At 67.8% G+C, this 42,686-nt stretch carries 38 protein-coding genes and 1 pseudogene; 27 read left to right on the plus strand and 12 right to left on the minus strand.

All coding sequences use genetic code 11. From position 1 onward, the window contains the following. From infB to RTM68_RS05160, 3 genes and pseudogenes are all read left to right on the plus strand, one after another. A pseudogene (infB, locus tag RTM68_RS05150) lies at positions 1-1,901 on the plus strand (translation initiation factor IF-2); the annotation flags it as partial. Positions 1,902-1,972: 71 nt separating this feature from the next. Beyond that, positions 1,973-2,407: a 30S ribosome-binding factor RbfA gene (gene rbfA, locus RTM68_RS05155; RefSeq protein WP_312168903.1), complete on the plus strand. Its 435-nt coding sequence runs from the start codon at positions 1,973-1,975 to the stop codon at positions 2,405-2,407. A gap of 118 nt (positions 2,408-2,525) precedes the next feature. Next, positions 2,526-4,676 carry a helix-turn-helix transcriptional regulator gene (locus RTM68_RS05160; RefSeq protein ID WP_312168906.1) on the plus strand — a complete coding sequence of 717 codons (2,151 nt, stop codon included), beginning with the start codon at positions 2,526-2,528 and terminating at the stop codon, positions 4,674-4,676. 20 nt (positions 4,677-4,696) lie between these two features. On the opposite strand, the gene RTM68_RS05165 is transcribed toward RTM68_RS05160, so the two are convergent. Next, a complete protein-coding gene (locus tag RTM68_RS05165) occupies positions 4,697-5,596 on the minus strand; it encodes an A/G-specific adenine glycosylase (RefSeq protein ID WP_312168908.1) in 900 nt (299 codons plus the stop codon). Positions 5,597-5,670: 74 nt separating this feature from the next. Between RTM68_RS05165 and truB the strand changes: the two genes are divergently transcribed. From truB to RTM68_RS05195, 6 genes are all read left to right on the plus strand, one after another. Then, a complete protein-coding gene (truB, locus tag RTM68_RS05170) occupies positions 5,671-6,564 on the plus strand; it encodes a tRNA pseudouridine(55) synthase TruB (RefSeq protein WP_312168911.1) in 894 nt (297 codons plus the stop codon). Further along, a complete protein-coding gene (locus RTM68_RS05175; protein WP_312168912.1) occupies positions 6,561-6,929 on the plus strand; it encodes a hypothetical protein in 369 nt (122 codons plus the stop codon). The genes truB and RTM68_RS05175 overlap by 4 nt, the downstream gene beginning before the upstream one ends. A gap of 85 nt (positions 6,930-7,014) precedes the next feature. Further along, positions 7,015-7,434 carry a hypothetical protein gene (locus RTM68_RS05180; RefSeq protein ID WP_396654187.1) on the plus strand — a complete coding sequence of 140 codons (420 nt, stop codon included), beginning with the start codon at positions 7,015-7,017 and terminating at the stop codon, positions 7,432-7,434. Next, on the plus strand, positions 7,431-8,378 hold the full coding sequence (locus RTM68_RS05185) for a bifunctional riboflavin kinase/FAD synthetase (RefSeq protein WP_312168916.1): 948 nt from the start codon (positions 7,431-7,433) through the stop codon (positions 8,376-8,378). The genes RTM68_RS05180 and RTM68_RS05185 overlap by 4 nt, the downstream gene beginning before the upstream one ends. 216 nt (positions 8,379-8,594) lie before the next feature. After that, complete coding sequence (locus RTM68_RS05190; protein ID WP_312168919.1) at positions 8,595-10,751, plus strand: DEAD/DEAH box helicase; 2,157 nt, start codon at positions 8,595-8,597, stop codon at positions 10,749-10,751. A 215-nt stretch (positions 10,752-10,966) separates the two neighbouring features. Beyond that, entirely contained in the window at positions 10,967-11,995 is a 1,029-nt protein-coding gene (locus RTM68_RS05195; RefSeq protein ID WP_194764230.1) for an ATP-dependent 6-phosphofructokinase, read from the plus strand. An 8-nt stretch (positions 11,996-12,003) separates the two neighbouring features. Here RTM68_RS05195 and RTM68_RS05200 read toward each other — a convergent pair whose 3' ends face one another. Both RTM68_RS05200 and RTM68_RS05205 read right to left on the minus strand, forming a co-directional pair. After that, positions 12,004-12,435: a DUF559 domain-containing protein gene (locus RTM68_RS05200; protein ID WP_312168921.1), complete on the minus strand. Its 432-nt coding sequence runs from the start codon at positions 12,433-12,435 to the stop codon at positions 12,004-12,006. Positions 12,436-12,932: 497 nt separating this feature from the next. Then, on the minus strand, positions 12,933-15,032 hold the full coding sequence (locus RTM68_RS05205; RefSeq protein WP_312168922.1) for a S9 family peptidase: 2,100 nt from the start codon (positions 15,030-15,032) through the stop codon (positions 12,933-12,935). Between the two features lie 156 nt (positions 15,033-15,188). On the opposite strand from RTM68_RS05205, the gene RTM68_RS05210 reads away from it, so the two are divergent. The 4 genes from RTM68_RS05210 (at position 15,189) to RTM68_RS05225 (ending at position 19,344) form a co-directional block, all read left to right on the plus strand. Continuing rightward, a complete protein-coding gene (locus tag RTM68_RS05210; RefSeq protein ID WP_312168924.1) occupies positions 15,189-16,499 on the plus strand; it encodes an inorganic phosphate transporter in 1,311 nt (436 codons plus the stop codon). Then, positions 16,496-16,831 carry a peptidase gene (locus RTM68_RS05215; RefSeq protein ID WP_312168926.1) on the plus strand — a complete coding sequence of 112 codons (336 nt, stop codon included), beginning with the start codon at positions 16,496-16,498 and terminating at the stop codon, positions 16,829-16,831. Before RTM68_RS05210 ends, RTM68_RS05215 begins: the two co-directional genes overlap by 4 nt. Positions 16,832-16,875: 44 nt before the next feature. Then, positions 16,876-17,790, plus strand: a complete 915-nt coding sequence (locus tag RTM68_RS05220; RefSeq protein ID WP_312168928.1) for a metallophosphoesterase — start codon at positions 16,876-16,878, stop codon at positions 17,788-17,790. Between the two features lie 93 nt (positions 17,791-17,883). After that, positions 17,884-19,344, plus strand: coding sequence for an aspartate ammonia-lyase (locus tag RTM68_RS05225; RefSeq protein WP_312168930.1), 1,461 nt, complete (start codon positions 17,884-17,886; stop codon positions 19,342-19,344). Between the two features lie 62 nt (positions 19,345-19,406). Here the strand turns inward: RTM68_RS05225 and RTM68_RS05230 are convergent, their stop codons facing one another. Next, positions 19,407-20,276, minus strand: a complete 870-nt coding sequence (locus RTM68_RS05230; protein WP_312168931.1) for a fumarylacetoacetate hydrolase family protein — start codon at positions 20,274-20,276, stop codon at positions 19,407-19,409. 88 nt (positions 20,277-20,364) lie between these two features. Here RTM68_RS05230 and RTM68_RS05235 point away from each other — a divergent pair, with 88 nt between their 5' ends. From RTM68_RS05235 to RTM68_RS05245, 3 genes are all read left to right on the plus strand, one after another. Continuing rightward, positions 20,365-21,648, plus strand: coding sequence for a PrsW family intramembrane metalloprotease (locus RTM68_RS05235; RefSeq protein ID WP_312168933.1), 1,284 nt, complete (start codon positions 20,365-20,367; stop codon positions 21,646-21,648). A gap of 229 nt (positions 21,649-21,877) precedes the next feature. Next, entirely contained in the window at positions 21,878-22,246 is a 369-nt protein-coding gene (locus RTM68_RS05240; RefSeq protein WP_194764222.1) for an FKBP-type peptidyl-prolyl cis-trans isomerase, read from the plus strand. Between the two features lie 182 nt (positions 22,247-22,428). Beyond that, positions 22,429-22,983, plus strand: coding sequence for a YceI family protein (locus tag RTM68_RS05245; protein ID WP_312168937.1), 555 nt, complete (start codon positions 22,429-22,431; stop codon positions 22,981-22,983). 31 nt (positions 22,984-23,014) lie between these two features. On the opposite strand, the gene RTM68_RS05250 is transcribed toward RTM68_RS05245, so the two are convergent. Then, positions 23,015-24,307 carry an MFS transporter gene (locus RTM68_RS05250; RefSeq protein WP_312168939.1) on the minus strand — a complete coding sequence of 431 codons (1,293 nt, stop codon included), beginning with the start codon at positions 24,305-24,307 and terminating at the stop codon, positions 23,015-23,017. A gap of 186 nt (positions 24,308-24,493) precedes the next feature. Here RTM68_RS05250 and rpsO point away from each other — a divergent pair, with 186 nt between their 5' ends. The 3 genes from rpsO to RTM68_RS05265 all read left to right on the plus strand — a co-directional run bounded on the left by rpsO (position 24,494) and on the right by RTM68_RS05265 (position 26,102). Beyond that, positions 24,494-24,763 carry a 30S ribosomal protein S15 gene (gene rpsO, locus RTM68_RS05255; RefSeq protein WP_017203073.1) on the plus strand — a complete coding sequence of 90 codons (270 nt, stop codon included), beginning with the start codon at positions 24,494-24,496 and terminating at the stop codon, positions 24,761-24,763. Positions 24,764-24,919: 156 nt separating this feature from the next. Further along, a complete protein-coding gene (locus tag RTM68_RS05260) occupies positions 24,920-25,780 on the plus strand; it encodes a hypothetical protein (RefSeq protein WP_312168942.1) in 861 nt (286 codons plus the stop codon). Further along, positions 25,773-26,102, plus strand: a complete 330-nt coding sequence (locus tag RTM68_RS05265; protein WP_312168945.1) for a transcriptional regulator — start codon at positions 25,773-25,775, stop codon at positions 26,100-26,102. The genes RTM68_RS05260 and RTM68_RS05265 overlap by 8 nt, the downstream gene beginning before the upstream one ends. A gap of 6 nt (positions 26,103-26,108) precedes the next feature. Here RTM68_RS05265 and RTM68_RS05270 read toward each other — a convergent pair whose 3' ends face one another. Further along, positions 26,109-27,113, minus strand: coding sequence for a 2-oxoglutarate and iron-dependent oxygenase domain-containing protein (locus tag RTM68_RS05270; protein ID WP_312168948.1), 1,005 nt, complete (start codon positions 27,111-27,113; stop codon positions 26,109-26,111). A 155-nt stretch (positions 27,114-27,268) separates the two neighbouring features. Here RTM68_RS05270 and efeU point away from each other — a divergent pair, with 155 nt between their 5' ends. From efeU to efeB, 3 genes are read left to right on the plus strand one after another with little or no spacing between them, the layout of a single operon-like run. Beyond that, on the plus strand, positions 27,269-28,219 hold the full coding sequence (gene efeU, locus RTM68_RS05275; protein ID WP_312168951.1) for an iron uptake transporter permease EfeU: 951 nt from the start codon (positions 27,269-27,271) through the stop codon (positions 28,217-28,219). Beyond that, positions 28,216-29,448 carry an iron uptake system protein EfeO gene (gene efeO, locus RTM68_RS05280; protein ID WP_312168954.1) on the plus strand — a complete coding sequence of 411 codons (1,233 nt, stop codon included), beginning with the start codon at positions 28,216-28,218 and terminating at the stop codon, positions 29,446-29,448. The genes efeU and efeO overlap by 4 nt, the downstream gene beginning before the upstream one ends. Before the next feature lie 21 nt (positions 29,449-29,469). Beyond that, positions 29,470-30,774: an iron uptake transporter deferrochelatase/peroxidase subunit gene (gene efeB / locus RTM68_RS05285; protein WP_312168957.1), complete on the plus strand. Its 1,305-nt coding sequence runs from the start codon at positions 29,470-29,472 to the stop codon at positions 30,772-30,774. A gap of 7 nt (positions 30,775-30,781) precedes the next feature. Here efeB and RTM68_RS05290 read toward each other — a convergent pair whose 3' ends face one another. Beyond that, positions 30,782-31,645, minus strand: coding sequence for a serine hydrolase (locus RTM68_RS05290; protein WP_312168959.1), 864 nt, complete (start codon positions 31,643-31,645; stop codon positions 30,782-30,784). Continuing rightward, positions 31,642-32,799, minus strand: coding sequence for an acyltransferase family protein (locus RTM68_RS05295; RefSeq protein WP_312168962.1), 1,158 nt, complete (start codon positions 32,797-32,799; stop codon positions 31,642-31,644). Before RTM68_RS05295 ends, RTM68_RS05290 begins: the two co-directional genes overlap by 4 nt. Positions 32,800-32,933: 134 nt before the next feature. Here RTM68_RS05295 and RTM68_RS05300 point away from each other — a divergent pair, with 134 nt between their 5' ends. The 3 genes from RTM68_RS05300 (at position 32,934) to RTM68_RS05310 (ending at position 36,178) form a co-directional block, all read left to right on the plus strand. After that, entirely contained in the window at positions 32,934-34,193 is a 1,260-nt protein-coding gene (locus tag RTM68_RS05300; RefSeq protein WP_312168983.1) for an LLM class flavin-dependent oxidoreductase, read from the plus strand. Continuing rightward, positions 34,100-34,744, plus strand: a complete 645-nt coding sequence (locus RTM68_RS05305) for an FMN reductase (RefSeq protein ID WP_312168965.1) — start codon at positions 34,100-34,102, stop codon at positions 34,742-34,744. Before RTM68_RS05300 ends, RTM68_RS05305 begins: the two co-directional genes overlap by 94 nt. Before the next feature lie 81 nt (positions 34,745-34,825). Further along, positions 34,826-36,178 carry an FAD-binding oxidoreductase gene (locus RTM68_RS05310; RefSeq protein WP_312168968.1) on the plus strand — a complete coding sequence of 451 codons (1,353 nt, stop codon included), beginning with the start codon at positions 34,826-34,828 and terminating at the stop codon, positions 36,176-36,178. A 72-nt stretch (positions 36,179-36,250) separates the two neighbouring features. Here the strand turns inward: RTM68_RS05310 and RTM68_RS05315 are convergent, their stop codons facing one another. Both RTM68_RS05315 and RTM68_RS05320 read right to left on the minus strand, forming a co-directional pair. Further along, positions 36,251-36,949, minus strand: a complete 699-nt coding sequence (locus RTM68_RS05315; RefSeq protein ID WP_312168970.1) for a response regulator — start codon at positions 36,947-36,949, stop codon at positions 36,251-36,253. Beyond that, positions 36,946-38,226 carry an ATP-binding protein gene (locus RTM68_RS05320; RefSeq protein WP_312168972.1) on the minus strand — a complete coding sequence of 427 codons (1,281 nt, stop codon included), beginning with the start codon at positions 38,224-38,226 and terminating at the stop codon, positions 36,946-36,948. The genes RTM68_RS05315 and RTM68_RS05320 overlap by 4 nt, the downstream gene beginning before the upstream one ends. A 161-nt stretch (positions 38,227-38,387) precedes the next feature. On the opposite strand from RTM68_RS05320, the gene RTM68_RS05325 reads away from it, so the two are divergent. Beyond that, positions 38,388-39,827, plus strand: a complete 1,440-nt coding sequence (locus RTM68_RS05325; RefSeq protein ID WP_312168974.1) for a cation:dicarboxylate symporter family transporter — start codon at positions 38,388-38,390, stop codon at positions 39,825-39,827. 63 nt (positions 39,828-39,890) lie between these two features. Here RTM68_RS05325 and RTM68_RS05330 read toward each other — a convergent pair whose 3' ends face one another. After that, positions 39,891-40,067 carry a DUF5302 domain-containing protein gene (locus RTM68_RS05330; protein ID WP_181155964.1) on the minus strand — a complete coding sequence of 59 codons (177 nt, stop codon included), beginning with the start codon at positions 40,065-40,067 and terminating at the stop codon, positions 39,891-39,893. A 38-nt stretch (positions 40,068-40,105) separates the two neighbouring features. Beyond that, a complete protein-coding gene (locus RTM68_RS05335) occupies positions 40,106-40,678 on the minus strand; it encodes a VTT domain-containing protein (protein WP_312168978.1) in 573 nt (190 codons plus the stop codon). A gap of 154 nt (positions 40,679-40,832) precedes the next feature. Between RTM68_RS05335 and RTM68_RS05340 the strand changes: the two genes are divergently transcribed. Further along, on the plus strand, positions 40,833-42,686 hold a 1,854-nt coding region (locus RTM68_RS05340; RefSeq protein WP_312168980.1), incomplete at its 3' end, for a GDSL-type esterase/lipase family protein.

Below are 42,686 nucleotides of genomic sequence, written 5' to 3' on the forward strand. Positions count from 1 at the left end.
AGTCGCGGCGGGCGATGCGGCAGGAATTCTAGATGCGGAGTGCTCCGGTCGTCGGTGGCGTCAACGTCACCCGCGGCAACGGAGAGATCATCCGCATGCGTCGCGGCGCATCGATCGCCGACTTCGCCGACAAGATCGAGACGCTGACCGGGTACACGGTTCAGCCGGGCACCCTCGTGACGATCCTCTTCAACCTCGGCGAGATGGCCACGGCCACCGAGTCGCTGGACGAGGCGACGTTCGAGGTCCTGGGTGCCGAGCTCGGCTACAAGATCCAGATGGTCTCGCCCGAGGACGAGGACAAGGAGCTCCTCGAGGGCTTCGGTCTCGACCTCGAGGCCGAGCTGGAGGCGGAGAGCGAGGACGACCTCGAGATCCGTCCCCCCGTGGTCACCGTCATGGGTCACGTCGACCACGGTAAGACCCGACTGCTCGACGCCATCCGCCAGACCAACGTCATCGAGGGTGAGGCCGGAGGCATCACCCAGCACATCGGTGCGTACCAGGTGTGGACGGAGCACGAGGGCATCGAGCGTGCCATCACCTTCATCGACACCCCGGGTCACGAGGCGTTCACCGCCATGCGTGCCCGCGGAGCGCAGGTCACGGACCTCGCGATCCTCGTGGTCGCAGCCGACGACGGCATCATGCCGCAGACGGTCGAGGCCCTGAACCACGCCCAGGCGGCGAACGTGCCGATCGTGGTCGCGGTGAACAAGGTCGACAAGCCCGACGCCAACCCCGGCAAGGTGCGCCAGCAGCTCACCGAGTACGGTCTGGTCGCCGAGGAGTATGGCGGAGACGTCATGTTCGTCGACGTGTCGGCACGTGCCAACACCGGAATCCAGGACCTCCTGGACGCCGTGCTGCTGACTGCTGACGCGGGTCTCGACCTCACGGCCAACCCGAACAAGGCAGCTCGTGGTGTCGCCATCGAGGCGAAGCTCGACAAGGGCCGCGGTTCGGTCGCCACCGTGCTGATCCAGTCCGGAACGCTCCGCATCGGTGACGCGATCGTCGCAGGCACGGCCTACGGCCGCGTCCGGGCGATGGCGGATGAGAACGGCGAGCAGGTCCTCGAGGCCTACCCGTCGCGTCCGGTGCAGGTGCAGGGTCTCAACTCGGTGCCGCGTGCCGGCGACGTCTTCATCGTGACCGAAGAGGACCGTATGGCCCGTCAGATCGCTGAGAAGCGTGAAGCGGTCGAGCGCAACGCCCAGCTGGCCAAGGCCCGCAAGCGCATCTCGCTCGAGGACTTCACCCGTGCTCTCGAAGAGGGCAAGGTCGAGTCGCTCAACCTCATCATCAAGGGTGACGTCTCCGGTGCCGTCGAGGCGCTCGAGGAGTCGTTGCTCAAGATCGAGGTCGACGACTCGGTCCAGCTCCGCATCATCCACCGCGGTGTCGGTGCGATCACCGAGTCCGACGTCAACCTCGCGACGATCGACAATGCGATCATCGTGGGCTTCAACGTCCGCCCCGACACGAAGGCGCGTGAGCGCGCTCAGCGTGAGGGCGTGGACATCCGGTTCTACTCCGTCATCTACAACGCGATCGACGAGATCGAGAGCTCGCTCAAGGGCATGCTCAAGCCGGAGTACGAAGAGGTCCAGTCGGGCGTCGCCGAGATCCGCGAGGTGTTCCGCTCCTCGAAGTTCGGCAACATCGCCGGTGTCATCGTGCGGTCGGGAACGATCACGCGAAACGCCAAGGCTCGCGTCATCCGCGACGGTGTCGTGCTGGCCGATGGCCTCGCCATCGAGTCGCTGCGCCGCTTCAAGGACGACGTCACCGAGGTGCGTACGGACTACGAAGCCGGTATCGGCCTCGGCAAGTACAACGACATCCAGATCGGTGACGAGATCGAGACCACTGAGCTGGTCGAGAAGCCTCGCGGCTGATCGAGTTCGATATCTTCGGGCGAGGGTGCACCATGCATCCTCGCCCGAAGGGTACGTAGAGGGAGAGAACAATGGCTGGTGAACGACAGGCACGTCTGGCCGATCGTATTCGTGTGATCCTCGCCGAGCGCCTCGAGAAGGGGCTGCGCGATCCGCGCCTCGGATTCGTGACGATCACCGACGTCCGCGTCAGCGGAGATCTGCAGCATGCATCGGTGTTCTACACGGTGCTCGGCACCGAAGAGGAGCGGGTGTCCAGTGGCGCCGCCCTGACATCCGCCACGGGGATGCTGCGCAGTGAGGTGGGTCGTCAGCTGAGCACTCGCCTGGTGCCGACTCTCGAGTTCATCCCTGATGCGCTGCCGGAGAACGCCGATCACATCTCGGCACTGCTCCGCGAAGCGCAGGAACGTGATGCCGAGGTGGCGAAACTCGCATCCTCGGCGTCTCACGCCGGAGATGCTGATCCCTACCTTCGTCAGGAAGACGACGACACCCCCGCGTGATATTCCAGCACCTCGGCTGAGCCGGTCGGGTGCTTGATATCCTCAGCCTGACGAGCGGACGCTCGTTCGGGCTGGGGGGTTCGGAATAGACGTTCTTCGTGCGCGCATTGCGCCTTCGGTGACGACGGGTGTCTTCGAGGCACTCCTCGACGACCTTCTGGCTCATGATCTCGGGTGCGCCCCGCATGTCGTGGCGCGAATCGTGGCGGAGGTCACCGCTGACGCCTCGACGGTCGTGGCGGTCGCGCAGAAACTCGATCAGTCGCAGCGACACGGTCTCAGACCGCTGCCGTCACCCTTGCCGATGGTCGACTCCATCGCCTCGTTGTTCGCGGACCTCGAGTTGCTGCCGCGAGACCGCGAGCTGCTGATCGCGGTGTCGATGCGGCTGGACGATCGGGTGGAGCCGCTGCTCGATTTCGACGGTCGCTCGGCGCACGATCTCGCGGCGTGCACGGTCTCGGATCTCCTCGACATCCGTGCGGGTCGTGTACGTCTCGCGGATCCGCGCCTCGCGATCTGGTTGCGATCCACGACGGGGGCGTCCGCGGCTGTTCGCGTGCACGCCCGCCTGCACCGTGTCTTCCACGCACGCGGAGAACGGGTCGATGCGGATTGGCATCTCGCCCGCGCCTCGTTGCACGGGGCGCCCGGGACCGCTGCGGAGCTGACCCGGATCGCGCGGTCGCTCTCCGAGGCCGGGGCGAACGAACGGGCCATGCACCTGGCGGCAGAGGCAGCTGCGCATGCGACCGGGGCGGAGCGGGATGAGGCGACAGCTGTCGCGGGTGTCTCGGCGATCGCTGCCGGTTTCGCGGTCGAGGCGGTGAGTCTGCTCAGCGGGTTGTTCCCCGACGCCCAGGAGCATCATCGGCTGCAGGCGCTGGGAGGGCTGCTCATCGCGCAGACGCATCTGCACGGAGCGGTCCCTCGGATCGATCCCCTCGGGCTCCGCCCGGAGGGCGCGGGAGAGGAGGAACGGTATCTCTGGGCCCGAGCTACGGCGTTCGCCGCTGTGCTCTGCGCTGAGCGCGGAGATCGTGAGGGGATGCGCTCCTGGATCGCCGCGCTCCGTGAGGGAGCGGGCAGGACCGCGGCCGACGCCGATCTGCGGGATCCTGTCGTCGCCCTCGCCTGGCTCATCGCCGGGGATCGGGACGTCGATGCGGAGATCCACGGGGCGGGGCCGCTCACCGGCGGGATGCTGCGGGCGCTCCACGCCGCGATGGACGGAGAGATCGAACAGGGCCTGGGCTTTCTGGCGGCTGGTGGCTCCGGAATCGGTGTCGAGGTCGACCCGTTCGTCGCCGGATTCGAGCGGAGCCCGCTCGTGGGCGCCTACCGGGCCGTCGTCGAGGTGCTTCTGATCATGTGGAGCGGCGACATCGGGACCGCCCGCACGAAGCTCATGCGGTCGGCGCTCGACCTGCCGGTCACGATCCCGTTCGCAGGGCTCGCAGCGATGATCGCTCGCCGTCTCGATCTCGCGGTCCTCGGCCATCTGGGGCCGTTCGCGCGGTCGCTCACCGCGGCGCTGCCGCCTGCCATGCGGATCGATGATCTCGTGGATCGCGGCATCGAGGCGTTCCTCGCCGGGGGCTTCGAGAAGGCGGCGGCCTTCATGCGGCTCTGGCGTGACGCCGGGGCTCCGCAGACGACGCTCTCGGTGCCGGGACTGGAAGAGGCCGTGCTCGTGGGAGAGCGGGACCGAGCGCGCAGACGTCGGGTCGAGCCCCCGGGGATCTCGCTCGCTCAGGACCTGCGCGCGCGCATGCTGAGCTGCTCCGACGAGGAGTGGCGCTCGGTGCGCGCCGGGGTCGTCGAGGCGGCCAGGTCGATTCCCTCGCCCTTCTCGCGCGGACGTGTCGAGGCGATGATCGGCACGCGTTGCCTCATCACCGGCGACGTCGCACGCGCCAGGGAGCACCTGGAGGCCGCACGCAGTCTGCTGGAGGTGTCAGGCGCAACGGCCTGGGCCCGCGCCGTGGCCATGCGGCTCGCGCGACTGCAGGCGGATGCGGTCGGTGGCGCGTCGTCCGGCGATCCTCTCGCGACGTCTCGTCGCATCTGGGAACCGATGCTCACGACACGTGAGCTCGAGGTCACGATGCTCGCAGTGGCGGGGGCCTCGAACAGGGACATCGCGGAGTCGCTCCACGTATCGGTGCGGACCGTCGAGGTCCATCTCGGCAGAGTGTTCGCGAAACTCGAGGTGCGCACGCGCGTGGAGCTGACGGTGCTCGCGCACCGGATCGGTCAGTACGTCTGAGGGACCCGTCGCACCTGCGGTCAGCGGGGGAGCGAGAGCATGTCCCCGTCGGCTTCGGCCAACCCGTCCGCGATCAGTGAATCGATCGCCCGGTCGCGTTGCAGTGCATCGGGCCACTCGGGGACCACGGCGTCGGTCGGTACAGAGTCGGGAGATGCTGCGCGGAGCACGCGCAGCACCGCTCCTCGGGCCTGACGGTCCGAGCCCTCGAACGCGGCCTGGCGTCGCCGGTTGTCGCCGGTGTCCGGCCGTCCGGCGGCGACCCACGCACAGGTGCCGAGCAGCGGACAGGATTCGCACCGTGGTCTCCGCGCGGTGCACACCGTGGCTCCCAGCTCCATCGCGGCGGCGTTGTACACGGCGGATTCGACGTCATCCGCGGGAAGCAGGGACTCCATCAGCTCGAGGTCGCGGCGTGACGGCGACCCGGGATGCGCCTGACCGAGCACCGATCTGGCCAGCACACGACGTGTGTTCGTGTCGACCACCGGATGACGGTCGCCGTAGGAGAACACGGCCACCGCCCGCGCTGTGTAGTCTCCGATGCCGGACAGTCGAAGGAGGGCATCGACATCGCGAGGCACGACGCCGCCGTGCCTCTCCGTGACTTCGATGGCGGCACGATGCAGCCAGAGCGCACGGCGTGGATATCCCAGGTTCGCCCACTGCTGCACGACCTCGGCAGGCGTCGCGGATGCGAGTGCCGCAGGTGTCGGCCAACGCTCGAGCCATGCCTTGAGGTGAGGGATCACCCGGGAGACCGGCGTCTGCTGCAGCATGAACTCGCTCACGAGGGTTCCCCAGGCGCCGTAGTCGTCGTGGAAATCGGATCGTCGCCAGGGCAGCTCGCGTGCGGTCCGCCGATACCACTCGATGAGCGATGCAGAGGGAGCACCGGTGGGACGCGTGTTCGGGGGCACGGAGGCAAGCCTAGGCGACGGTGCTCGAGCGGTCGTGTTCGAGGGCACAGGCGAACGCGCCGTAGGCTGGAGAGATGGTCTCACCCGGCATCCTTCTCGTCGACAAGCCGGCTGGACTCACCAGCCACGATGTGGTCGCTCGCACTCGGCGCGCGCTCGGGACGCGGAAGGTCGGTCATGCCGGGACGCTCGACCCGATGGCTACGGGGCTGCTCGTGATCGGCGTCGAAGGCGCGACCCGTCTGCTCACGTACGTGGTCGGAGCCGACAAGACGTATGAGGCGACGATCAGGCTCGGGCAGACGACACACACCGACGATGCGGACGGTGAGATCCTGACCCGCGCGGCGGACGATGCATGGAGCACCGTGACGCCGGACCGCATCGCCGCCGGGGTGACAGCACTCACCGGCGTGATCTCTCAGGTTCCCAGCTCGGTCTCGGCCATCAAGGTCGACGGCCGTCGCGCCTACGACCGGGTCCGCGCTGGCGAGGAGGTCGTCCTCGCTGCGCGCGAGGTCACCGTGTCACGGTTCGATGTGCTCGCTCAGCGGCAGGGCGAGGGCTTCCTCGAACTCGACGTCGTCGTCGACTGCTCGTCGGGCACCTACATCCGCTCTCTCGCCCGTGATCTGGGCGAGGATCTCGGGGTCGGCGGCCATCTCACCGCGCTCCGACGCTCCCGAGTCGGAGACTTCGATGTGGCTGACGCGGTCGGCGTCGATGACCTCGGGGGAGCGACGCTCATGACTCCCGCGCAGGCGGCCGCTCGTGTCCTGGCCATCCTCGACGTGTCGGCCGCCGAGGCCACCGATCTGCGGCACGGGAAGCGTCTCGCAGGGCAGGCGCCGCGACTGGACGGCGACCGCGCCGCGGCCGTCGATCCGGAGGGGAACCTCGTCGGCGTCGTCGAGAAGCGCGGGGCAGACCTCAAGAGCGCCATGAACATGCCCGAGGCCGCGCGATGATCCTGTGGCTGACGATCCTGCAGGTCTCCGTGGCGGTCGCGGCGGGGGCCTTCTGTCTCGTGCTCGGGCTCGTCGGTCGCCGCCCGAGCGATTACTCGGTGGGCGCGCTCGCTCTCGTGGAGCTCCTCCTGATCGTCCAGGTCGTGGCGGCGATCGTCGCGCCCTTCGCCGGCAACCCGCCGACCGGAGATCTCCTCGAGTACTGGGTGTACCTGGTCTCCGCAGTGCTGCTGCCGATCGGAGCAGTGCTGTGGGCGCTCATGGAGCGCAGCAGATGGAGCACGGTGATCCTCGGAGTCGCCGCCCTCGCGGTCGCCGTCATGGTGTGGCGCATGCACGTCATCTGGACCGTCCAGGTCGCGTGAGCGCTGTCGCGGCGCACGCATCCGGTGCCGACGCGCCGCGCGTAGAATGTATGGAGCTATGAGCACCTCCGTCCCCTCCTCTCGAATGACCGGCATCGGCCGCGTTCTCGTGATCGTCTACGCCGTCATGGCTCTCGCCGCGACCGGGCGGAGCTTCGTGCAGATCTTCCGCCAGTTCGACGAGGCGCCGCTTGCATACGCGCTGTCGGCGCTCGCCGCCGCGGTCTACGTGCTGGCCACCCTCGCTCTGGTGCTCGCGAAGAGGAGCGGGTGGTACACGATCGCGTGGATCGCGATCGTGTTCGAGCTCACCGGCGTCATCGTCGTCGGCGCCCTGAGCGTCTTCCTGCCCGATCTGTTCCCGCACGACACGGTGTGGTCGATGTTCGGACGCGGATATCTGTTCATCCCGCTCGTGCTTCCCGTGTTCGGGATCTGGTGGCTCCGCACGCACCGGCCGGCTCGCTCCGTGCAGGTGGGCGAGCGCACTGAGGTGACTGCGTGATCGTCTTCCGCGATCCGCGAGAGGTCCCGGCCGATTTCGGATCCTCGGTCGTCGCGATCGGAAAGTTCGACGGCGTCCATGCGGGCCACCGTGCCGTGATCCGACGACTGCGTCAGAAGGCCGCCGAGACCGGCGAGCGTTCCGTGGCAGTGACGTTCGATCGGAACCCCCTCGCGGTGCTCCGGCCCGACCGCTGCCCCGAGAACGTGGTCACGGTCGAGCGCAAGATCGAGCTCCTCGGCGAACTCGAGCTCGATGCCACGCTGCTCCTGACCTTCGATGCGGAGTTCGCATCGCGCAGCGCCGAGGATTTCGTCGCCGACATCCTCGTCGGCGCTCTGCATGTGTCGACCGTGCTCGTCGGCGAGGACTTCCGTTTCGGCCGCGGCGGCGCGGGAACCCCTGCGCTGTTGCGCGAGCTCGGTCCGCTCCACGGCTTCACCGTCGAGGTGGTCGACGACGTCTTCCTGGCGGGCTCCGACCGCCGAGTGTCATCCACGTGGATCCGGGAACTGCTGCTGGCCGGCGACGTCACGACCGCCGCCCAGGTCCTGGGTCGGAACGTCGATGTCCGCGGCGAGGTCGTGCACGGTCTCAAGCGGGGGAGGGAGCTCGGGTTCCCGACCGCGAATCTCTCCGCGTCCGTCGACTCGTTCGTCCCCGCCGACGGCGTCTACGCCGGCTGGCTGCACGATCACGCGACCGGTATCCGGCATCCCGCGGCGATCTCGGTCGGCACGAACCCGACCTTCGACGACGTGCTCGAGCGCCAGGTCGAGGCTCATGTACTGGGCGAGTCCGAGCTGGACCTGTACGGGCACGACGTCACGGTGGAGTTCGTCGAGCGTCTGCGAGGCATGGTCGCCTTCGAAGGCATCGAGAAGCTCATGTCGCAGATGGCCGCCGACGTCACCGACGCCGAGCGGGTCCTCGCCGAAGGCTGAGCCTGAACAACGTCCGAACTCTCCGCGACGGATTCTGCGCCCTCCCGGCGCGATGGCATACTATTACCAACGGTTGTCGTCGATCTTCGCGAGTCGTTTCGCGCATCGTCGGAAACCGGAACCACTGTTCGTACGGTCCTGGCTCACGCCACACGCGGACATCGAGAACGGTCGTCGCATCCCACGGATGCCTCGGCCTTCACGCTCAGGAGGAGCATGCCGACCACGGCAACCGCAGCCACACGGCGCAAGAAGACATCTCGTCGTGACGACGAGGCCCCGCTGATCCCCATCCTCGCGCGCAAGGTCCGCGAGATCGAGGCGAAGTCGCAGCGCGGCAAGCTGGGACCCACGAACCGCGTGAAGTTCCAGGTGATCGCCTTCCTCGTCCGCGAGGAGCGCGCGCGCGTCAAGGCGGACCCGGAGATCGCGGACAACGCTCGCGCGGAGCTGCTCAAGCGGCTCGACGGCGTCGCGACGATCCTGGCCAAGACGGCGGCGCGCGACACCTCTCTGATCCAGCTCCTCGAAGCCGACCAGGCGACCTCGCCGGTGGCGAAGCGCATGCGACGCGATTGGCTGCTGGAGTCCGGTGCCGAGCTCGCCCCGGAAGAGCTCATCATCGCCGACATCGCACCGGTGCAGATGCCGGTCGTGCCGGCTGCGATCGCGGAGCGTCAGGTCACGCCGCCCTCGGTCGAGGCGCGACAGCTCGCCAACCCGTTCCTCGCTCCGGATCTCACCCCGCGCGCGGCCACGACTCCGCGCCGTCGTCTCGACGGGTGGGAGCTGATGGGACCCCTGTACAAGGCGTTCGAGACCGGTGCAGGGGGTGCGGCTGCGAGCATGGATCTTCCGCCCGCCCCCGAGTACGACCACCTGTCGCCCAAGGGCCTCGAGGTCATGGTGCACCAGTCCCGCTTCCTCGAGGCGGTCCGCGCCGGTCACCGGAGCTTCCTTCTCGCGGACGAGCCGGGTCTCGGCAAGACCGCCCAATCGCTGCTCGCGGCGTCCGTCGCCGATGCGTATCCGCTGCTCGTCGTGGTGCCGAACGTCGTCAAGATGAACTGGGCGCGCGAGGTCGAGCGGTGGACGCCGCAGCGCCGGGCGACCGTGATCCAGGGCGACGGCAGCGACATCGACGCCTTCGCGGATGTCTTCATCGTGAACTACGAGATCCTCGATCGACACATGTCGTGGTTGGCTTCCATCGGCCTGCGCGGGATGGTCGTCGACGAGGCGCACTTCATCAAGAACCTGAGCTCGCAGCGCTCGCAGAACGTGCTCTCGCTCGCGTCCCGGGTGCGGGAGCGCACCCCGGGGGGCAAGCCGCTGCTGCTCGCACTCACGGGAACACCTCTGATCAACGATGTCGAGGACTTCGACGCGATCTGGCGTTTCCTCGACTGGACGACAGGCGAGAAGCCCGGACCTGAGCTTATGGAGAAGCTCGACGCGACCGGCCTCACGCCGGCTGACAAGGCGTTCTATCCCGAAGCGCGCGACGCGGTGATCTCGATGGGGATCGTGCGACGTAAGAAGAAGGATGTCGCGGCAGACCTGCCCGACAAGCTCATCGCGGATCTGCCGGTGCAGCTCGACGACGAGTTCGGGCGCGGCATCCGCCAGGCCGAGCGCGAGCTGGGGGAGCGGCTCGCCGCTCGGTACCGCCGCATCGTCGAAGCGCGCACGTCGTCGGCCGGATCGTCGCGCGTGGCTGCCGGTGAGATCGACGAGGACATCGTGCGTCTCGTGGCGCAGAACGAACTCGAGGAGTCGAAGGCCGCGGGCACGGGCGGGGATAACGTCTTCACCATGGTGCGTCGCATCGGCCAGGCGAAGGCTCATCTCGCCGCCGACTACGCCGCTCAGCTGCAGCGCTCCGTGGGCAAGGTGGTGTTCTTCGCCAAGCACATCGATGTGATGGACCAGGCTGAGGCGCATTTCGCCTCGGCCGGAATCCGCTCGGTGTCGATCAGGGGTGATCAGTCCTCGACCGCCCGACAGCAGGCGATCGACGACTTCAACGGTGACCCCTCGGTCGGCATCGCGGTCTGTTCGCTCACCGCGGCCGGCGTCGGGCTCAACCTGCAGGCGGCGTCGAACGTCGTTCTGGCGGAGCTCTCGTGGACGGCTGCCGAGCAGACCCAGGCGATCGATCGCGTGCACCGGATCGGACAGGACGAGCCGGTGACCGCGTGGCGCATCATCGCCGCGCACACGGTCGACGCGAAGATCGCCGAACTCATCGACCAGAAGCAGGGGCTCGCGGCGCGTGCGCTCGACGGTGAGGCCGTCGACGACGTCGCGGCTGAGCCCGTGCAGCTCGGTGCCCTCATGCACCTGCTTCGGGAAGCGCTGCGCGCGGCCTGACACTGCTTCAGCGATCGGCGTTAAGAACCCTGGTTCTTAACGCCGATTTTGCCTTCTTCGCGACGATCTCGTCAACAACCGAGGAAACGTCGCCGGTCGGTCGCAAGATCTGCCGTTTTCGTCGCCTCGAATGGCGCGCGATCGCCCAGTGACGCTAGTGTCGTTCGCAGGCAGTGTCGCCTGTTCCCCCTTTTCCCTGACCGTCTGAGGCAAGCATGAAGATCGGCATCCTGACGAGCGGCGGCGACTGCCCCGGACTCAACGCGGTCATCCGCGGAATCGTGCTCAAGGGCACCACGACTTACGACGTCGAGTTCGTGGGGATCCGCGACGGCTGGCGCGGCGTGGTCGACGGGGACTTCTTCCCGCTGACGCGCCACGAGGTGAAGGGCCTGTCCAAGGTGGGCGGCACGATTCTCGGCACGAGCCGCACCAACCCTTACGAGGGTGAGCGCGGCGGAGCGGAGAACATCGCCAAGACGCTGTACGGTCACCGGATCGACGGCATCATCGCGATCGGCGGTGAGGGGACGCTCGCCGCCGCGGATCGCCTGGCGAAGGACGGCATCAACGTCATCGGCGTTCCCAAGACGATCGACAACGACCTGCGCGCCACGGACTACTCGTTCGGGTTCGACACGGCCGTCAACATCGCCACGGATGCCATGGACCGGCTGCGCACGACGGGCGACTCGCACCAGCGCTGCATGGTCGCCGAGGTCATGGGACGCCACGTCGGATGGATCGCGCTGCACGCCGGCATGGCTGCCGGGGCGCACGCCATCCTGATCCCCGAGGTTCCCCAGACGCTCGACGAGATCGCGGCTCTGGTCACGAGCGCCCACGATCGCGGACGTGCTCCGCTGGTGGTCGTCTCCGAGGGATTCACCCTTCAGGGTATGGACGAGGCCTACAGCGACAAGGGACTCGACGCGTTCAACCGCCCCCGCCTCGGCGGGATCGGCGACCAGCTCGCCCCCGAGATCGAGCGCATCACCGGCATCGAGACCCGAGCCACCATCCTCGGCCATATCCAGCGAGGCGGTTCGCCGTCGGCGTTCGATCGCGTGCTCGCGACGCGACTGGGTCTCCACGCCGCAGACGCGATCATGGATGGTGCCTGGGGGCAGATGGTGGCGATGCAGGGCACCGACATCGTTCGCGTGCCGTTCGCGGAGGCTCTGGGCGAACTGAACACGGTTCCGCGCAGTCGCTACGACGAGGCGGCCGCGCTCTTCGGGTGATCTCGGGATCAGTCGTCGAGATGCCGACGCTGCACGAGCGCGGCGCGCACGATCTCCGCGACGAGGTCGGGCAGGAAGAACACCTGGTGGTAGTCGAACCTGAGCACGGTGTATCCGCGCCGGCGTAGACGGCCGTCAGCGTCGATGTCTCGTCCCCGCAGCGCGGCATCGCGGTGGCGGGCGAAGCCGTCGAGCTGGATCACGAGTCGCTGACCGACGAGCGCGTCGACCGGTCGCCCGTCGAGCCGCACCTGCTGGCGGACCACGATGCCGATCGATCGCATCAGATCGGCGAACTCGGTGTGCAGGCCGGGATCCGACAGGCGTGGTGTGAGATCCGCGAGTCGGCGTGCGCGGTACCCCTGCCAGGTCACGCTCTCCACGCCCTGCGCATCGATCACCTGTCGGGAGAGCGCGGACTCCCAGATCGCCAGTGCCACCGGCGCCTCCTGACATCTCGCGACATGATGGAGGACGTTGACCACCGGGTCGACGATCCGGTGTCGGTGGACGGGGGCAGGGCCACGCGACCGGTGAACGCGGATGCCCGTCAGGGTCGTCGTTCTCGCCGAAGCCGCTACGTGGTGCGTATCGAGATCAGGGGTCCACAGCCCGCGTCTGCGAGCGGCGCTCACGCACGTGAGGCGTCCTCCTGCTCCGATCGCGGCGAGGAGGTCCTCGTCACACTCGTGCAGGGCGACCCAGAACCGGCGTAGCCGCTGCATCCGCCCTTCTGCGATCGCCGATTCGACCGTTTCCCTGCTGAACCCGGCCGCAGAGACCTCCGACGTGTGAGCCACTCCCTCGCGTGCAGCGAGCCATCCGTCCAGGTGCATCCACCCACTGTGGGCCGTCTGAGCGCCCGACGGACGGCGGCAGCGGAGGCGAAGGGAATCCCGCGCGAATCCGCCGCCCGTGCAGAAGACGTGGGTGCGGCTCAGTTCTCGGCGAGCCCGACGGTGTCGAGCAGCCAGGCGAGCTCGAAGGCGCGTTCCTTCCACGAGTTGTAACGCCCGCTGACGCCGCCGTGTCCGGCGACCATCTCGCACTTCAGCAGGACATCCGCTGCTCCGGCGACACGCAATGCGGCGACCCACTTGGCGGGCTCGACATACATCACGCGCGAGTCGTTCAGCGAGGTGACTGCGAGGATGCGCGGGTATCTGACCCCGTCGCGGACATTCTCGTAGGGGGAGTAGGACTTCATGTACTCGTACACATCGACGCCGTGCAGCGGGTCGCCCCACTCGTCCCACTCCACCACGGTGAGCGGCAGCGAGGGGTCGAGGATCGTGGTGAGCGCGTCGACGAACGGGACCGCCGCGAGGACTCCGGCGAACAGCTCGGGAGCCAGGTTCGTCACGGCTCCCATGAGCAGACCGCCCGCACTGCCTCCCTCGGCGACGAGAAGGTCAGGCGTCGTGATCCCCGTCTCGACGAGGTGCTCGCCACAGGCGATGAAGTCCGTGAAGGTATTGCGCTTGTTGAGCAGCTTGCCGTCCTCGTACCACTGGCGGCCCATCTCACCGCCGCCGCGCACGTGCGCGACGGCGAAGACGATGCCGCGGTCGAGTTCGGAGAGGCGTGCGACCGAGAACCCCGGGTCGATCGAGTGCTCATACGACCCGTAGCCGTACAGATGCACGGGGCGCGGAGCGTCGCCGGGCACGCCGAACGACCGCTTCCAGACGAGTGAGATCGGCACGCGCGTGCCATCGGATGCCGTCGCCCACGCGCGCTCCTGGCCGTACTCGTGCGGATCGTAGCCGCCGAGCACCGCGACCTGCTTGCGCAGCACGAGTTCGCGAGACGAGAGATCGAGTTCGTACACGGTGCCGGGCGTCACGAAGGACGTGTAGCCGAGACGCAGGAACGGCGAGTGCCATTCCGGATTGCCGCTGACGCCCGCGGAGTACAGAGGCTCGTCGAACAGGATGTCCTCGACCTCATCCGTCGCGTAGTCGAGCATCCCCACGCGCTCGAGCCCTTCGCGACGGTACTCGACCGTCGCGAAGTCCCGGAAGGCGTCCATGCCGAGCAGTCGACGTCCGGCTTCGTGCGGGAGCACGACGCGTCGTTCTCCCTGCGGGTCGGATGCGGCGACCGACACGAGCTCGAAGTCGAGCGCGTCGTCGTTGTGGAGGATGTACAGGCGATCCTCGCCGTCGACGACGGCATGCTCGAGGGAATACTCGACCCCCTCCCGCCTCGGCCAGATGACGCGGGGAGCCGCGGTCAGGTCTCCGGTCAGGTCGACCAGATACTCCTCGCTGGTGATGCTCGAACCGACCGCGATCACGAGGTACCGGCGGCTGCGCGTGATACCCGCGCCGAGCCAGAACTTCTCATCGGGTTCGTGGAAGAGCTTCACGTCGGCTGCCACGGGGGTGCCGAGGCGATGCAGCCACAGGGTCTCCGGACGCCACGCGTCGTCGCGGGTCGTGTACAGGATTCCCGTGCCGTCGGGTGTGAAGAACGCGCCGGCGGTGTTCGGGATCTCATCGGCGAGAGTCTCACCGGTCGCGAGGTCTCGGACGTGCACCGTGTAGAGCTCATCGCCCTCGAAATCGGTGGACCAGAGCAGCTTCGTCGCATCGTCGGAGGTGTCGAACGCTCCGAGCGAGAAGAACTCGTGTCCCTCGGCCTCGGCGTTGCCGTCGAGCAGCACGATCTCGCCCGGCAGGGGAACACCCGGTTCGAGCACCGGGGGAGTCCAGTCCTCCGGCGTGGCCGCGGTGCGGCAGTGGATCCCGTACTGGGCGCCTTCCTGGGTGCGGCTGTAGTACCACCAGTCGCCGCGCCTGGTCGGGACGGAGAGATCGGTCTCCTGCACCCGGCCCTTGATCTCCTGGAACAGTGTGTCCCTGAGGCCGGCGAGGTGATCGAGCTCCGCCTCGGTGTGGGCGTTCTCGGCCTCGAGATGCGCGATCACCTCGGGGGACTCCTTGTCGCGCAGCCACTCGTACGGATCGTCGAACGTGTCGCCGTGGTGGGTGCGGAGGGTCGAGCGGCGTTCAGCGATCGGAGCATCAGTCACGCCTCCCACGCTAGCCGAGGTCGAGTTGACCGGCACCCGACTGGGTGGGAGGATTTACCGGGGCCGGTTAACGGAAGTCAAACCCACGGTGAACTCTTCGTTCGTCACGTCGATCCCGTCGACACCTTCCTTTTCCTCAACGACCGAAAGCGAACGGTGGAAACCGCAGCCCTCATCGTCGTGCTGGTTATCCTGCTGGCACTCTTCTTCGACTTCACCAACGGGTTCCACGACACCGCCAACGCGATGGCCACCCCCATCGCGACCGGCGCGCTGAAGCCCAAGACCGCGGTCCTGCTCGCCGCCGTACTGAACCTCGTCGGGGCGTTCCTCTCGACAGAGGTCTCCAAGACGGTCTCGCACGGCATCATCCGCGAGGACACCATCCAGGGGGACGCGTTCCTGCCGATGATCTTCGCCGGACTCATCGGCGCGATCACCTGGAACATGCTGACCTGGCTGCTCGGCCTGCCCTCGAGCTCGTCGCACGCGCTGTTCGGCGGTCTCATCGGCGCGACGCTGGTGGGTGTCGGCGTCGCCGGCATCGACTTCGGCATGGTGCTCTCGAAGATCATCCTGCCGGCGCTGATCGCCCCGCTCACCGCCGGCATCATCGCGTTCGCTGCAACCAAGCTCGCCTACTCGATCACCCGACGCTACGACGGCAAGCCCGACGGGCGTGACGGCTTCCGCTGGGGGCAGATCTTCACCTCGTCGCTCGTGGCCCTGGCCCACGGAACGAACGACGCGCAGAAGACGATGGGTGTCATCACCCTCGCTCTCATCACGGTGGGATGGCAGAACAGCGAGCAGGCGGATCCCTATCTCTGGGTGATCATCGCCTGTGCGGTCACCATCGCGCTCGGAACCTACCTCGGCGGATGGCGGATCATCCGCACGCTGGGCAAGGGGTTGACCGAGGTGAAGCCCGCGCAGGGCTTCTCTGCCGAGAGCTCGACGGCGGCGACCATCCTGGCCTCCAGCGCCTTCGGTTTCGCCCTGTCGACCACACAGGTCGCGTCCGGCTCGGTGATCGGCTCGGGTCTCGGGCGTCGCGGGTCGACGGTCCGCTGGCGTACGGCCGGCCGTATCGCCATCGGCTGGCTCCTCACGCTTCCGGCGGCCGGGGCCGTCGGCGCGTTCGCGGCGCTCCTCATCACCTGGCTCGGTCTCTGGGGCATCGCGATCGATGCCGTGCTGGCACTCGCGGTCATCATCGGACTCTTCCTGCGGTCGCGCAAGGACGCCGTGACCTCCGCGAACGCGATGAGCGACGTCGCGGAGTCCGGTCTGGCGATCGATCTGCCCGACAGCCCTCCGCCGACGCGTCGTCAGCAGCGGGTTGCGCAGGCGAAGGCCGATGCCAAAGCGCGTGCGGCCGCCCGTGAGCAGGCGAAGGCGCGCAGCAAGGGGAAGTCCACCACGATCACGGACTCCGACACGACCGGCAGTGAGGGTTCGAAGTGAGCGTCGACATCGACTGGGGTGCTTTCGTCCAGGTGTTCTTCGCCGCACTCGTCGGGGCGTGCGCGGTCGTGACCTTCTACGCGTTCGGTCTCAGACTGCTGGTCCGCAGCGGTCATGCGCCTGTCGTGAGCCCGGCGGAGTTCACGGATGCGATCACCGTGATCACCGAGAAGGAGCTCAAGCGCGCTGCCAAGCAGGCGGCGAAGGCCGCGAGGAAGAGCCCCCTCACCGAGGGGCAGAAGCGCCTCGCCCTGTTCGGCGCGTACGGGTGCTTTGCGCTGTGCGCGGTGGCGGTCGTGATCGGCATCCTCATCATCGTGGTCGGGCACTGAGCCGCATCCGCGCACGGATCGGGATCGCGCCCTAGGCTGGTGCCATGCGCGCGACCCCCGGCAGCCTTCCCGTCTTCGGCCGTCACGGATCGCCGTCGCACGTCATCATCCACGTCAGCGATCCGCACTACCTCGCGGGGGGAGCGAAGCTCGGCGGACGATACGACGTCGAAGCGAACTTCGCGCGCACTCTCGAGGCCATCACCGCGGTGCATCCGAACCCCGACGCGATCGTCGTCACGGGTGACCTCGCCGATCTGGGCGAGCCCGACGCCTATCGTCGGCTTCGCTCGGCCGTCGAGCCGGTGGTGGAGGCGCTCGGCACGACGATCGTCTGGGTGGCCGGCAACCACGACGAGCGGCCGGCGCTGCGACAGGGTCTGCTCGATCAGGAACCGACCCAAGCCCCCGTCACGGGCGTGTGGGACCTCGGCGGCCTGCGCCTGATCGCCCTCGACACGAGCGTGCCGGGGTGGCATCACGGAGACCTCGATCAGGACCAGCTCGATTGGCTTGCCGGCGTGCTCCGCGAGCCGGCCCCGCACGGCACGCTCCTCGCCATGCATCACCCGCCGCTGCCCAGCCATGTGCCGCTGTTCGACATCCTCGAGCTCCGGCACCAGGACGAGCTCGCGAGCGTGCTCCGGGGCAGTGACGTCCGAGGCATCCTCGCGGGACATCTGCATTACTCCGCGCACGGCACGTTCGCCGGCGTCCCCGTCAGCGTGGCATCTGCGACCTGCTACACGATGAACGTCGCACGGGCGGCCGCGGACGTGAACGGAATGGACGCGGCGCAGGCGTTCCAGATCGTGCACGTGCGCCCGGACACGATCACGCACACGGTCGTGCCCGTCGTCGACGCCCCCACGGGCGACCATTTCTCGCAGGCATGGCTCGACAGGATGGCGGCGCTGAGCCCCGAGCAGCGACTCGAGGCGTTCTCGCGCAAACGGTGACGCGCGGTCGTATCCCCGGTGGTGCATGCGCCCGGGCGTAGACTGTCGGCATCCCCCGCAGTCCACACTCGCCACTACCCACAAGGATGTGACATGGCTTCTGCCGCGCCCGCTCCCACCCGCACCGAGACCGATTCGCTCGGGAGTATGGAGATCCCCGCCGACGCGTATTGGGGCATCCACACCGCCCGCGCCGACGCGAACTTCCCGATCACGAAGCGTCCGATCTCCGTGTATCCCGATCTCGTCATCGCGCTCGCGATGGTCAAGCAGGCGAGCGCTCGGGCGAATCGCGAGATCGGCGTGCTCGATCCGTCACGCGCCGATCTCATCGATCGTGCCGCACAGCGTGTGATCGACGGTGAGTTCCACGACCAGTTCACCGTCGGCGTCATCCAGGGCGGCGCAGGCACCTCGACGAACATGAACGCGAACGAGGTCATCACCAACATCGCGCTCGAGATGGCGGGGCGCGAGAAGGGCGACTACGCGTACCTGTCGCCGATCGACCACACGAACCGCAGCCAGTCGACCAACGATGTCTACCCGACGGCGGTGAAGATCGGTCTCTCGCTCACGCTCCGCTCGCTGCTCGAGGAGCTCGACCTGCTGCGCATCTCGTTCCTGCACAAGTCGCACGAGTTCCACGACGTGCTCAAGGTCGGCCGCACCCAGCTGCAGGACGCCGTGCCGATGACGCTCGGTCAGGAGTTCCACGGTTTCGCGACGACCCTCGGCTACGACCACACCCGTCTGACCGAGAACGCCTCCCTGATGTTCGAGATCAACATGGGCGCGACGGCGATCGGCACCGGCATCACGACGCACATCGACTACGCTCCCGCGGTGCTCAAGCACCTGCGGGAGATCACGCAGCTCGACCTGGTCACCGCCGGAGACCTGGTCGAGGCGACCAGTGACACCGGGTCGTTCATGTCGTTCTCCTCGACACTCAAGCGCAACGCGATGAAGCTGTCGAAGATCTGCAACGACCTGCGTCTGCTGTCGTCGGGACCGCAGGCCGGGTTCGGTGAGATCAACCTTCCGGCGATGCAGGCGGGCTCGAGCATCATGCCCGGCAAGGTCAACCCTGTCATCCCCGAGGTCGTCAACCAGGTCGCCTTCGCCGTCGCGGGCGCGGACATGACAGTGACGATGGCTGCCGAGGCGGGCCAGCTGCAGCTCAACGCCTTCGAGCCGGTCATCGCGCACTCGATCTTCCAGTCGATCACCTGGATGCGTCAGGCCATGTGGACGCTTCGCGTGAACTGCGTCGACGGGATCACCGCGAACCGCGACCGCCTCGGCGCGATGGTCGGTGCCTCGGTCGGAGTGATCACCGCGCTGACGCCGTTCATCGGCTATGCCGCTGCGGCGGCCCTGGCGAAGACCGCTCTGCTCACCAACCGGAACGTCGCTGATCTCGTCGTCGAGGCCGGCCTCATGTCGCGCGATGAGGTCAGCAAGCAGCTCTCTCCGGCCCGTCTGTCGGGGCTCGAAGCGGTGACGGCGGCGATCCCGGTGATCGCCGCTGAGGATCTCATCGAGATCTGATCGGACATGACGACGGCCCCGGCGAGTTTCGCCGGGGCCGTCGTCATGTTCCGCGGATGCGATCAGTCGATCACGCGGCAATGAGTGGTCAGCTCTCCGATGCCGTCGATCCCGACAGTGACCGTCGAACGGTCGCGGAGGAAGATCTGCGGATCGCGGGAGTATCCGGCGCCGCCGGGGCTGCCCGTCGAGATCAGCGTGCCGGGCAGCAGCGTCAGCGACTGCGAGAGGTGGGCGATCAGTGTCGCGACCGAGCGCACCATCTGACCGGTGGTGGCGTCCTGCACGGTCTGACCGTCGACGACCGCCCAGATGTGCAGATCCTGCGGGTCGGCGACCTCATCTGCGGTGACGGCGAAGGGGCCCGTCGGGCTGAAGCCGTCGAAGGACTTGCAGCGCGACCACTGCGCCTCGGAGAACTGCACGTTGCGAGCGGTGATGTCGTTGACGACCGTGTAGCCCCAGACGTGCTCGAGAGCGTCGGCCTCGGTGACGTCCTTCGCCGGCGTGCCGATCAGCACGCCGAGCTCCGCTTCGTAGTCGACGGCCTCGCTGAGCGACCGCGGCCACGAGGTGGTCTGCTCATGGCCGGTGAGAGAGTTCGGCCAGAGTGTGAAGACGGTCGGGGCGGTATCGGTCTTCAGCCCCAGCTCGCTCGAGTGCGCCGCATAGTTGAGTCCGACGGCCAGCACGGCCGGGGGAGCGATGACGGCGGAGTCGAAAGCCCAGCCCTCGAGGGAGTGGCGCGCGGCGCTGCCCTCTGCCAGAGCCGAGCGCAGCGCGTCGAGCATCGGCTCGCCACCCTCGATCAGCTGCTGGAGCGTCGCAGGGGGGTCGGTGAGGAGATCGGAGACGAGGATGGCGTCGGCGCCCTCCACCACTGCGAGATTCGCAACGGAGGAGTCGGCACGACGCAGATGAGCGAACCGCATACTCCTACGGTATCCGGTACGGCGTGGTTATGGCGGAAGGAGGAGGCGGGCCGCGGCGAACTCGCGCAGAGCCAATATGCTCATTCCTATGAGTTCCGGAGGACCGTCCCAGCCATCGCCGTACACGCCCCCGCCGGCTCAACAGCCACCGCAGTACTCGGCGGAGCAGTACGCCCGCTCGAACTACACCCCGGCGCAGTACACGCAGCACCCCGCGTACGCGTCGATGCTCGCTCAGCCGACGTCGTACTCGCCGCCCGCTCCGGTCGCCCCCGCGCCGTCACCGGGACTGCCTGCGCTGCCGGCCGGACGGCGCGGGGGTCGCGTCACCCTGTACGTCCTCTTCGCCGTCCTCGGTCTGATCATGCTCGGACTGATCGCGTACTTCGGTCTGTTCCTCGGACCTTTCGCGTCGGTCGTGGGGCTGGTCCTGGCGTTGGTCCCGCTCGCGATCGTGTTCTTCGTCGTCCGCATGATCGACAGGTGGGAGCCGGAGCCCAAGTCTCTCGTGTTCTTCGCGGTCGCCTGGGGCGCGATCGCAGCCGTGGGCCTCACGCTTCTCGTCGATCTCGGCCTGACTCTCGTCTTCGGCTATCGGGGTGAAGTGGCGAGTGCCGTGGTGCAGGCCCCCATCGTGGAGGAGCTCTGGAAGGGCGTCGGCGTCTTCATCGTGTTCCTGATCGCCCGTCGATCGTTCAACGGTCCGGTGGACGGCGTCGTCTACGGCGCTCTCGTCGGCGCGGGCTTCGCGTTCACCGAGAACATCCAGTACTTCGCGATCAGTCTGATCGAGGGCGGCAGCGGACAGCTCACCGTCACCTTCATCCTCCGCGCCATCATGTCGCCCTTCGCGCATGCGATGTTCACGTCCCTCACCGGACTCGCGATCGGGCTCGCCGCGCGTCGTCACGCGTCGACGGGTCGAGTCCTGGGCGCGGGGCTGCTCGGCCTCATCGGTGCGATCTTCCTGCACGGTCTCTGGAACGGCTCGTCGTTCGCGAACTTCTTCCTGCTGTACTTCGTCCTTCAGGTTCCGCTGTTCGTGGCGTTCATCCTCGGAATCGTCGCGCTGCGGCGAGAGGAAGCGCGTCTGACCAGGGCCCGCCTCGGTGACTACGCGGCCGCGGGCTGGTTCACCCCCGAAGAGGTCGTCATGCTGGCGACGCCGGCGGGGCGCAAGACAGGGCTCCGCTGGGCATCGCAGCTGCGCGGCGACCGTCGCCCGCTCATGCGCGAATTCATCAAGGATGCGACGATGCTCGCGTCCGTGCGTCAGCGAGCCGTCACGGGGCGTGACCCGATGGCCCCCGCTGACGAGCAGGCCCTGCTCGCGCGTACCCGCGCGACGAGAGCCGCTCTGCTGGCCTATTGAGATCGTGAGGTCCGGGCAGCACCTTCCCGGACAGACTCAGCGCCCGGTGCTGCGGCGATGCCTGCATGTCTACCGGGCGCTGAGTTGATCTAAGAACAGGGTGCACCTGCCCCATCCCCGTGTCAAGACTTCTCCTGACATCGGTCGTCGCGCGAGTGTGCCGTCGTGTTCGCTGTGAGCAGGCGCGACCGCGTTGACCGAGATCGGTGGGCTCGGGTTGGATGGAAGCATGACTGATCGCACAAAGCCTGAGTTCGACGCCCCCTCCGGTCCCGCCCCCGCAGAGCTCGTGATCCGCGACCTCATCGAAGGAGACGGCACCGAGGCCAAGCCCGGCGACACCGTGACCGTGCACTACGCCGGTGTCGAGTTCGAGTCCGGCGAGGAGTTCGACTCCTCGTGGGGTCGCGGCGAGACCATCCAGTTCCCCCTCCGCGGCCTCATCCAGGGATGGCAGGACGGCATCCCCGGCATGAAGGTCGGCGGACGCCGTGAGCTGGTCATCCCGCCGCACCTGGCGTACGGACCCGTCGGAGGGGGACACTTCCTCTCCGGCAAGACCCTCATCTTCATCATCGACCTCGTGGCCGTCGGCTGACCCGACAGACGCCAGAAGGCGCCGCGTCCCTCGAGGTCGCGGCGCCTTCGTCGTTTCTTCGAGAAGAACTCCGCATTCGGGGGAATACATGCATCTGCATGTAAGTTGTAACCCGTGACGCCGTGAACACGGCCCCTCATCCGTTGCCGCACAGTGCGGCTGATGTCTCCAGAGGAGAAACCATGACCACCATCGACATCCCCGGTTACCGCGCGGGCACCTGGGTCCTCGACCCGTCCCACAGCGAGGTCACCTTCAGCGTCCGCCACATGATGATCTCGAAGGTGCGCGGCACCTTCGGCGTCAAGAGCGCCACCCTCATCGCGCCCGAGAACCCTCTCGAGGCACGCGTCGAGGCGAGTGTCGACGTCACGTCGATCGACACGAAGGATGAGGGCCGCGACCAGCACCTGCGCTCGGGCGACTTCTTCGACACCGAGAACTTCCCGACCATGGAGTTCGTGTCGACCGGTGCGCGCGCCGAGAACGGCGAGCTCTTCGTCGACGGCGACCTGACCATCCGCGGCATCACCAAGCCTGTGAGCTTCGAGCTCGACTTCGGCGGCTTCGGCTCCGACCCGTGGGGCAACTACAAGGCGGGCGCGTCGGCGAAGACCGTCATCAACCGCGAGGACTTCGGCCTGACCTGGAACGCGGCGCTCGAGACCGGTGGCGTGCTCGTCGGCAAGGACGTCACGATCAGCCTCGACCTGCAGGGCGCTCTGCAGCAGGACTGATCACCCGCAGATCACGAGAGCCCCGGGCCCTTCAGGGCTCGGGGTTCTCTGCGTCGTACGCGCGGAATCGACTGTTGCGACCCGCGAGCAGAGCGACGAGGGCGATCACCAGGAATCCGCCGAGAAGGGGTGGGAACCACAGTGTCGTGAGGGATGCGAGGGTTCCGGCGTACAGGGCGCCGACGCGCGGACCGCCGGCGACGACGATGATGAACACACCCTGCAGCCGACCGCGCATGCTGTCGGGTACGGCCGCCTGCATCATGGTGTTCCGATAGATCGAGCTGACGTTGTCGGATGCTCCGGACAGTGCCAGCGTGATGCAGGCGGCGATGATCAGGCCGATGTGCGGAAGCTTCTCGGTCGCGGGGGAGGAGAAGGCGCCGATCAGCAGCACCACGCCGAAGGCGAGGATCGATGCGCCGTACGCCTGCACGGCGCGCTCGATCCCGCGGCCGTGCCATCGGTACTGCACGACGCGGCCCGAGAACAGGCTCGAGGTGAACGTGCCGGCGGCGACAGCGGCGGTGAGGATGCCGGTCGTGACCGCGCCTCCGCCGAGCAGCGCGGTGCCGAGCGCGGGGAACAGCACGAGCGGCTGCCCGAACGTCATCGCGATGATGTCGACGAGGTACTGCATGCGGATGTTGCCCGCCCGTCGGAGGAATCTCCATCCGTCGACCAGTGAGGCGAGGCCGGGGCGCACGATCTCGCCTTCGGGGCGCAGTGCCGGGAGAGTCCACAGGCCGAGGAACATCGAGAGCATCAGGACGACGTCGATCGTGTAGGTCCACCCGTAGCCCGTGAGGGCGACGAGGATGCCGGCGGCGGCGGGGCCCGCCATGACAGTGAGGCCGAAGGCGACGCCGTTGAGCGCGGAGGCCGAGGCGAGCAGATCGCGGGGCACGAGCCGGGGAACGATGGCGGTGCGCGTCGCCATCCCCACCGAGTTGGCGGCGGAGTTGACGATGCTCAGGACGTAGAGCCACCAGATCGTCTCGGCGCCCGTCCAGGTGAGGGCGGCGAGCAGAGCGGTCGACGCGAAGGTCACGGTCGCGGCGATCAGCGCGACGCGCCGGCGGTCGAACGCGTCGGCGAGCATGCCGCCGTAGAGGCCGGCGAGGATCATGGGGACGAGCCCTGCCACGGCGATCATCGAGACCGCGAAGGTGCTCCCGGTGAGAGCGAAGACGTGCAGCATCACGGTCACGATCGTGAGTTGGCCGCCGATGCCGGCGAGCACGGAACCGATCCACATGCGAGCGAATGCGGGGCTGGCCTTCAGCGGGCTGAGGTCGATCAGATGGCTGCGAGTCCTGCTCACGCCGCGTGCCTGTCGTGCATGCTCCGAGCGTATCCGAGGCGCGGAAGTGGGCGCCCCGTCGGCGGTCACAGAGCGCGGTCGAGTCCTGGTAGACTCTTCAGGTTGCCGTTCGATCGGCCGCGGATAAAGAGAGCCCTCGCATCAGGCGTCGGGCGCCGCGCAACAAGCAGAGAGGGGATCGAATCTATGGCACTGGAAGCAGACGTCAAGAAGGCGATCATCGAAGAGTACGCGACGCACCCCGGTGACACCGGATCCCCCGAGGTGCAGGCCGCGATGCTGACGCAGCGCATCAAGGACCTCACCGAGCACCTGAAGGAGCACAAGCACGACCACCACTCGCGTCGTGGCCTGTTCCTGCTCGTGGGTCAGCGCCGTCGTCTGCTCGGCTACCTCCAGAGCGTCGACATCGAGCGTTACCGCTCGCTGATCGCACGCCTGGGTCTCCGCCGATAAGGCGAAGCGAGCCAGCGTACAATCGCGCAGAACATTCTTGAGAAGGCCGTCCCAGGTGTGGGGCGGCCTTCGTCATGTTCCGGGGTTGATCCCGCGCAGACTTTCCGTTAGGAAAGTAGTGAGCTTTCCTGAAGGAAAGTGATCGGAGGTCAGACGATGGAGCAGAAGCCGGTCCAGGGGCAGGAGGCGCTCGCGCCGCCGAGCGCGGACATCGCCCAGCGCTATCTCGACGAGGCTGATGCTGTGGCGCACCGCCGCGGGCACGTCGTCGACAGACGGGCGCTGGCTAGGCTGCACATCGCGAATGCCGTGATCACCGCCGCATACCTCGTCGCGATGGCGGCGGCCCTTCGCGGCGACGGAGGGGGAACGAGTCAGGTCATCCTCTTCAGCTTCCTCCTCTGGGGACAGCTGGGCAGCGGTATGGCTCAGCGCAGCGGGATGCAATGGCGCCTGACGGCGTCCCGCTGGCCGCTGCTGCTGGCCGGTGGTGTACTGATCGTGGCCGCGCTCGTCGTGTTCGGCTTCGTTGTCTGGGACCCGGAGGTCCCGGCGATCGTGATGTGGATCCCTGCCGCGCTCGTGCTCTTCGGATTCGGCGGCTATGGCGCTGTCCAGCTCGCGCGGGCATCCGGTGACCCACGCCCTCCGCGATCGCGCCCTGCTCCGCTTCCGCGTGGTGCACGGTGGGGGACCGTCCTCGTGGGCATCGCCATCGGCGTGCTCGCGATGCTCGGTTCGGCACCGGACGACCTGCTCACCAGCGTCTTGATCCTGCTCGTCGTGTTGATGCTGGTCGCGTGGATGGTGGCTGCGCGCACGGAGTTGGGCCTTCCGACCGTCGGCGCCTCATGGCGCTGGCCGCACCTCGCCGCCTTCGCGGCATCTGCCTGCGCACTGTCTCTGGTCGTGCTGCTCGACGGAGTTCCGGTCGTCGTCGGTGTGCTCAGCGGGCTGGGGATCATCGCGCTGCTCACCGCGGTGTCGTTCGTCCCCGGACGTGATCTGCGTGACTGACACTCCGTCCGTTCCGCACCCGCGCACACGGCTCGACGACAACTTCGCGTCGCCGATCCGGTTCTCGGTCCTGGCATCGCTCGGGGATGGGATAGAGCTGGACTTCGCGACTCTGCGCGAGATCCTCCAGTGCGGTGACTCGCCGCTGAGCAAGGCCATCTCGCATCTGCAGGCCGCAGGATATGTCGTCGCGCGCAAGAGCAGCCTCGGCAGTCGCCCTCGCACATGGGTCCACTCGACGGCGGCAGGCCGAGAGGCTTTCGCCGGCCACCTCCAGGCGCTGCGCGAGATCGTCGCGCTCGGAGGCGGCTCGGCGTTGTGACTCGCGTCAGGCGTTCGCGCCGACCAGGTCCGGGTGATGGATCGCGGCCACGTCCGGGTGGGCACGCAGACGAGACTTCATCGCATTCTCGCCGTACGTCGCGTGGATGGGATTGCTCGGATCCTCGGTGATTCCTGTCGCCTCCGCAGCCAGCTCGGCGGGAAGCTCGAGCAGCGGCAGCTGCTGGTCGAGCGCCGGGTTGAAGAAGAACGGGATCGAGATGCGCTCGTCCGGCGCCTTGGGGGAGATGACGCGGTGGTTCGTCGCCTTGAGGTAGCCGCCGGTCGCGTACTCCAGCAGCTCCCCGATGTTGACGACGAAGGCTCCGGGTACGGGTGGAGCCGACACCCACTCGCCGTCGCGCTCGACCTGCAGCCCGCCCTTGCCGGGCTCGACCCAGAGAAGGGTGAGCACGCCGGAGTCCTTGTGCGCACCGACGCCCTGCTGCGGCTCCGGCTCGTGCGTGCCGGGGTAGCGGACGATCTTGATCAGCGTCGACGGGTCGCGGAAGGGCTCGTCGAAGTACGTCTCCTCCGCGCCGAGGGTGAGTGCCCAGGCCCGCAGCAACTTCTGTGCGATCTCGGTCAGGGTGTCATGCCACTCCGTGACGACAGCTTTGAGTTCAGGCTGGGCCGCCGGCCACAGGTTCGGACCCACGAGACGGTTGAAGGCCGGCCCGCCCTCGACGGGCTCGCGCTCCGGGCCGATGTCGATCTGCTCGCGCCAGTCGACCTTCCCCTGGGTCCGCTCTCCGCCGATCCGGGTGTACCCGCGGAAGTGCGGACTGTTCACGTTCTCGATCGCGAGCTTGTCTTCGTCCGGCAGGGCGAAGAAGTCCAGCGCCGCCCGATGCAGACGGGCCTCGAGCTCGGGCGAGATGCCCGTGCCGGTCAGATAGAAGAAGCCCACATCGTGGGTGGCCGCCCGCAACTCGTCGCGGAACCGCGCAGCGGCCTCGGGGCCGGCGTCGAGCTGGGACAGGTCGAGGATGGGGAGCGAGAGATCAGCCATTCACCGAGCGTAGATCGACTCAGGAGGTGGGTGGTCGAGTGTTGCGTCGGATTACCGCGAGGCTCCCGCGGGCGTGTTCCGCGGCATGGCGGAACTGGTGATAATCTCTCGGAGGTAAGGAATGCCTTACCTCCGTTCTTCCAGAGAGATCGCTCGTGCTCGCCACCTTCCTCATCGGACTTCGCGAAGGCCTCGAAGCCGCGCTCGTCGTAGGCATCCTCGTCGCCTATCTTCGACGTCTGGGGCGCCATGACGCGTTGCCGAGGCTGTGGGCGGGAGTCGCCCTCGCCGTCGCTCTGGCGCTCGGTATCGGCGCTGTCCTCACCTTCGGTGCATACTCGCTCACCTTCGAGGCGCAGGAACTCATCGGCGGACTGCTGTCTCTCCTCGCTGTCGGCATGGTCACATGGATGATCTTCTGGATGCAGAAGGCCGGACGCACGATGAAGGCGACGCTCGAAGGCGGCCTGGATCGTGCGCTCACGAGCGGTGGGGTCTGGGCACTCGTCGCGATCGGCTTCGTCTCGGTGGCGCGGGAGGGGATCGAGACCACGCTTCTGCTGTGGTCGATGGTCCAGTCGTTCGGAGATGCGCCTTCCGCACTGCTCGGTGCACTGCTCGGTCTGGCGACAGCCGTGGTGGTGGGCTGGCTGCTCGCACGTAGCGCCGTGCGACTCGATCTCCGCCGGTTCTTCACGTGGACGAGTGGCTTCCTCGTGATCGTCGCCGCGGGGGTGCTCGCCTACGCGATCATGGACCTTCAGGAGGCCGGCGCCCTGCCCGGACCGTTCACCGCCGCCGCCCCCATCGACGCCGTCACCGGCACGGTGGCACTCGGCTGGGCGGCCTTCCCCTTCGGCTGGGCGTTCGACGTGACGAACGTCATCGCTCCGGACAGCGCCTGGGCGACCATCCTGCAGGCGACCGTCGGATTCATGCCGCGCATGACCTGGCTCCAGGTCGCGGCATGGACTCTGTACCTCGTCGTGATCTCATTCCTCTTCGTCCGCGGGCTTCGTGCCCGCACATCTGCCGCACCCGGAGCCCCGACCACTGCGGTACGGGAGCCGTCGGCATCCACATTCACCCAGCAAGGAGCAGTATGACCATCTCTCGCCGACCCCTCGGTGTCCTGGCAGTCGCGGGTGCCGCTGCGCTCGTCCTCACCGGCTGCGTCGCCAAGAGCGACGTCGCCGCTGGCGGCACGTTCGATGTCTCGTCGACCGACTCGGACTGCGCCGTGTCGAGTGCCACCGCGAAGAGCGGCACGCTCACGTTCGACGTCACGAATGACAGCGGTCAGACATCCGAGTTCTATCTGCTCGCCGAAGACGGCCTGCGCATCGTCGGCGAGGTCGAGAACATCGCGCCCTCCGCATCCCGCACACTCACCGTCGTCGCCCAGCCCGGACAGTACTTCACGCTGTGCAAGCCCGGCATGGTCGGCGAAGGCGTCGGCAGGTCGGAGTTCACGGTCAGCGGCGATCGGGTCGCCGTCGAGGGCGAGGACGCCGAGCAGAAGCAGCAGGCGGTCGACCTGTACGCCGCATTCGTCAAGGATCAGGTCGGTCAGCTCATGCCCGCGGTCGAGGGCTTCGTCACCGCGTACGAGGCGGGTGACGACGAGACCGCTCGCTCGCTCTTCCCGCAGACGCGGGCATTCTACGAGCGCATCGAGCCGGTCGCCGAAGCGCTCGGCACCCTCGACCCGCGCATCGACTACCGTGAGGTCGACGCCGTGGCCGAGGGCCTCGACTGGACCGGCTTCCACCGCATCGAGAAGGATCTGTGGGTCCCGGCTCAGGATGCCCTGAACGCCGACGGGGAGACCCCGGCGTGGCAGGACTGGGTGCCGTCGACCTCTGACGAGCGTGTCGGCTATGGCGACCAGCTCCTCGCCGATGTGCAGGAGCTCTACGACTACGTCCACTCCGACGACTTCACGACCGCGCTCGACGACCAGGGGATCGCAGGCATCTCCAACGGCGCGATCGCGCTGCTCGACGAGGTCGCCACGGGCAAGATCTCGGGCGAGGAGGACTGGTGGTCCGGCACCGACCTCTACGACTTCGCCGCGAACGTCGAAGGCTCCAAGATGGCGTTCTCGCTCGTCCAGGACTTCGCGGCCGCTCAGGGAGAAGAGGGTGAGGCTCTCGTGACCGAGATCGAGGGCGGGTACGCCGCGCTCGAGGAATCGCTGGCAGCGCACGGATCGCTCACGGCAGGGTTCGTCGGATACTCCGAGCTCACGGATGCGGACAAGCGCGAATTCACCGATCTGATCAACGCTCTCGCTGAGCCGCTCTCGCAGCTCACGGGCACGGTTCTCGACTGACCTGAACGATACGATCTCGCAGTGAACGAAAGCTCGACAGGCGGTGACGTCGACTCCATCGAGGAGTCGGCGTCGGCCGCACCGTCCGGACTCAGCCGCCGCGGCCTGCTCGGTCTCGCACTCGGCGGGGGTGTCGCCTCGCTCGCCGTCGGCGTCGGCGCCGGAATCACCGGGGGAGTCGCCATCGGTCGAGCCCGGGCCGAGGCGGAAGCACAGACTGCGTATGAGTTCTTCGGTGCCCACCAGGCGGGCATCACGACCCCGGTCCAGGAGCACCTCCACTTCGCATCGTTCGACATGATGCCGCGCACCGATCGCGACGATCTCGTGACGCTGCTGCAGGACTGGACGTATGCTGCGTCGCGAATCGTGCAGGGACTGGAGGTGAGCGCCACGGGCGCCGTCGGCGGCGACCCGGAGACGCCGCCGGACGACACGGGTGAGGCTTTCGGGCTTCCGGCGTCAGGGCTCACGATCACCTTCGGCTTCGGGCCCACCCTGTTCGAGAACGAGGAGGGTGATCGGTACGGCATCGCATCCCTCCGTCCCGCCGCACTCGAGCGGTTGCCGCCGTTCCTCGGCGATGACCTGGTGCCGGAGGCCTCGCATGGAGACCTGTGCATCCAAGCCTGCGCGGACGACCCTCAGGTCGCGGTGCACGCGATCCGCAATCTGAGCCGGATCGCGTTCGGCCGTGCCAAGCTCCGCTGGTCCCAGCTCGGTTACGGCAAGACCTCTCGCACCACGTCGTCGCAGGCGACCCCGCGGAACCTGTTCGGCTTCAAAGACGGCACGGACAACATCCTCGCCGACGACACCGCTGCGCTCGACGCGCACGTGTGGGTGTCGGCATCCGATGAACCGGCGTGGATGGCCGGTGGCTCCTACCTCGTCGCCCGCAAGATCGCGATGCTGATCGAGACGTGGGACCGCGTACGGCTCTCGGAGCAGGACACGATCATCGGACGCGACAAGGGTGAAGGGGCGCCGCTCTCAGGAGGCGATGAGTTCACTGCACCGGACTTCTCGTCGTCGCGGATCGATCCCGATTCGCACGTGAGGCTCGCGCACCCGGATCAGAACGACGGCATCCGCATCCTCCGCCGCGGCTTCAACTACGTCAACGGCAACAATGAGCTCGGACGCCTCGACGCGGGACTCTTCTTCCTGTCCTACCAGCGCGATCCGGAGCAGTTCATCACGCTGCAGCGACGCCTGGCCACCGATCGGATGAACGAATACATCCGGCATGTCGGCTCGGGGATCTGGGCCGTCCCCGCAGGAGTCTCGCCCGGATCATTCGTCGGAGCCGAGCTCTTCGCCTGAGGGTGTCTCAGTCGGTGAGACTGTCGATGACGTAGGCAGCCATCGCATCGGCGCCGAAGTGATCGTCGGCGCTGATCGTCACGACACCGTCGCCTGCGAACACGATGAGCTGGCCATAGGCGCCGTGCAGCCGCCACCCCGCACCGGGTCCGTCCCATCCCGCGAGTGCGTAACGGGCGTATCCGGGGTTCGATCCCGCGACGACCCAGTCCGCGTGCATCGCGTCGATCACCTCCGGCGACACCAATCGCAGGCCGTTCCATAGACCTCGGTCGCGGATCAGACGTCCGATCCGAGACATCTCCTCGGTGCGCAGCGACACGCCAGCCCCGGCGATGATCCGCCCGCGGGGACTCCGCTCCCAGACGATCCCGTCGAGGCCCATCGGGGTGAACAGCCGAGGGGCGAGGTACTCGGCGACATCCCCGACCTGTGCGGCGAGCGCCGCCATCGCGGTGTAGGTGCTGGCGTTCGAGTATTGGAACACGCGACCGCTCGAAGGACGGCTGAGGAACTCTTCTGCGAGGTCCGGCCAGTCGGTCATCATCGTCTCGGAGTACGGGAGATCGATTCCGCTCGACATCGTCAGCAGGTGCCGCAGCGTGACCTGATCCACCCCGGCGCCCGGGTGCGATGTCGGCAGCAGGTCGAGAACGGGACTGTCGAGCGAGAGGGCACCCTCGTCTGCGGCGATCCCGGCCGCGAGCACGCAGAGGGCCTTCGCGACGGAGTGGATCTCCTCGCGGTCGTCCGGGGCCCACCGATGCTCGGCGATGTCATCGTCGATCAGTACGTGCAGACCGTGGGCTCCGAAGCCCGTGGCATCCGCCCGCTGCACGATGAGATCGCGGACCTCCTCGGCCCGAGTCACCGTTCGGCGCCGTCTGCGTTGCCCTGGCGGGGGCGGCGGGACCCGGTCGGATCGCTGCGATGGCCCTCGCGGCTCGCGAGAGCGGGGTCGACGAACAGCCAGCGCGGACGCGGCTCGACGAGTGGCCGCAGGACTCTGCGCACCGGCTTCGTCGCGAGTGCGAGGGCGAGCAGCACCGACAGCGCGGTCACGAGCGGAAGCCAGATCCAGGTGGGGTCGAGGTCTCTCAGCGCGCCGGATTCGCGGAACGGATAGAGCACGAACGAGTGCAGTAGGAACACGTACATCGTGTACTGACCGAAGGTCGTCCACCAGTACGTGCCGCGTGGCACCAGGGCGAAGAACGCCGCGCTGAGGATCACCGCGAGCACCATCAGCGTGATGCGGACGCCTCCGGCCCACCACTGTCCGCCTCCGAGATCGACATATGCATCCTCGTAGAAGAGCCAGTGGCGGAGGTCGAGCTGCTCCCACACGTCGACCCAGCGCCACGATGCGAACCCCGCGACGGCCAGCACGAGTGCCGCGACCGCCCTGATCCACCAGGGGCGCAGGTCGAGGAGGCGGAACCGCGCGACGATGTCGTGCTCGCGGAGCCACCAGCCCAGCGTGAAGAACGGGAGGAGCCCCAGGGTGCGCGACAGCGAGAACGTGCTGTCGACGTTCGGCAGGTAGCCGACACCGATCGAGATGATGACCGTCCAGAGCAGAGGCCAGCGCATCAGCGCGAGGTAGGGGAGCACCAGCCGGAAGATCCCCAGCGCGAGCAGGAACCACAGCGTCCACGAGGGCTTCGTGAAGTTGGGATCCGTCTGCCCTTCGACGAGCCACTTCGTGAGGGTCCACAGTGTCTCGAAGATCACGTAGGGGAGCAGGATGTCGGTGATGACGCGCGCCATCTGCACCCGCGTCGGGGATCCGGACTTGGAGAAGTACCCGGAGATGATCGCGAACGCAGGCATGTGGAACGCATAGAGAGCGAGGTACGCGGCGAGCGCGATGTCCGAGTCATAGGTGAGGCGCTGAATGGCATGACCCAGCACCACGAGCACGATGCAGGCGAACCGGGCGTTGTCCCAGAACGGGACCCGCCGACGTGGCTTGGGGGTGGAGCCCGTGGGAGGGCTCGTCGGTGCGGCGCCGGCGCTGTTCATGTTCCGAGGCTACCGCCGGGAATAAAGTTGGACTGACCGCGTTGACTCAGATACATTCAAATGAATAGAAGCGGGTGCAGGGCATCCGGTTCGGAGAAGACGGAGCAATCATGAGTGAGCAGGCAGGCGTCCCGGTGCAGTTCGGCATCATGTCGGTCAGCGACATCACCCGCGACCCCACCACCGGTGTCACGCCGAGTGAGCAGGAGCGGATCAAGGCCACCCTGGCGATCGCGAAGCACAGCGAAGAGGTCGGTCTCGACGTCTTCGCGATCGGCGAGCACCACAACCCTCCGTTCTGGTCCTCGAGCCCCACGACGTTCCTGGCGGCGCTCGCCGCGCAGACGGAGCGCCTCATCGTCTCGACGTCGACGACGCTCATCACGACGAATGACCCCGTCCGCATCGCCGAGGAGTACGCGATGCTGCAGCACGTCTCGGACGGACGCATGGACCTCATGCTCGGTCGTGGCAACACCGGCCCGGTGTACCCGTGGTTCGGCAAGGACATCCGTCAGGGGCTTCCGCTGGCGATCGAGAACTACGCGCTGCTGCACAAGCTGTGGCGTGAGGATGTCGTCGACTGGGACGGCAAGTTCCGCACCCCGCTGCAGGGCTTCACCTCCACTCCTCGTCCGCTCGACGGCGTGGCACCGTTCGTGTGGCACGGGTCCATCCGTACGCCGGAGATCGCCGAGCAGGCCGCGTACTACGGAGACGGCTTCTTCGCGAACAACATCTTCTGGCCGAAGGAGCACTACCAGCGCCTCATCGAGCTCTACCGCCAGCGGTACGCGCACTACGGACACGGCACGCCGGAGCAGGCGATCGTCGGTCTCGGTGGTCAGGTGTTCATGTCCGCGAAGTCGCAGGATGCGGTCGATCAGTTCCGCCCGTACTTCGACAACGCTCCGGTCTACGGCCATGGACCGAGCATGGAGGACTTCACCGAGATGACCCCGCTCACGGTGGGGTCGCCGCAGCAGGTCATCGACCGTTACGCCGCGATGCGCGAGCACTACGGCGACTACCAGCGCCAGCTGTTCCTCATCGACCACGCGGGCCTGCCTCTGAAGACGGTGCTCGAGCAGCTCGACATCCTGGGATCCGAGGTCGTGCCGGTGCTCCGCGGATGCTCCGACTCACGCCGCGCGAGTGAAGGCCGAGTACGGCGACGGCCCCACCCGCCAGGCGCGGCCCGGTGCGAACCGGGGCGACAACCTGACCGGAGACTCTCCGTACGAGGACACCCCGGCCCCGGCCGGCGCCGCCTTCGGTCTCAGCCGGAAGGAGGCCTGACATGGCCACGCGTCGCATCGCCGTCGTCTCGGCGGGGCTCTCGAACCCCTCCTCGACGCGGATGCTCGCAGATCGCCTCGCGGCCGAGACAGTGAAGGCTCTAGCCGATCACGACATCGAGGCCAGCGTCGATGTGATCGAGCTGCGCGACTATGCGCACGACATCACGAACAACCTGCTCACGGGCTTCGCGCCTCCCGCGCTGGAGACCGCGATCAACACGGTCGTGTCGGCGGATGCTCTGATCGCCGTGACGCCGATCTTCTCGACGAGCTACAACGGACTCTTCAAGTCGTTCATCGACGTCCTCGACCCCGACGCTCTCACCGGCACGCCGGTGCTGATCGGGGCGAACGCCGGCACGGCGCGCCACTCGCTCGCGATCGACTACGCGATCCGGCCGCTCTTCGCCTATCTGCACGCCGAGGCTGTATCGACCGGTGTGTTCGCGGCGTCCAGCGACTGGGGCGGGGCCGGTGACGACGTCGCACCGCTCGCGAAGCGCATCGAGAAGGGTGCTCGTGAGCTGGCCGAGGCCATCGCACGCCGCGAGGCGGAGTCGGTCGCCGATCCCTACGATCCGGCCACATATCTGGGCGAAGGACGCTCGTTCGGCCACATGCTCGGCGGTCTCGCCGGGGAGTGATCTGGTCCCCGGCCCGGCCGGGAGCAGGTGCAGGGCCGTGAGGCCGTAGACGATGTCCGAGGGGCGTCGTACGGTGACCTCATGGCCCTTCGCTCTGTGCTCGACTCCGCGCGGGATGCACTGCGCGGCACTCTCCTCCTCCCCGGTGACGAATCCTTCGATTCGGCGCGCCGACCGTGGAATCTGGCGATCGAACAGCGTCCGGCGGGTGTCGCCGAACCTGCCGACCTGCGAGACCTGCTGACTCTTCTCGGTGTCGCGCGGAACGCGGGCGTGACGCTCGCGGTGCAGCCCACCGGGCACGGTGCCGGCGGTGATCTGGCCGGCGCCGTGATCGTCCGCATGGCCGCTTTCGACGAGTTGTCGGTCGACCTCGGCTCCGGCGTGGTCCGCGTCGGCAGTGGGGTCCGCTGGGGAGCCGTCGTCGAGGCGCTCGAGGGCACCGGCTGGGTGGCTCCTGCCGGCACGAGTCCGGTCGTCGCCGTCGCGGGGTACACCCTGGGCGGTGGTCATTCCTGGTTCAGCCGCACGGCGGGACTCGGTTCCGACAATCTCAGGGCCGCGTGGGTGCTGCGGGGCGACGGAACCCACGAACGGATCGACGACGAGAGCGACCCCGAGGTGATGTGGGCGCTTCGCGGAGCGGGCGGCATCGTCGGAATCGTGACGGCTCTCGAGATCGACCTGGTTCCCGCGCCGACGGTGTGGGGAACGCAACTCACGTTCGACGCTTCGGACGCGGGAGCGGTGATGCGGGCCGTCCGAGACATCTCCGCAGACGCCCCGGCAACGGTGAACGTCTTCGTGAACTCGATGCGCATGCCCGACGCTCCGCAGCTTCCCGAGGAGATCCGTGGACGCGGCTTCGTCACCGTGCAGGCGCTGTCCACGGTCGGACCCGCCGACGAGCTGATCGGAGCGGTGCGGCGAGCCGGTACCGTCCGCCGCGACGAGTCGGGGGCGACATCGCCGAAGACGGTCGCCGCGGCGAGCGGCGAACCCCTCGAACCGACGGCGGGCAAAGGCGTCTCCGCTGCGCTCTCGTCGCTCGACGACGCGACGATCGACGACCTCTTCCGCTTCCGCGGGCTGCCGGAGCAGTGGCCGATCATGGGCATCGAGATCCGGATGCTGGGCGGTGTCCTCGAGCACCCGAGGCGGGCGGGATTCGCGAGTCTTCGGGGTGTCGACTGGCTGCTGCACGCGCTCGTACCCGTCTTCCCCGGCGACCGGAGCGAGCCGGGAGAAGCAAGCATGAGCGGCTTTCTTGACGTGCTGGCGCCCGCGATCGCCCCGCAGACGATCCCGACCTTCCTCGGGCCGGGCGAGACGCTCGAGCGTTGCGGTGATCCGGGCGCGATCGATCGACTGCGCACCGTCAGGGCTGACGCCGACCCTGACTCCGTGATCCACGAGGGTCGGCTGCCACGCTGACGACGAGCTGCACCCGAGGGACAGACCCGGGTCATTCGAACGATCGATGACCGTGCGGGCGCCGCGCGGGCGTCAGTCGCCCCCGTCGCCGCGTCGGGTCCAGCGGTACTCCGTCTCGGGTCGTCCTCGTGCGCCGTACCGGGCGCTTCGGGTGATGACCCCCGATGCGGTGAGGTGCTCCAGGTACCGCCGCACGGATACACGGGACATGCCGAGCCGCGTCGCTGCCTCGCTCGCCGACACCGCGGCGCCTGCGGAGCGCAGTTCGGCAGTCACCCTCTGCAGCGTCGCGGATGACAGCCCCTTCGGAATCGGGATCGTGCCGGTCGTGCGCCCGAGAAGCGCATCGATCTCGGACTGCGTCGCTTCGCCCGCGGTCGATCGAGCGTGATCCCGGTGCGATCGGTACGCGGTGAGCCGCTCCTGGAAGACCGCGAAGGGAAACGGCTTGACGAGGTACTGGTACACGCCCAGGGCGGCCATCTGCCGCACGGTCTCCGCATCGCGCACGCCGGTGATCGCGATCACATCGACCGCGGCCGCACGGGCGCGGAGCGTGCGCAGCACATCGATACCCGATCCGTCGGGCATCGTGATGTCGAGGAGGACGAGGTCGAACGGCTCGTCGCGCGGCTGATCGAGCAGAGCAGTGAGCGCGGCGCGGGCTCCGGTGCACTCGCCTCCGATCACGAAGCCGTCGAGTCGCTCGAGATACGAGCGGTGCAGCTCGAGGGTCAGAGCGTCGTCATCGACGATGAGCGTGCGGATCACGATGTCCTCCGTCCTCTCGCGGGCGGGAGGACGACGGTGAACGTGGTCGGATGGCCGGAGAGATCCACCGTGCCGCCTGCGCCGGTCACCACCGCGCGGACCAGCGGGAGGCCGACCCCGCGCCCCTGGGATCCGGCGGGCTTCGTCGAGAAGCCGCGGCTGAACACGTGCTCGCGCAGCTCCGCGGGGATGCCGTCTCCGCCGTCCGACACCTCGAGCACGATCCCACCTTCGGTCGAGGGTCGCAGCGAGACCTGCACCCAGCGTTCGCTGCCTGCACCGGCGGCATCCATGGCGTTGTCGATCAGGTTCCCCAGCACGGCGACGCTGTCGACCGCCGAGAGCGGCGACGCCGGGGTATCGGGGTCGATACTCACCCGCCAGTCGATCCCGCGCTCCTTCGCCTGGGACGCCTTGCCGAGCAGCAGTGCACCGACGGCAGGGTCGCCCGCCTGTCGAGCAGTCACCTGGTCGACGAGTGACTGGCTCTGTCGTGAGGTCTCGGTCAGGATCTCGATCGCCTCGTCACTGCGACCCAGCTCCAGGAGCGCGACTGCCGTGTGCATGCGATTCCCGTGCTCGTGCGTCTGAGCGCGCAGCGCATCTCCGAGTGTGCGCAGCGATTCGTACGACGACACCGCATCCCGCACCTGGCCCGGTGGCAGATCGCCGGCGATGCCCCGGGTGAACCGGCGCGCGATCCACGCTCCGAGGGCACCGAGGGCGACGAGCCCGACCGTGATGCCGATCGACAGCGGGAGGCGACGCACGAGGGTCTCGGAGATGGACTCGATCGTCACACCCGACGAGACCCAGCCGAGCAGCTCGCCGTCGGATGCGACCACCGGAACGATGGTCCGTACCGACGGGCCGAGGGTACCGGTGAAGACCTCGGTCAGGGTACGCGGCGACTCCGGGATCGTGCCGAGGTAGTCTCCGCCGATCTGGTCGAGGTCGGGGTGCGTGAGACGAGTGCCGTCGGGAGTCATGATGGTCACGAAGTCCAGACCGGCAGCCGCGATCACATCGAGTGCATACGGCTCGAGCACGCGAGTCGCCTCTTCCGGTCGCCCCGCCTCGAGCGCATCGACGACGAGCGGGGACGAGGCGAGGGTCACGGCGGTGGCGGCGGTGACGCGCTCCGCTTCCGCATGGGTCGCGCGTTGCGCATCCACGACGAGGAAGACGGCCACCAGAGCGCCGACCACGACGGCGGCGGCGAGGAGCACCAGGAACACCCGGGAAGCGATGCTCCGGGTGTCGCGCGCGTGTGTCATCGCGTCCTTCCGATCGTCGGTGATCGCGGACTCCGAGATATCGGTGAAGACCAATACGACCACAAATGGTGCCGCCGTGCGAAGTCCGCGACGGTGAGCTTACCGAAGGCGAGGGCGCCCGAGGGCATGAGACGACGACGTTCATGATCAAGGAGGAAAACATGGCCATCACGACAGGGTTCTCGCTTCCCGGTTTCCACTGGCGGCGGGGCAAGCAGGCCTGGGACAGGCACACCTGGCTGTATGTGTCGGTGATCATCGCCGTCGTTCTCGGTGCGGCGGTCGGCCTCATCTGGCCCGAGGTCGGGCAGAGCCTCGAGCCGATCGGCAAGGGCTTCGTATCGCTCATCAAGATGATGATCGCGCCGATCATCTTCTGCACCATCGTCGTCGGCGTCGGGTCGATCGCGAAGGCCGCGACGGTCGGCAAGATCGGCGGCCTGGCGCTGCTGTACTTCATGGTCATGTCCACGTTCGCGCTCGCGATCGGCCTGGTCGTGGGCAACATCATCCACCCGGGTGCGGGGCTCGACATGGCGAACTCGAACTACGACGCGACCGACACCGAGGCGAAGACGACCACGGAGTTCATCCTCGGGATCATCCCGACGACCTTCTTCTCGGCCTTCACGGGTGAGAGCGTCCTGCAGGTGCTGTTCATCGCCCTGCTCGTGGGCTTCGCACTGCAGGGACTCGGCGACAAGGGCGCGCCGATCATGGAAGCGGTCAAGAACCTGCAGAAGCTCGTGTTCCGCATCCTCGGCATGATCCTGTGGCTCGCTCCGCTCGGCGCGTTCGGAGCGATCGCCGCCGTCGTGGGCAAGACGGGTATCGCAGCCATCTGGAGCCTCGGCGTGCTCATGATCGCGTTCTACATCACCTGCTTCCTGTTCATCGTGGTCGTGCTCGGCGTGCTGCTCTATGCCGTGACACGGGTGAACATCTTCAGCCTCGTGAAGTACCTGGCCCGCGAGTACCTGCTCATCGTCGGCACCTCATCGTCGGAGTCCGCGCTTCCGCGCCTCATCGCCAAGATGGAGCACATCGGCGTCTCGAAGCCGGTCGTGGGCATCACGGTGCCGACCGGGTACTCGTTCAACCTCGACGGCACTGCGATCTACCTGACGATGGCGTCTCTCTTCATCGCCACGGGGATGGGGCAGCCGATGTCGATCGGCGAGCAGATCGGGCTGCTGGTGTTCATGATCATCGCCAGCAAGGGCGCAGCCGGTGTCACGGGCGCCGGCCTCGCGACTCTCGCGGGCGGCCTCCAGGCCTACCGGCCCGATCTCGTCGACGGGGTCGGCGTGATCGTCGGCATCGACCGGTTCATGTCCGAGGGGCGAGCCCTCACGAACTTCACCGGCAACGCGGTCGCCACGCTGCTGATCGGCACGTGGACGCGTCAGATCGATCGCGATCGGGTTCAGCAGGTGCTGAGCGGCGCGCTGCCCTTCGAGGAGTTACAGCTCGACGGCGTCGACGATCACGGGATGGCCGATGAGCGGAAGGCTGTCGACGTGCAGGGCCTCAAGGACTCCGCCCTCGACGAGATGGCGGCGAAGGAGGAGCGGGCGCGTCTCCGCGCCGCACGCAACTGAGCCTCGCGACGGAAAGAAGAAGGATGCGGGAGTCGGCGATCGCCGGCTCCCGCATCCGTGTGGTCAACCGCTCTTGCGTCGGAACTCGCGCCGCGTCTGCGGAGCGGGTGCGCCGTGGACGGCGGAGTCGCCGTCCAGGTGGGCCTCGCCCTGCCTGTGGTGCGCGTTCTTCTTCTCGAGCGCTTCCTTGAACTTGCGCTTCATGTCCTCGGTGGAGGAGGCGCCTTCTTCGGTGCTCATGCTCGCCAGCCTAGGGCACGCCTCGCACGGGTGGGGGATCACCTCCGCACCCGACGCGAGATGAGATCGATCACCGCCCCGAGGGCGAGCGCGATCACCACAGACACCACCACCGCCACGACCGGGCCACCGGGGATGAGCGTCGCGACGATCGCACCCACGGACGCCTGGTACACCGCCCATCCGAATGCCGCCACCGTCACCAGGCACAGGTAGCGGCCTGCATGGATACGGGAGGCGCCGGCGACCAGGTTGATGGCCAGGCGCGCGAACGGCACGAAGCGGGCCGTGAACAGAACCGCGGCGGTGCCGCCGTCGAGTCGACGTCGGGCCCACTCGAGCGCCTGGCGCACGCGCGGTGCCCGCATCCATCGCCAGCGTGCCGTCCCGACCGTGCGCCCGATGAGATAACAGGCGGCGTCACCGGCGGCGGCTGCTGTCCCCGCGCAGGTGATCACAGCCCAGAGGGGCGGCGATCCGACGCTCGACGCCACAGCGCCGAGTGCGGTCACGGCGATCTCTCCCGGCACCACGACGAGGAACGCGTCGCCGAGGACCAGGAGGCTCATGACGACGAGGGCCCAGGGGCCGGTGAGCAGATCGGTGGGCACGCCTTCAGAGTGCTCTGCGCAGGTGAACGGGAACCAACGTCCGGATAGCCGGTGACGCGCGCTCCAGCATCCGGTGAACTTCTGGTGATCGGAGGGCTTTCCTGCCTGCGGTGCACTCCTGCGACGGCATCCTGGGCATGTGAGAGTCGCGATCGTGACAGAGTCCTTCCTTCCGCACATGAACGGTGTGACCGGATCCGTCCTGCAGATCCTCACGCACCTCGAACGCACCGGCCATCAGGCCCACGTGATCGCCCCGGATGCCGACGGCATACCCACCGAGATCAGCGGGGCCGTCGTCGAACCGATCCCGAGCATCGCGCTCCCCGGGTACCGCAACGTGCGAGTGGGGACCTCACCCGCCCACCGGGTCGCCGCGTCTCTGCGTCGCTTCCAGCCCGACGTCGTGCATCTCGCGTCACCGTTCGCCCTGGGCTGGCGTGGAGCGCTCGCCGCGGAACGGCTCGGCATCGCCGCGGTCGCCGCCTACCAGACCGATGTCGCCGCGTACACCGAGCGATACAGGGTCCCTGCGACGACCGGGATCGCTCACTCGCACATCGCACGGCTCCACCGCCGGGCGACGCTGTCTCTGGCACCCTCCGCGGGCTCGGCGGAGAGGCTCACCTCCCTCGGGGTCGATCGGGTCCGCCGATGGGGCAGAGGAGTGGATGCCGAACGATTCCAGCCGTCGCGTCGTAGCGCGGTTCTGCGAGCGCAGTGGGGCGGTGATGTCGTGATCGGATACGTCGGCCGACTCGCACCGGAGAAGCAGGTCGAGGATCTCGCCGTTCTGCAGAGCATCCCCGGCGCGAGACTCGTGATCGTCGGCGACGGCCCGAGCCGCGCCACGCTCATGAGCCTGATGCCGCGGGCGGTGTTCCTCGGTCACCTCGACGGGCAGGCGCTCGCCGCGGCGATGGCGTCGTTCGACGTGTTCGTGCATCCGGGGGAGAGTGAGACGTTCGGTCAGACCCTGCAGGAGGCTCACGCGAGCGGGGTCCCCGTCGTCGCCACAGGACGTGGGGGTCCCCTCGATCTGGTTCGGATGGGAATCGACGGATGGCTGTACCGTCCCGGAGACCTGGCGGACATGCGGATGAGGGTCGCCGACCTCGCCGGAGACGGGCGCAAGCGCAGGGCCTTCGGTGAGGCGGGACATCAGGCAGTCCAGGGGCGCAGCTGGTCGAGCGTGTGCGACCAGCTGCTCGGCCATCTCGACGAAGCCCGGATGCTCCGCGCCGTGGACTCAGGGCTCCGAGCGCGTCGCCTCACCCGCCCCGAGGTCACGGCTCCCGTCGACGCCCGACGCTGGCACCGCTATGTGGCGATGGGAGACTCGCTCACCGAGGGCCTCTGCGATCCGGCGCCGGACGGCGCCCTGCGCGGATGGGCGGATCGTCTCGCGCTCCTGCTCGCCGCTCGCGGCGGCCTGCACTACGCGAACCTCGCGATCAGATCCAAGCGGGTACGCGATGTCTGCGAGACTCAGCTCCCACGTGCCCTCGAGCTCGAGCCCGATCTCGTGTCGATCCTCATCGGCGCGAACGATCTGGTGAAGCCGAGCGTCGACGTCCCTGCGCTCGCCGCAGAGCTCGAGGGTGCAGTGCGCAGACTCCGCGACATCGGAGCGGATGTCGTGCTTGTCACGCCATTCCTGCCTCGCCGTCGGGCAGCGGCGATCTACTCCCGCCGGTTCGCCGCCTTCGCGACCGCGCTCGCGGGCATCGCCGCACGCACGGGCGCGATCCTGATCGACACGGATCTGCATCCGACCCTTCCCGACCGGCCGAACTGGGGCGAGGACCTGGTGCATCTCAGCAGCCGAGGTCACCGCTTCCTCGCATATCGAGCCGGCGAGGTGCTGGCCGTCCCGCACGCGGACGCGCTCGGTGCACTCGACGCGGCACTGCACGAGAACGAGCCGATCGGTGCGGGCGTCTGGTGGCGCCGGCACGCCCTGCCATGGGTGTGGCGGCGCATGCACGGGCGGGCCGCGGGTGACGGG

Source organism: Microbacterium sp., assembly GCF_031988965.1.
GTDB lineage: Bacteria > Actinomycetota > Actinomycetes > Actinomycetales > Microbacteriaceae > Microbacterium.

Coding starts and splice junctions, on each gene's coding strand:
- rbfA (WP_312168903.1), top strand. CDS start 1,973: ATGGCTGGTGAACGACAGGCACGTCTGGCCGATCGTATTCGTGTGATC.
- truB (WP_312168911.1), top strand. CDS start 5,671: ATGGTCTCACCCGGCATCCTTCTCGTCGACAAGCCGGCTGGACTCACC.
- RTM68_RS05175 (WP_312168912.1), top strand. CDS start 6,561: ATGATCCTGTGGCTGACGATCCTGCAGGTCTCCGTGGCGGTCGCGGCG.
- RTM68_RS05180 (WP_396654187.1), top strand. CDS start 7,015: ATGACCGGCATCGGCCGCGTTCTCGTGATCGTCTACGCCGTCATGGCT.
- RTM68_RS05190 (WP_312168919.1), top strand. CDS start 8,595: ATGCCGACCACGGCAACCGCAGCCACACGGCGCAAGAAGACATCTCGT.
- RTM68_RS05195 (WP_194764230.1), top strand. CDS start 10,967: ATGAAGATCGGCATCCTGACGAGCGGCGGCGACTGCCCCGGACTCAAC.
- RTM68_RS05220 (WP_312168928.1), top strand. CDS start 16,876: ATGCGCGCGACCCCCGGCAGCCTTCCCGTCTTCGGCCGTCACGGATCG.
- RTM68_RS05225 (WP_312168930.1), top strand. CDS start 17,884: ATGGCTTCTGCCGCGCCCGCTCCCACCCGCACCGAGACCGATTCGCTC.
- RTM68_RS05230 (WP_312168931.1), bottom strand. CDS start 20,276: ATGCGGTTCGCTCATCTGCGTCGTGCCGACTCCTCCGTTGCGAATCTC.
- RTM68_RS05235 (WP_312168933.1), top strand. CDS start 20,365: ATGAGTTCCGGAGGACCGTCCCAGCCATCGCCGTACACGCCCCCGCCG.
- RTM68_RS05240 (WP_194764222.1), top strand. CDS start 21,878: ATGACTGATCGCACAAAGCCTGAGTTCGACGCCCCCTCCGGTCCCGCC.
- RTM68_RS05245 (WP_312168937.1), top strand. CDS start 22,429: ATGACCACCATCGACATCCCCGGTTACCGCGCGGGCACCTGGGTCCTC.
- rpsO (WP_017203073.1), top strand. CDS start 24,494: ATGGCACTGGAAGCAGACGTCAAGAAGGCGATCATCGAAGAGTACGCG.
- RTM68_RS05260 (WP_312168942.1), top strand. CDS start 24,920: ATGGAGCAGAAGCCGGTCCAGGGGCAGGAGGCGCTCGCGCCGCCGAGC.
- RTM68_RS05270 (WP_312168948.1), bottom strand. CDS start 27,113: ATGGCTGATCTCTCGCTCCCCATCCTCGACCTGTCCCAGCTCGACGCC.
- efeO (WP_312168954.1), top strand. CDS start 28,216: ATGACCATCTCTCGCCGACCCCTCGGTGTCCTGGCAGTCGCGGGTGCC.
- RTM68_RS05295 (WP_312168962.1), bottom strand. CDS start 32,799: ATGAACAGCGCCGGCGCCGCACCGACGAGCCCTCCCACGGGCTCCACC.
- RTM68_RS05305 (WP_312168965.1), top strand. CDS start 34,100: ATGGCCACGCGTCGCATCGCCGTCGTCTCGGCGGGGCTCTCGAACCCC.
- RTM68_RS05310 (WP_312168968.1), top strand. CDS start 34,826: ATGGCCCTTCGCTCTGTGCTCGACTCCGCGCGGGATGCACTGCGCGGC.
- RTM68_RS05320 (WP_312168972.1), bottom strand. CDS start 38,226: ATGACACACGCGCGCGACACCCGGAGCATCGCTTCCCGGGTGTTCCTG.
- RTM68_RS05325 (WP_312168974.1), top strand. CDS start 38,388: ATGGCCATCACGACAGGGTTCTCGCTTCCCGGTTTCCACTGGCGGCGG.
- RTM68_RS05330 (WP_181155964.1), bottom strand. CDS start 40,067: ATGAGCACCGAAGAAGGCGCCTCCTCCACCGAGGACATGAAGCGCAAG.